Source organism: Candidatus Photobacterium acropomis (genome assembly GCF_030685555.1).
In the GTDB taxonomy this organism is placed as follows: Bacteria; Pseudomonadota; Gammaproteobacteria; order Enterobacterales; family Vibrionaceae; genus Photobacterium; species Photobacterium lucens.
The window spans coordinates 634,387-692,057 of sequence record NZ_CP131609.1; the positions used below are offsets into that span (position 1 = coordinate 634,387).

Consider the following 57,671-nt stretch of genomic DNA (forward strand, 5'->3'; position numbering starts at 1 on the left):
AATGACTTTATCGGCATGCAATTAGGTGGCGCAGTGAAAAATGTTATCGCCATTGGTGCGGGTATGTCTGATGGTATTGGCTTTGGTGCTAATGCGCGTACAGCGTTAATTACTCGTGGTCTTGCTGAAATGTGCCGCCTTGGTGCCGCCTTAGGTGCACAGCCTGAAACTTTTATGGGCATGGCTGGCCTTGGCGATCTTGTGCTGACATGTACAGATAACCAATCACGTAACCGTCGATTTGGTTTAGCATTAGGTGCTGGTAAAAGCGTTGAGCAAGCACAGCAAGATATTGGTCAAGTTGTTGAAGGGTATCGTAATACCAAAGAAGTTTGGCAATTAGCGAAACGTAACGGTGTTGAGATGCCAATCACTGAGCAAATTTACCAAGTTCTTTATCAAGGTAAAGATGCCCGTGAAGCGGCTAAAGAATTGTTAGCACGCGAGAAAAAATACGAATAACAGCAAGATATCAAAGGTAAGTGCCTTATTATCTACTGTTTCAATAACGCGAGCCTCGGCTCGCGTTGTTTTTTTTTGCAATCAGGTTAAAGTAATACCTGACCAATTAAGTATAGTTATAAATAGAATACATTAAGTAGCAGAGGGTGACGTGAAGCAATGTCAACAACACCAGCTTTGGCAAGCGATCAAGCAGGAAGCACGCGAGCAGTCAGAGCATGAACCTATGCTGGCGAGTTTTTATCACGCCACCATTATTAAGCATGATGATTTAGCCTCTGCATTGAGTTATATCTTAGCCAACAAATTAGCCACACCATCAATGCCAGCGATGGCTGTGCGAGAAGTGATTGAAGAAGCCTTTGCCAGTGATTGTAATATTGTTGAAGCGGCTTCTTGTGATATTCGTGCTGTCGTTGAGCGCGATCCGGCGATTGAAATGTATTCTATCCCACTACTGTATTTAAAAGGTTGCCATGCGCTACAGGGCTACCGTGTTGCAAACTGGTTATGGAAACAAGATCGAAAAGCATTAGCTGTGTATCTACAAAACCAAATCTCAGTCGCGTGTCAGGTGGATGTGCATCCGGCAGCGAAAATTGGCCGAGGGATCATGTTTGACCATGCAACGGGAATTGTGATCGGCGAAACTGCCGTGGTTGAAAACGATGTCTCGATTTTGCAAGACGTGACGCTGGGTGGTACTGGTAAAGAAGGCGGTGATCGTCACCCGAAAATTCGTGAAGGTGTGATGATTGGTGCTGGTGCGAAAGTGCTGGGTAATATTGAAGTGGGCGAAGGGGCGAAAATTGGTTCTTGCTCTGTGGTATTAAATCCAGTGCCTGCGCATACCACTGTTGCAGGTATTCCAGCAAAAGTGGTGGGTCGACCAAGTACTGATAAGCCATCAATGGATATGGATCAGCAATTTAATGGCTCATCCCAAACCTTCACGCAAGGTGATGGTATTTGACGATATTGCTTGAAACACAAGATTTGAAAAAGGCGATCATTTGATCGCCTTTTTTGTTTTTATACCGCGCCGTTAAAGCCCATTTGACGCCATGCTTCAAATGAAATGATAGCGACTGCATTTGATAGGTTGAGGCTACGGCTATCTGGTTGCATTGGAATACGTAAGCGCTGTTCAAGCGGAAGGCTGGCAATGAACTCAGCTGGCAAGCCACGGGTTTCAGGGCCAAATAACAGCACATCACCTTGTTCGAACTTTGCGTTAGTATGGAAGTTGGTGGTTTTTGTCGTGCAGGCAAAAATACGACGACCTTGCATTGCTTCCATGAAAGCGGCGAAGTCTTTATGGCGATGGACATGGGCTAAATCATGGTAGTCCAATCCGGCACGACGCACTTTCTTTTCATCAAGATCAAAACCTAATGGCTCAATTAAGTGCAAGTTTGCGCCACAGTTGGCACTTAGACGAATAATATTGCCAGTATTTGGGGCAATTTCTGGTTCATATAACGCAATATCAAACATAGCTCATCGCTTCATTAACGCAAAAGATAGTGCATTGTGACAAGCACAGCTCGAACAAGCAAACTGAGAATAATAAAGGTTATTGTTAATAACGATAAAATTAATTGTTGTGATTTTTGTATCGCTATTAGGCATACTCGGCAGCCTTTTTTTGCTTATGTGTAATTTACCTTTCTTGCTATGAAAAATCTGACTATTGCTGAATACAAGTTTTTCTTTGTCCGCTTTACGTTGATATTTTTATTATTGTTGACGGTGTTTATATCGATTTTTTATTTTGATTCACAATCTGATCTTGAGCGACGTAAAAGCAATATTCAAGTGCAGCAAAAAGCATTATTGGTAGGTAAGAAAAACTATATTCAAGTGGTTATAGGCTCTGTGGTGAGAGAAACCGCGTTGCTTTCCGATATTGCGATTAACCATGAAATATTTCGGGTGATGGCATTGGAAAATAAGGCTGAAAAGGCGTTATTACTTGCCCGTTTTTCAGAAGCATTAAAATCGGTCAGTCAACGAAAAGAGATCTACGATCAAATGCGTTATCTCGATTTAGAGGGTAATGAAGTCGTTCGCGTCAATTTTAACGATGGTCGAGCTTTGATTGTGCCGCCGAATGGATTGCAGCAGAAAAGGCATCGCTATTATTTTAAAGAAGCCGCTAAATTGCAGCATAAGGGTATTTACATCTCGCCACTGGATTTAAATATTGAACATGGTGCTATCGAAGTGCCTTATAAACCGATGATCCGTTTATCTTCTCCGGTATTTGATAAAAAGGGTAATAAACAAGGGATTGTGATCATCAACTATTTAGCCAAGTATTTAATGGAAGGGCTAGGTTTATTCAATCTTAATAGTGGGACTAACTATATGTTAGTCAACAGTGATGGGTATTTTCTGTATAACAATTTATACCCTGAAAAAGAATTCGCCTTTATGTTTGCTGGTAAAAAGGATCAAACGATTTATCAGCAGTTCCCTGAATTGGAAGTACCAATCCAAGCAATGCAGTCGGGGCAAATAGAGACGTCGAAAGGCGTGATGACCATTGAATCTGTGGGGGCGGTTGGGCGGGTTAATCCTTACTGTTTTCAGGAATATCATGTAACGGAAAATAATTCGACGGCGTGGAAGCTAATTTCTTTTGTTGCTTTTGATAAACGCGGTGACTTCATTAAGGCGATCGAACATCATCAAACCTTGGTGTATATCGCGATTATTTTGAGTTTAGTTTTATCTTATTGGTTTGCCCGTTATCAATTAAAAGAGCATATCAATAACCAACGGATCAATGTGCTAGCGCATCATGATGGTTTAACTGAGCTTGTTAATCGCATGGCCTTTGTAAACCAAGCCAATTTGATGCTTGAAAGCTGTATGCATGATGAAAAATCAGCGTGTTTGCTCTATATCGATTTAGATGATTTTAAGCCAATCAATGATCAATATGGTCATGCGACTGGAGATAAGGTGCTGATCCACATGGCATCGATAATGCGTAAAGTGTTTGGCAAACAGGCATTGTTGGCGCGTTTAGGTGGGGATGAATTTGCGGTGTTGCTATCTTCAGCGAAACATTTAGAAAGCCCTGAGCAATATGCGGCTTCGTTGCAACAACTGTTAGGCTGCCCTTTTGAAGTTGCACCTGATACATATATTCATATCCACTCAAGCATTGGTGGGTGTTGCTTCAATGGTGAAGTCACACTTGAAGAGCTGATGCACCAAGCAGATATGGCAATGTATCAGGCGAAACGTAAAGGTAAAAATCAAGCCTGTTTTATCTAGTTTAACGACATAACGGCAGTGTAATCGTGATATTTAACCCGCCAATTGGACTTTGTTTTGCTTCAATGGTACCGCGATGCTGGCGGATAGCGCTTTCTGTAATGGCAAGCCCTAACCCTGTACCGCCACTATCACGATCGCGGGCAGTGGAAACGCGATAAAAGGGGCGGAAAATATCGTCTAATTCGGCTTCAGGCACGCCTTCACCATTATCGTCAATGGTAATGGTGAGCAGGTGTTGCTGCACTGAAAAATGGAGTTCAATGATGTTATTGCCATATTTGATCGCGTTACGAATAACGTTCTCAAGGGCGCTGATCAATAGGTTTGGATTACCTGTGATAGGCCAATCTTGCAGTGTGTTATAACGCAACGTTTTATGGCATTGCTCGGCTTCAAATTTCGCATCCTCTAGCATTTCATACCATAACGTATGGCAATCAAGTTGCTCGTTTTGTTGATGGCTATTTACCTGCATACGCGAGAGCTCTAATAACTCACCAATCATGGTTTCTAGTCGCTCTGCTTCGGTATCGATTCGGCTTAATTCTTTACTGCTCCCTTGCTTGCGTTGGGCAAGCGCTGTTGCCATGCGCAAGCGAGTAAGAGGAGAGCGAAGCTCATGGGAGATATCAGACAGTAAACGCTGTTGCCCACTGATCATGGTATTTAATGCCCCAACCATTTGATTAAAGCTCGCACCGGCTTGTTTGAATTCGCGAGGTCCGGTTTCTAAGTTAGGATCAGCGGTAAATTCCCCTTGTGCGACACGCTCTGCGGCATCTTGTAACCGTCTGGCTGGACGGGTGACAGCCCATGCTAGCCATAATAAAAATGGGGTGCTGACCAGCATGGTAACTAGCAGCAATTTAAAGGGTTTATCTAATATTTGAATGATAAATGGTGGTGCACCTCGCCACACGGTGCCGTTATACATATAGATATCACCGTTGGGGGTGTTGACAGCAAAAGGACCTGCCATCATCCAGCGACCGTAAAGGCGCTGTTTAGGTGACGCAGGATTATCTGACACCGTAATAAAGTTTCGTAGTGCTTTAGTATGTTTTTGTGGTGCGATGATATCGCCATCAATCGTGGTGAAGTAGATTTGATCATCATGGCTGTCTCGACGCTTGGTTAAGCGGCGGATTTTCTGATCAAAAGACAAGCGTTTAAAATTATCATGACGTGGATAGGTGAGCGCTTGAGAAACATTATCGGCGGTGTTTTCCAACCGCTTTAAGTGTGGCTCGGGGATCGCTTGCCCGCTACGAGGGTCGAGTTGAAATAGCAGTACAATCGTTACTACGACCACAAATAACGTGAACCAAAAGATAGCAAAGATACGGCCGTATAGACTGGTGATCCCCGGAAATTTCATTAGGCTTCCTCTACCAATAAGTAACCTTTTCCACGCAGTGTTTTGATCCTCGGTTTGCCATCGACACGCTCGGGAAGTTTTTTACGAATGTTAGACACATGCATATCGATAGCGCGATCAAACTGGGCTAGGCGTTTTCCAAGCACTTCTAAACTTAAGGTTTCTTTAGCGACAATTTGCCCTGGGTGTTGAACAAAATAGCTCAGCAGCGCAAGCTCTGTGCCTGTCATTTCAATCGCTTGATCATGGCAAAACACTTCTTGTCGACCGGGATAAATAACAATGTCTTGATAGGTTAACTTATCCGCTTTATTGGCTGCTTTATCATTATTACCTTGGGTACGACGCAGTACTGCACGCATACGTGCCAATAGTTCACGATCACTGAACGGTTTAGGCAGATAATCATCAGCACCGAGCTCTAACCCTAGTACGCGATCAATTTCATCACCTTTAGCTGTGAGCATCATTACTGGGGTGGTGTGGGATTCTCGCAGGCGGCGGAGCATTTCAGTACCGTTCATCACTGGCATCATGACATCAAGCAAAATGAGATCGATGCTGCTATCAACCTTTTCTAATCCTTGTTGACCATTATTGGCTTCAACCACGTCAAAGCCTTCTAACTCTAAGATATCTTTTAATAATGCGGTGAGTTCAACGTCATCATCGACCAGTAAAATTTTCGCCATGTGTCATCCTATGAGAGATAGAAATGCAGATTAGATAATGAGGCTAGTATCGCTAATGTCAGCCTTAACGCCAAGTTTCCCTGTAATAGCTTTACTTAGCTTTACGTTTACTCGACAGCGCTTTACTTGCTAGCCGTTATGATTACTACCAAGCAAACGGCATAGCTTGCCGCACCCTAATAGCTGGAGAGATAAGCATGAAGATGTTCAAGAAAACAATGATGATGGCGATTGCAGTACCAATGGTGTTAGGTTCAATGTCAGCATTTGCCGCACCGGGCTCTCATGAAATGAAAGGGCATCATGGTGAGCGTAGTCTTTTTAAACAGTTAGAGCTAACTGATGCACAAAAGTCTGAAATGAAGGCACTGCGTGAGCACAATCGTGAAACGATGAAAAAAGATCGCCTAGCCAATCGCAGCGAAATGCAGGCGGATCATAAAGCATTAGAAAAATTGGTACTGGCTGATAATTTTGATGAGCAAGCGGTACGCCAACTAGTTGAGCAAATGTCAGAGAAACAAGCTGAGCATCGTGTTGAGCGATTAAAACAACGCCATCAAATGCTGAATATTTTAACTCCTGCGCAAAAAGTGAAATTTGCTGAATTAAAACAACAGCAAGCTGAAAAACACTTTATGAAGCTTGAGAAAAAAGCGCACTGAGTATTTGATTTCAATATATAAAATAAAAAAGCCATAACATCTGTTATGGCTTTTTTTTGATTTTCAGCGCAAGTGATCATGCTTTCATAAAAAAATCATCATGACGATCGTATTTTCTCGTAGGTTTTGTTATTAATTGTCACCATAAAACGGCTATACTGCGTGATATTGAACACAGCATAGGCATTTGGATCAGCAAGTACACGAATAAAAACGGACTGATAATGTAGTAATGTCAGTTGAAAATGAAAGAGATAACGTTAGTTTGTGTGTAAAAATAAGCTTGTTGGAATCCCAGCCTTGCGTGATATGAATCAACAAAATTTTTTATCAAAATTGTAATACTCCTACATAAGTAGGAAAGTTTCAGTTTTTACACGTACAACCTATCGCGTGTAGTATCGAGTTGGGGAACCTCGGTATATCGTGTCGGATTTGATTTTTCAATTCCCAAAGTCAGAGGGTAACCATGATTAAGAAGATTGGTGTTTTGACCAGTGGTGGTGACGCACCTGGTATGAATGCAGCGGTTCGCGGCGTAGTTCGTGCAGCGTTGACTGAAGGTCTAGAAGTTTACGGTATTTATGATGGCTACCAAGGTCTTTATAACAACTGTATCGAAAAGCTAGATCGTAAAAGTGTATCTGATGTGATCAACAAAGGCGGTACATTCCTAGGCTCTGCGCGTTTTCCTGAATTCCGTGAAGTGGAAGTTCGTGAAAAAGCGATTGAGAACCTAAAACTGCACGGCATTGACGCGTTAGTAGTAATTGGTGGTGACGGTTCATACATGGGTGCGAAGAAGTTAACTGAGATGGGTTACCCATGTATCGGTCTTCCTGGCACTATCGATAATGACGTTGCAGGTACTGATTACACTATCGGTTACATGACTGCAATGAACACAGTTATCGATGCGATCGACCGTTTACGTGATACATCATCTTCACACCAACGTATCTCTATCGTAGAAGTGATGGGTCGCCACTGTGGTGATCTAACGCTAATGTCTGCGATTGCTGGTGGTTGTGAGTACATCATCACACCTGAAACTGGCCTAGATAAAGAAAAACTACTTAAGCATATCCACGAAGGTATTGCGAAAGGTAAGAAACACGCAATTATCGCTATTACTGAGCTGATGACTGACGTGAATGAACTAGCTAAGTACATTGAAAAAGAAACGGGTCGTGAGACTCGTGCAACAGTACTTGGTCACATTCAACGTGGTGGTCAACCAACAGCGTTTGACCGCGTACTAGCATCTCGCATGGGTGCATACGCAGTCGAACTTCTTCAGCAAGGTGAAGGTGGTCGTTGTGTGGGTATTCAGTGTGAAAAACTGGTTCACCACGACATCATTGATGCGATTGAAAATATGCGTCGCCCAGTACGTAACGATCTATACGAATTAGCTGAGAAGCTGTTCTAATAGACGCACCTACTGTGTGATAAAAAAGAAAAGGTCGATAATTATCGGCCTTTTTTATTGCCTGAAATCAGCAATATATAGGATTTATTTGCTGGTAAAAACAAAAAGGCCACCCGTAGGTGACCTCTTAGGCTAATCAACAAGAATGATTAGTTTTTCGCTTCAGCTGCTGCTTTAGCGATAGCTGCAAAGCTTTCAGCATCAAGTGCTGCGCCACCAACTAGAGCACCGTCGATGTCTGGTTGTGCGAAGTATGCTGCTGCGTTTTCAGGCTTAACAGAACCGCCGTATTGGATAACAACGTTCTTCGCTACTTCTTCGCTCTTCTCAGCGATGTGAGCACGGATAGCAGCGTGGATGCGTTGTGCATCATCAGCAGTTGCTGCTTTACCAGTACCGATAGCCCAGATTGGTTCGTAAGCGATGATTGCACCGTTTAGTGCTTCAACACCTTGAGTATTGATAACAGCGTCGATTTGACGAGCACATACAGCAACAGTTTCGCCTGCTTCGTTTTGTGCTTCTGACTCACCGATACATAGTACAGGAGTTAGGCCGTTTTCTTTTAGGAATGCGAATTTCTTAGCTACGAACTCGTCTGATTCGTTGTGGTATTCACGACGCTCAGAGTGACCGATGATGATGTGGCTAGCACCGAATTCTTTAAGCATTGCAGGAGAGATATCACCTGTGAATGCACCGTTGTTGTGTAGATCAACGTTTTGTGAGCCTAGGATGATTTTGCTGTTAGCTTTGCTTAGTAGCTGCTCTGCTAGATCCAAGTACATTACTGGTGGAGCGATGGCTACATCAACACCTTCAACACCGTTAAGTGCTGCATCAAGACCTTTGATAAGGCCAGAGACCATTTCCTTGCTACCGTTTAGCTTCCAGTTACCCATAACCACAGGATGGCGCATAGCTTTTCTCCAAATTTAAATGATGTAATTAACTTAACTTGATTTAGTAAAAATATACCAAGAATGGTTCATTTTTACTGTCCAAAATCATTAATGAGCTCGGTTGTACCTTTTTCAAGGCAAAAAGTGAACTCATAATTTCAAATTATTTCAAAATATAGTTAATTTCTTGCGAGAGCCGCTTTAAAGAGAGCTTTTATCTGCATTATCTAATTGTTTTGGATGGGAAGAGATAGGGGTGATCACTGCGTTTTCTTGGGCGCTAGGTTGTTGGAGGGTTTGGGCGAAACGAGCAAGTTGGCGTTGCAATTCATCACGCAGCAACATGGTGGTATGGAGGGGATTTTTACCACGGCTGATGATTAAGTCGATGTGGCTTTGTTGCGCTTTAAGGCGTGGCTGCATACCGTTATTGGCTTGATTAATGGTTTCTTCAATTAATTGTTGGCGTAGTTGTTCAAACTTTTCTGGATCGTCTTGTGCCAACTTTGCCAGCTCATCAAAATCAGGTAGCGTTTCCATAACTCACTCCGTAAGTGCAACTCCTTTCATTATATCGGAGGATACGCATTGCGGTGTCTTAGGGGTGAGAATGATAGGAGATGCGCATATTTTTATGCGTAAATATCTCCTATCTGATACAGGTTTATAACGATAATTTATTACCAGTAATGCTCCATAGTAATTTGCCCGGGTTTGCGGCGTAAGTTCTTTATAAACCCTCGCGCTTCGAGTGCTTGCTTGGTGTCACGAACCATTTCTGGATTACCACAGATCATGATTTGGCTCTGCTCTGGTTGTAATATCAGGCCGACATGGCGTTCAAGTTGCCCATCAGCTATGGCTTGAGGGATTCGTCCGGTTAAACACAGAGGTGAAGGCTCTCGGCTAACAAAAGGCTGCACAATAAGCTGATCACCGTATTGTTGTTTGAGTTGAGTGATTTCTGCTTGATAGCTGAGATCGGTAGCGAAGCGTACCGCATGAATGAGGACTATTTTGCGAAAACGATGCCAGACATCGCCTTGGCGTAGAATCGATAGATAAGGGCCAATTGCAGTACCTGTTGCCAGTAACCAAAGATGATCCCCTTGTGGCACTTCATCTAAGGTAAAGAAGCCATTGGCACGGGCTGAAATAAATACAGTATCGCCAGCGGTTAATGCATGTAATCGCGGTGAGAGTAGCCCTTCGCTTACCCGAGTGGCATAAATATCTATTACTGGCTGTTGAGGAGGGTTAACAAACGAATAGGCCCGTTGGATCATTTGCCCATCAATTTCTAAACCGAGCTTGGTAAATTGCCCGGCTTTGAAGGGTTCAATGTTTGCCTGTAGTGACAAACTGAATAAGTCTTTATTCCAATGGCGATTTGCAATAACTTGAGCAGGAATCCAATCAGCCATAATGGCCTCCTAATTCGATAATGTTATTCGATAAGTGCAGCGCCGTTGACCTGAGATAATATGCTCTTGACGTTCAATACTGACGTCATCTCCCAATAACCGTTGAAAGACAGTCAGCTCCGATTGGCATAATGTTGGGCAATGCTGTGCTGCTCGACAAATAGGACAGTGGTTCTCAACTAAGGTGTAGCCATTTTCGGTGGTGATAAGCTCTGCCATATACCCGTCTTGAGCACGTAATTGGGCAAGGCGTGCAAGCTTGTCGTCGAGATTTTCACACGACGATAGTGCTTGTTGATAATGTAAATAGGTCTGTTGTTCGCGTTTTGCTATTACTTGATCAAGACCGGCTTTACCAAACAGATCTTCCACTGACTCTAACATATGTACGGCTAAATCATGGTGGCGATCAGCAAAGCGTCGATGCCCTTTCTCTGTTAGCTGCCAGTGTCTGGTTGGACGACCGACTTTGACTTTTACATCGGTAAAATCCACTAACCCATCTTCTTCTAAACCTTGTAAATGCTGGCGGATACCCATGGTGGTGAGCTCAAACTTTTCAGCAAGCACTTTGGCTGTGACAGGTCCTTCACTTTTTAGGTGATAGAGAATTTTTTCGATGGTTTTCATAGCTACCTACATACTTATCTTTCTAGGTATTATGGGATCAGCTTATTAAATAAAGCAATCACTTTACAATTCTAATGATTGGTGAGGATTTCGCTTCTTAGCATTGAGATAAGGGGGAGAAAAAGCGCACCGAAGTACGCTTTTTAACAGAGTAAGAAGTGCGATTAGATAATGTGAGGCTTCACAACATCATCTTTACGATCGAGGTAGTGTGTCGATTTAATGCGACGGATAGTACGGCATTGACCTCGGATCAGCAGGGTTTCTGTGGTTGCGATATTGCCTTGACGGTGAATGCCTTCAAGTAAATCGCCTTTGGTAATCCCTGTTCCAGCGAAAATTACGTTATCGCTTTTTGCCATGTCTTCGATGCGAAGTAGGGTACGAGGCTCGATCCCCATTTCATGGCAGCGACGAATTTCCATTTCTCCTAATTGGCGATTTTCTTCATTATCACCTTTCACTTCATGGCGAGGAAGCAGGCGAGCTTGCATATCACCACCAAGGGCACGGATAGCGGCCGCTGATACGACACCTTCTGGTGCGCCACCAATACAGTACATCACGTCAACTTCGCTATCTGGCATACACGTTAAGATAGATGCCGCAACATCGCCATCAGGCACAGCAAAAACGCGAACGCCCATGTTTTGCATTTGTTTAATAACATCATCGTGGCGAGGCTTAGCTAGGGTGATCACAACGAGATCTTGCAGTGATTTACCTAGAGCTTGGGCAATGGCTGTTAGGTTATCTGCTAATGGTTTATCAAGATCAATCACGCCTTTAGCACAAGGGCCGACAACTAACTTTTCCATGTACATGTCAGGGGCTTTTAGAAAGCTGCCTTTTTCACCAGCAGCCAGCACCGCAAGGGCATTGTTTTGACCCATTGCCGTCATGCGAGTGCCTTCAATCGGATCGACTGCAATATCGACCTCGTCACCGCCAAAACCGACTTTTTCACCAATGTAGAGCATTGGCGCTTCATCAATCTCACCTTCACCAATTACGATTTCGCCACTGATCTCCGTTTGGTTGAGAAGGATGCGCATTACTTCAACGGCTGCGTTGTCTGCAGCGTTTTTATCACCACGGCCCAGCCATTTGTGGCCAGCAAGAGCAGCGCCTTCCGTAACACGTGAAAATGCCATTGCTAAATCGCGTTTCATGAGAACTCCAGATATAAAATCGAGTAGGTAATTAAACTAGGCGGAGTTTACCACAAGCGTTAGTGAAACGATTGCGCAAAATACATCAAGCTTAGTTTCAATGATCTTAGTGGTATTTAAATGAGAAAGCCGACACGGAAGTATCGGCTTGGTGGTAAGGGGTTAATCAATGTTGGCTTCTTCATCGAGTGCCCAGCCTTTGGCACACTCTACCGCGCGTTGCCAGCCACGGTAACGATGCTGACGTTTAGCCTCATCTTGGCAAGGAATAAATTGGCGATCGAGCTGAGCTTTATGCTGCAATTCATCAATGCTTTGCCAAAAGCCAATCGCGAGCCCTGCAAGGTAAGCAGCACCTAATGCTGTCACTTCGGTGACTACTGGACGATGGACTTCGGTAGCAAGAATATCGGCTTGGAATTGCATTAAGAAGTTATTTGCGACTGCGCCACCGTCAACGTATAAGGTATCCAGTGCAATATTTGAGTCTGCTTGCATGGCATCTAAAACATCACGGGTTTGATAAGCAATGCTTTCCAATGTAGCGCGAATGATATGGTTAGCATTGACACCTCGGGTTAAACCGACAATGGTGCCGCGCGCATAAGGATCCCAATAAGGCGCACCTAAACCGGTAAAGGCTGGCACAATGTAAACCCCATTGGCAGAGCCTACTTTAAGCGCTAAGGCTTCTGATTCACTGGCATCATGCAGCAGTTTCATCTCATCACGGAGCCATTGAATGGATGCGCCACCCATAAATACTGCACCTTCTAAGGCGTAAGCGACATCGCCTTTAGGACCACAGGCTAACGTGGTAAGCAAGCCGTGCTCTGAGCTGACTTTTTCTTTGCCAGTATTCATCAATAAAAAGCAGCCTGTACCGTAGGTGTTTTTGGCTTGACCGGGAGAGACACACATTTGTCCAAATAGTGCGGCTTGTTGATCGCCTGCGATACCTGCAATGGGAATACGTGTACCACCTTTACCACCGATATTGGTTTTACCGTAGACTTCTGATGAGGGCTTCACTTTCGGCATCATCGATAGCGGGATGTTTAAGCTATCGAGTAAATGTAGATCCCACTCAAGGCTATTGATGTTAAATAGCATGGTGCGTGACGCATTGGTGTAATCGGTAACATGGACACGACCTTGGGTCATTTTCCAAATTAGCCAAGTATCAACAGTACCGAATAGAAGATTGCCCGCTTCTGCTTGCTCACGAGCGCCTGCAACGTTATCAAGGATCCATTTGATTTTGGTACCTGAGAAGTAAGGGTCGATCACAAGCCCGGTATTGTCTCGCACGTAATCTTCTAGCCCTTGCTCTTTTAGCTCTTTGCAGATCTCTGCCGTTCGGCGGCATTGCCACACAATGGCGTTATAAACGGGCTTACCGGTTTTCTTATTCCAGACAATGGTGGTTTCACGTTGGTTGGTGATACCAATGGCTGCCACCTGATCTGTTTGAATACCCGCGTGGGCTAACGCTTCGGTCATGGTGGAGTATTGTGTCGCATAAACTTCCAGAGGATCGTGCTCAACCCAACCTGCCTTAGGGTAGATTTGGCTAAATTCTCGCTGTGATGAACAAATGATATTTGCATCATGATCCAGGACCACAGTTCGTGAGCTGGTGGTGCCTTGATCCAGTGCAATAATATACTTTCGTTCAGTCGTCATGGTGGGATCCTTGCTGTGTATTCTTGTTATTACTAACTATAAAGATAGCTGTATTGTTAAAGCGTTACGCGTTTATCAACAATTGCAAATTAGTCAAAAGATGAGGATTTTAAATCATTCAGGCAAAGGAGCGTAAGCGGAAAGCGAACCATTGTCGCAGACCTATGATGATAAAAATCGCGTGATAAGTGAGATTGGGTCTAAACAGTGTGCACAAATTACGATATAAATAGAGTGCAGGATATGTGATGACACGATGACGTGCTCATTAGTCATTTTTTGACAGGGAATAATGCAAGAAAAGGAAAGATAACCCATTAAAAAATGAACTTCTCACTTTATTTGGTTGTCTCAGTGGACGAATATGTCGGTCCACTTTGCAAAAATCATATCAGACTTGTGTGATTTTCATCCGTTTGCCTAAAAGCATTAGAATTGTGGATGCCAGATACTCGTTGCCTCGCTAGAATAGGCAAGAATGAATTTAACCCGCTCGTAGGCACTTAATGATTAATGCTGCATACGGGCTTAGATCAGGTAAACAATATGTCTCTTGAAATGTTAGAACAACTAGAAGCCAAAGTTCAGATGGCAATTGATACAATTTCTATCCTACAAATGGAAATTGACGAACTAAAAGAAAAGAATGAAAACCTAGCGATGGAAGCACAAGAGCTACGTAACGGTCGCCAAGGTCTAGCTGAAGAAAATGACAAACTACGTAACGATCACAATGCATGGCAAGAGCGCGTTCGCACACTGCTTGGCAAAATGGAACACGTAGAATAATACTGATTTCAGTTTATCTGTTTCGGTTTTCGGCTTGGTATGTTGTTTTCAGGAACGACAACATACCGGGCCGTAATTTTATCTAGCGGTTGATAATCGATTAGTCGATATCTAATGGCTCTGGTGAAAGAATAACGCCAGTGTTATCAGCATAGATATGATCTTCTGGTAAGAAGGTCACGCCACCAAAGTTCACAGCAACATCCACTTCTCCAATATCACGCTGATCGGCACCAACTGGGATAGAGGCTAAGGCTTGGATGCCCAAATCTAACTCATCAAGCTCATCAACATGGCGAACACAGCCGTAGACAATCAAGCCTTCCCATTCATTTTCTTGTGCCAGATGGGCTAAATCAATATCGATTAATGCACGGCGCAGAGAGCCGCCACCATCGACTAATAACACACGACCAGCCCCCGGTTGCTCTAATACTTCGCGGATAACCCCGTTATCTTCAAAGCATTTGACCGTAGTAATTTGTCCGCCAAAGGAGCTGCGGCCACCGTAAGAGCTGAACATGGGTTCAACGACATCAACTTGTTCGAGATAGATATCACACAGTTCAGAAGTATTGTATTCCATAAGCGGGCTTCTTATTTGACGAAGTAAAATGAATGAAAATTAACAAGGCCCATTGTGATGATTGCATCTATTGAGCCTTGTTGAAATTATAACCACTTGATCTGTCATTGCAATTCGCAAAAATGATTTATGACAGGATGATCCCGATAGCAAACAATAAATTAGTGAGCAGGGCACATTTGACCATGGTTGCCATCATTGGTCGAAGTTCAGCACCGTCTTTTGAGTAGTAAACCGCGCGACCGTGCTTATAAAGCAATGGCACGCTCAGTACAAACAGCCAACCAAACAATGATTTGGTTTCGAAAAGCGCAAAAAGTGTCAAACAAACCACGCTCGCAGATAATAGAAACAGGTGGTATTTACGGCCCCATTCCGGTCCCATACGTACGACTAACGTTTGTTTGCCACAAGCGCGGTCATTATCAATATCACGTAGATTATTAATGTTTAAAACGCCAACAGCCAATAAACCACAAGCAGTAGCCGGTAGCATGATCACAGAATCAATACTGCCTGCTTGTAAGTAATAAGTACCTGCAACACCAAGCCAACCGAAGAAGATCAAGACAGATAAATCGCCTAAGCCACGGTAACCATAAGGTTTGTTACCCACGGTATAAGCGATAGATGCGATGATAGCGAGTACACCTAACAGCATGAAGCCAATAATGTCATGAGGGTTATTACAGGCGATAAAAATCAGCGATAAACCACTGATGGCAGTAAGAATGATATTGACGATCATAGCCTTACGCATGGCTTGTGGGGTAACTAAGCCTGACTGGATAGCACGCTGAGGCCCCAAACGATCATCGTTATCTGTACCTTTCACCGCATCACCGTAGTCGTTGGCAAGGTTAGAAAGGATTTGCAGCAAAAGGGCGGTTAACAAAGCGAGCGCTGCAACTAGAGCAGAAAAACTTCCATGCCATCCTGCCACTGCGCTACCGCACACAATTGATGCGATGGCTAGAGGCAAGGTTTTTGGTCTTGCAGCATCTAACCAAACTGCGAGTGAAGAAGACGATTTCATAATCTATATACTTAAATAATGAGTGGATTGCTATTATGGCTGAAATTTGACAGTGCGCAAATTTATCCTACGAATAGTCATTTTAGAATAAAAAAACGGTGCAGCAGGGCACCGTTTTTGTATCGTGATAGGCGGTTTTATTAAAGAATAAAACGGCTTAGATCTTCATCTTGTACGAACTCACCAAGACGCTCTTTCACGTATGCAGCATCGATTGTGAATTTCTCACCTGATTTCTCGCTCGCATCGTAAGAGATCTCTTCCATTAGACGCTCCATCACAGTGTGAAGACGACGAGCACCAATGTTCTCAGTACGCTCATTCACCTGCCATGCAGCATCGGCTAGGCTATCGATACCATCAGCTGAGAATTCAATTTCTACCGATTCTGTTGCCATTAATGCTTTGTACTGCTCAGTTAGAGAGGCATTTGGCTCGGTTAGAATGCGTTTGAAGTCGTTGCTGGTTAGCGCTTCAAGCTCAACACGAATAGGTAGACGACCTTGCAGCTCTGGGATCAAATCCGATGGTTTAGCGACTTGGAATGCACCGGATGCTACAAACAGAATGTGGTCAGTTTTCACCATACCGTGCTTGGTTGATACCGTGCTGCCTTCGACTAATGGTAGTAGATCACGCTGTACACCTTCACGAGAAACATCTGGGCCTGACGATTCACCACGCTTACAGATCTTATCGATCTCATCGATAAAGACGATGCCGTTGTTTTCAACCGCGTGAATAGCTTGCTCTTTTAGCTCTTCTTGGTTTACTAGTTTTGCTGCTTCTTCTTCAGTTGCTGCTTTTAGCGCGTCTTTGATCTTCATCTTGCGCTTTTTGGTGGTATTGCCTGCTAAGTTTTGGAACATACCCTGTAGCTGGTTGGTCATTTCTTCCATACCAGGAGGTGCCATGATCTCTACACCCATTTGTGGGGCTGCAATATCCATTTCAATTTCTTTATCGTCTAGCTTACCTTCACGTAATTTCTTACGGAAAGATTGACGAGTAGATGATTCGCTTTCGCTGGCTTCGTTTTGACCCCAAGCATCGCGTGCTGGTGGTAATAGCACATCAAGAATACGCTCTTCAGCTAATTCCTCAGCGCGGAAGCGTACTTTTTCCGTCGCTTGCTGATGGGTCATTTTTACCGCCACATCCGTTAAGTCACGGATGATCGTTTCGACTTCTTTACCAACATAACCCACTTCGGTGAATTTTGTTGCTTCTACTTTAATGAAAGGTGCATTTGCAAGTTTTGCTAAACGGCGAGCAATCTCAGTTTTACCCACACCGGTTGGACCAATCATTAGAATGTTCTTTGGTGTTACTTCTACACGCAACTCTTCTGGAAGTTGCATGCGACGCCAGCGGTTACGTAGTGCAATCGCAACAGCACGCTTCGCTTTGTCTTGACCGATAATGTGACGGTCTAACTCATGGACGATTTCGCGAGGAGTCATCTCAGACATTACAACTTCCTTACTTAGTTTCTAGTTCTTCAATGGTGTGATTGTGGTTAGTGAACACACAAATATCACCAGCAATATTTAGGGCTTTTTCTGCAATTTCACGGGCACCTAAATCAGTATTTTCTAGTAGTGCCGTGGCTGCAGCTTGGGCGAAGTTACCGCCAGAGCCAATCGCAATTAAATCGTGCTCAGGCTGAACCACATCACCGTTACCAGTGATAATTAAAGAGCCTGTTTCATCAGCAACAGCAAGTAGTGCTTCTAGCTTACGTAGGGCGCGGTCAGTACGCCAATCTTTCGCAAGCTCAACAGCCGATTTAAGAAGATGACCTTGGTGCATCTCAAGCTTACGCTCAAAACGCTCGAATAATGTGAATGCATCAGCGGTACCGCCAGCAAAACCTGCCAGTACTTTATTGTTATATAGACGGCGAACTTTACGTGCGTTGCCTTTCATTACTGTATTACCAAGTGAAACTTGGCCATCACCAGCAATCACGACTTTTCCGTTTCGACGTACAGATACAATAGTTGTCACGGGGTAAACCTCTCTGGTTCTGCGCCGGCATAGCCGGTATCGTTAATGTTAAAAGATCTGGGGATGACGGAAGGGCTTTTCAAGTGTTAACTATGAATTGGTCACGATTATTACGTGAGAAATACATAAAAAAAGGACGTACCTAAGCACGTCCTTCTTGTGATGAGAGAGAAACTAGCGCGTTATTCCCAATGCCAAATACCACAAGGGGAAACACCGCTACTTTGTAGCTTCGCTTTGTCTTTTTCAGCACTGCTCTTTTGAGAGTAAGGGCCTAATACCACGCGATACCAAGTACCTTTTGCATCACTGCTGACCTTTAGCTGGCTGTTAAGGCCTTGGAATGCAATTTGTGCTTTACGCTCATCTGCTTGGGACTTCTTACGGTAAGCACCACATTGCAACACGTAGCGAACGGTAGAGGCTGGCTCTGCTTTTTTCTCGGCAGGTTTTGTTGTTTCTACCGTTTTTTCTGCGGGTTTGTGTGCAGGCTCAGTTGTTTTTATATGTGCCGGCTCTGTTTTCTTAGCAGGAGCGGGCTTATGCTCAGGCTCTTTTTTAACAGGTTGCACTCGTTGGTTATCTAACTCGTCTGGCACGATAACTTTTTTGTTTTCTAGTTCATGAATGTAGCGCCATTTCTCTTCAGGTTTTGGCGGTAACACTTCTTTCTGTGCTGGCTTTTTCACTGCATCAACAGGTTGTGGTTTCACAATTGTTGGGATGTCATCTTTAGGTGCGGGTTTCTCAGGAACATCAGTGCCAGATAGGAAGAATAAACCAGAGATCAGTCCAAACACTAAAACAACAGCAGTAACGGCCCATTTGGTAGGAAAACCAGAAGGAGCAGGGGCTTTTTTACGACTAGGACTACTTTTCTTATTTGCCGGTTTCGGCGAGCGTCCGCGCTTTACATAATCTTTAGTGGCCACGATGATAGACAAATACGTTGAGAGAAGGACAGGCCTCTATGTTACAAATTTGGAATGAGACTGACTAGTTTTTATCACTAATAAAGCAAGGGTTAAGGTCAGGAGCGTGCAAAAACTGTGAACTTATGGTTATTTCATAAGCTCACAGCCTTTTTTACTACTAGCGTGATGGTGGCGCGGCACTTTCACGGATCACTAACTTGGCATCGAGCAGACGAGAGCCAGCTTGAACTTCTTTACCTTTGAGGACTTCAAGCAGCATTAACATGGCTTGACGACCGATTTCGTAACGAGGCTGAGAAACCGTGGTTAATGGTGGGTCGCAATATTCGGCAAATTGAATGTCATCAAAGCCGACAATAGAGATATCTTGCGGTACACGCAGACCTAAACGTTTTGCTTGCTGCATAGCACCAATGGCCATCACATCAGAATGACAGAATAGAGCCGTTGGTGGTTCTGGTAATGATAATAGTGCCGTCACTGCACGGGCACCTGCTGCAAAAGTAAAGTCACCTTTTACGGTATAAGCAGGGTTTAGCGTAATACCGCCACGACGCAAGGCTTGTTGGTAGCCTTGATGACGGAATTGAGATAATGGTGCTTGATCAGGACCAGTAATTTGCGCGATACGCTTATGGCCCATTTGAGTCAGATAATTAACCGCTTCAAAGGCTGCGGTGAGGTTATCAATATGGATAGTTGGCAATTCAAGCTCTGGCGCATATTCACATGCCATGACTAGTGGAGGCAGGTTCTTTTGCTCTGGCTTACTAACATCGAAAGGTAGATCAGTACCGAGCAGTAGCATGCCATCAGCTTGTTTGGTGAAAACGAGATTCACGAATGAATTTTCACGTTTTTTCTGTTGACCACTATCACCAAGTAATACTAAGTAACCATACTCCATTGCAGCTTCTTCAATACCGCGAATAATTTCAGTGAAGTAAGGGTCACAAATGTCTGGAACGATAGTTACGATAGTTTTTGACTCATTGCGACGTAAATTACGCGCAAGCGAGTTTGGTGAATAGCCAGCTTCCATGACAGCCTGCTCAACTTTTTTACGGGTTGAGGCAGATACTTTTTCCGGATTCATCAACGCACGAGAAACGGTTGCAGTTGAGACTCCGGCTAGCTGGGCAACATCCTTCATTGTCGCCATATTGCTTTCCTCTTTTATCTATATCTCTCTTATTATGCGGCTGGTGGATTCAGTGTCAAAGTAACAACGATAACAACCAACCAAGCAGTAACTGACTGAAATATGTCAATCCTATTCATATTGTAGAATGTATGAATAGGATTAAACATGCTCCAATTAGCATTAATTACATTCGCTATGTGAGCCTTGTCGCATTGTTTGTTTTAAGTTAAATCTTGCGGCTCAACATCAATCGACCAGCGTACCTTTTTTGCTAACGGTAACAATTGGATAGCGGGTTTCGCTATGCTTAAAATCTGTTGTAATGCTTTACGGTTCGGGGTTTGTAAAATCAATTGCCAGCGGTAACGCCCAGCACGACGAGCCAATGGTGCAGGATTTGGCCCCAATACGCAGCAGTCCTGATCGTAGACTGGGCTTGATTCAAAGATCCCACGAATTTGTTGTAATAATTGACACACGGTATCGCTGTCATTGGCTTCTGCTCGTACTAACACTAAATGAGTGTAAGGAGGTAGCATGGCTTGTTTGCGCTCGGTTAATGCCGCTTGCGAGAATACGCCATAGCCTTTATGTAGCAGTGACTGTAAAAGCTGATGATCTGGGTGGTGGGTTTGTAATAATACTTCACCGGGTTTGCTTGCACGTCCTGCACGTCCCGCTACTTGAATAAAAAGCTGTGCTAAACGCTCTGATGCACGAAAATCATTACTAAACAGCGCACTATCGACATCAATTAAGGCGACCAATGTGACATTCGGAAAGTGGTGACCTTTCGCCAGCATTTGGGTACCGATCAGAATTTGGTATTCGTTATTTTTGATCGCTTCAAGGTAGTTTTCTAACGCCCCTTTACGACGGGTACTATCGCGATCAATACGCACGGTCTTAAATTCAGGAAACAGGGTTGCTAATTGATTTTCAAGTTGCTCAGTACCTACACCAACAGGCAGCAATTGGGTTGAGCCACATTGTTCACATTGCGGCATGATAGGGCGCTGTGTTGCACAGTGGTGGCAGCGTAATTCCCCCGACTGTTGATGTAAGGTGTAGTACGCATCACAACGAGGACATTCTGCAATCCAGCCACATTCGTGACACATCATCGCTGGCGAGAAACCTCTGCGATTAAGAAATAACATCACTTGATTGCCTGCATTTAAATGTTTTCGCATCTCGGCAATCAGTGGTGCAGACAATCCCGCATCAAGGTATAGGCCTTTGACATCAATCACCCCATGACGCGCTAATTGAGCATTACCCGCACGTTTGGTCAGGGTTAAATGATGATATTTTGCGGTTTTCGCATTATGTAAGGTTTCCAGTGCTGGCGTTGCAGAGCCTAATACAACTGGAATGTTTTCTTTGTTAGCGCGCATCACGGCTAAATCGCGGGCATGGTAGCGCAGGCTATCTTGTTGTTTGTAAGAGGCGTCATGCTCTTCATCGACAATGATGATGCCTAAGTTGGCAAATGGGGTGAATAATGCTGAGCGAGTACCAATGATGATCCCGGCTTGGTTATCACGACCAGCGAGCCATGCCGCCATACGCTCGCTGTCGTTGAGCCCTGAGTGCACTGTCTCTAGTGGCACATTGAAGCGACGACGAAAGCGGTTAATCGTCTGCGGGGTTAGGCCGATTTCTGGCACTAGAATAAGGGCTTGTTTACCTGCCGCCAGTACAGGCTCTAACAAGTTAAGATAAACTTCGGTTTTGCCTGAGCCTGTGACACCTTGAAGTAGATAACAACCAAAATTCGGATTGCTGTTAACGGTGGCAATTGCTAAGGCTTGCTCTTCATTTAAGCGCGGTTTTTCTTCTGTAACTGCAAAGTTCTGGTGCCAATTTTTATCTTTTTGCTGCTGTTGTTGCTCGATAATCCAGCCCTTATTGCTAACAGCTTTTAAGGTTGCAGAGCTGACATCTTCATTTAATAAGCTGTCATGACTCACAGGACCATTTTGTAATAAACGCAGTAGCTGAGCTTGTTTGGGAGCACGGGTGAGACCGTTAAGCGGTTGTGCTTTACCTGCTTCCGTTAGTGCCCAAAATTTTAACGTCGCTTGTGATGCTTCACGCCCTTTACGTAGCAGCGCAGGCATGGCATTGGCAAGGGTGTCACCAAGTGGATATTGATAGTATTGGCTTGCCCATTTAAGCAAATCGAATAATGGCGGCATCCATAGCGGTGCTTTATCAATGACTTTCTGTACGGCTTTGAGTTGCTCGAGTGGAAAGTCGGAATGATCGGTCAGTGCTGTCACAATCCCTATTAATCGCTGGCGACCAAATGGCACCTGTACACGTCCTCCGATCACAGGCATGTCATCAGATTTAATTAGATAATCAAAGGTTTTATCTAGCGGAACAGGAAGGGCCACACGGGCGATGTTTGGGATCATAATCTACTGCAGTCATTGAGCGTGTAGTGAATAATACCAGACCGAGTGAAACTCGATAAGCCTTGTTAAGAACGAGAAGGGGAAGTTGTCTAAGATCAGAGAAGAAATACAGCGCTGAAAAAGCCTTCTCTCTGTTGATCTCCGTGAGATGATTGATTATTATACGCCGCCTGATTTGTCGCATAATGTGGCAAGATATTTTTTAACGACGTGTGGTGCCCGGCTTTGGATCGGGAGAGCGACACGGCCTTAATTTTGAGGTTATCCCATGAAACAAGGTATTCACCCAGAGTACACAGCAGTAAACGCACGTTGTTCTTGTGGCAACACTTTCGTATTTAACTCTACTATGGGTAAAGACATCAACCTTGATGTATGCGACAAGTGTCACCCATTCTACACTGGTAAGCAACGTCAAGTTAGCTCTGGTGGTCGTATCGACAAATTCAACAAGCGTTTCGGTGCGCTTTCTAGCAAGTAATCATTTGCCAGATGAATTTAGAAAAAAGGGATGCGTAAGCATCCCTTTTTTTATGTCTTTATAAAATACTCTTGGTATAACTGTTACTTAAATGTATTACTCTTGTTCTTCGTGAGCTGGGAAATTGATACTTAATGGCATATTATTTAATAACAAATACGAATTACACATGTAGTTTGCCATTATAAATGTCAGCGCTGAGGCTCAAATATCACTATGACTGAAGACTTCCGTCAACAAGCTCTCGATTACCACTCACTTCCTGTCCCAGGGAAAATTTCTGTTGAACTGACCAAGCCTGCTAATACGGTTAATGATCTTGCGCTCGCATATAGCCCAGGTGTGGCTGAGCCCGTAAGAGAAATCGCCCAAGATGCTGATAACGTCTATAAGTACACAGCGAAAGGCAATATGGTTGCGGTGATCACCAATGGTACTGCGATTTTAGGTTTAGGTAATTTAGGCCCACTGGCTTCTAAACCTGTTATGGAAGGAAAATCGCTACTGTTTAAACGTTTTGCCGGTATTGATTCGATTGATATTGAAGTCAAGCATCGCACGATTGATGAGTTCGTTGATACGGTGGCTAATATTGCTGACACGTTTGGCGGTATTAACTTAGAAGATATTAAAGCGCCAGACTGTTTTGAGATCGAGCAACGCTTAATTGAGCGCTGCAATGTCCCTGTCTTTCATGATGATCAACATGGTACTGCCATTGTTACAGCGGCAGGTATGCTAAATGCATTAGAGCTTCAAGGAAAAACGATCGGTGAAGCTGTGATTGTGTGTTTAGGCGCAGGCGCAGCAGCGATTGCTTGTATGGAGCTACTTATTAAGTGCGGCGCGCAGCGTGAGAAAATCTACATGCTGGATCGCAAAGGGGTCATTCATACCCGTCGTGATGACATTAATGAATACAAACAGCTGTTTGCCAATAATACTGATAAGCGCACCTTAGAAGATGTGATTGCAGGCGCTGATATTTTCGTTGGCGTATCAGGACCGGACTTATTAGCTCCTGAAGCTCTGGCATTAATGGCTGAAAACCCGATTGTGTTTGCGTGTTCAAACCCCGATCCTGAAATTAAGCCTGCATTGGCACATCAAGTTCGGCAAGACTTAATTATGGGAACAGGGCGCTCTGATTATCCTAATCAGGTGAATAATGTTTTATGTTTTCCGTTTATTTTCCGTGGTGCATTAGATGTGCGTGCGAGCCAAATTAATGATGAAATGAAGTTGGCGGCGGTAAACGCAATTCGTGAATTAGCGAAAGAGCCAGTACCGCAATCGGTATTGGATGCATCTGGTGTATCGCACTTAGCATTTGGGCGAGAGTATATTATTCCAAAGCCAATGGATCCGCGTTTATTACCTCGGGTTGCAAAAGCGGTAGCACAAGCGGCGATTGACTCAGGTGTTGCACGTATTGAAATGCCAATGGGTTACATGGAAGTGTAGTTCAGCAACTCGCTATTTTAATAAATAAAAACCAGCCATGCAGCTGGTTTTTTAGTATACATAGTCAGTAATGAAATTATTCATTAATGTCGTCGTAGCTGATCCCCATTTCATCCATTAGCGCTTTCGCTTCTGCGGGTAGATCATCTGGGCGATCTTTACGAATATCGTCATCCGTTGGTAATGGCTGACCTGTGTAAGCATGAAGGAAAGCTTCACAAAGTAGCTCACTATTGGTCGCGTGGCGTAGGTTGTTCACCTGACGACGAGTACGTTCATCAGTAAGAATTTTAAGCACCTTCAATGGAATCGAAACAGTAATTTTCTTTACTTGTTCGTTTTTCTTACCGTGTTCTGCGTAAGGGCTAATATATTCGCCATTCCACTCAGCCATGTTTTACCTTCTCAGCGATATTGGGTTAATGATGTGGTAACAGGAGCGACACCCTCTGTTAGCAACGGGATTGTAGGGCGGCGATATTACGTCAACATCGCGGTTTTGTCCCGTATTGAACAGAAAAATAACACTAAGGTGAGCACTGTTTTTTTGTTATGGCTGAATTTTAGCGGGATTTACCGCCATAAGCAAAGACATATAGACGTCTAGATGTGTTGACGTCTTGTTTTGTTGTGGTTAAAGTTGTTATAAATTTATTATTTGGGATCAAGCCTCCCCGACAAGGAATGTTATTATGAGTGATAAGCGACTGGCGACAATTGCAGTGAGAACAGGCATCGATAGTGATTCACAGTACCATGCTGTCGTCCCACCGATTTATTTAACATCGACCTATAGCTTTCCTGCTTTTGGGGAAGTGCCACAATATGATTATTCTCGCTCAGGTAACCCAACCCGTAATACGCTTGCTGATGCATTAAGTGAATTAGAAGGCGGTGCTGGTGGCGTGGTGACCAGTTGTGGTACGGCGGCAATGAATTTATTGGTAACGGCATTACTTGGCCCAGATGACTTAATTGTGGCTCCTCATGATTGTTATGGTGGCACCTACCGTTTATTTAATACTCGCGCTAATAAAGGTGACTTTAAGGTCGAGTTTGTCGATCAGTCCGATCAAGAAGTACTGGCTGCTGCGTTAGCGAAAAAGCCGAAATTAATCTGGGTTGAAACTCCATCAAACCCTCTAGTGCGTGTGGTTGATATCACCGCACTGTGTCAGCAAGCCAAAGAAGTTGGTTGCTTAGTCGCCGTGGATAACACCTTCCTTTCTCCTTTACTGCAACAGCCTATCGCACTAGGTGCAGATTTTGTTGTGCATTCAACCACTAAATACCTTAACGGACACTCAGATGTGGTCGGTGGTGTGTTGATCTCTAAAGATGCCGATGTTGCAGAAAATATCGCATGGTGGGCAAACTGTATTGGTGCGACTGGAGCCCCATTTGATGCTTACTTAACCTTGCGTGGACTAAGAACGTTAGCACCACGAATGAGAATGCATGAAGAAAATGGTGTGGCAGTGCTGGGGTATTTACAACAGCAAGCTATGGTTGGGACGATTTATCACCCAAGTTTGCCATCGCACCCAGGACACGATATTGCCAAGCGTCAGCAAAAAGGCTTTGGCTCAATGATGAGTTTTGAATTCGCGGGTAGCCAAGCGCAGTTGGAAGTGTTCGTGAAAGAATTAAAACTGTTTTCATTGGCAGAATCATTAGGTGGAACAGAGAGTTTAATTGCCCATCCATCAAGCATGACTCACCGTGCAATGTCTGATGAAGCACAAGCAGAAGCGGGTATTTCGACGTCACTGTTACGTCTTTCTGTTGGCTTAGAAGATCCCCGTGACTTGGTGGCAGATTTAGAGCAAGCCTTTAATCTGGCTGCGGAGGCGCATTAATGACTCAAGCATCACGCCAATTACATAAATTTGGGGGTAGTAGCTTAGCTGATCCTGAGTGCTATCGCCGAGTGGCTGATATTCTTGCTGAATATTCAGATACTAATGATCTCATTGTGGTATCGGCAGCAGGAAAAACGACTAACCAATTAATATTATGGCTAGAGCAATTAGAGATAGATGGACGTCAAGCACATGAAACCTTGTTGTCGCTTCGCAGCTATCAGCAACAACTTATTGAAGCCTTAATTGTTCAACCAACAGCTGAATTATTGATCCAACAGTTGCATGATGATTTAGCTACCATTGCCCGCTATGGTGAAAGTGCTATTAACCGAGCAGAGCGGAGTACGATCCAAGGTTTTGGTGAGGTGTGGTCTGCTCGCTTATTAGCAGCACTTTTGAGCCAACGTGATCTTGCGGCAAAATATTTGGATTCTCGTTTATTTTTACGAGCAGAGCACGCTGCACAACCTGAAGTGGATAGCCGAGCTTCAAAACCATTACTCCAACAGCAAATTGCACAACATAACCATCATCGTTTAGTGATCACCGGGTTTATGGCACAAAATACCCAAGGTGAAACCGTTTTATTAGGTCGCAATGGTTCTGACTATTCAGCGACGATCATCGGTGCGTTAGCTGATGTTGTAAAAGTAACGATCTGGAGTGATGTTGCTGGGGTGTACAGTGCCGATCCTCGCAAAGTGAATGATGCGTGTTTATTGCCTTTGCTAAGACTAGATGAAGCTAATGAGTTAGCCCGTTTGGCTGCTCCCGTATTGCATAGCCGCACTTTACAGCCAGTAGCACAAAGTGCGATTGATTTGATGCTGCGTTGTAGCCATCAACCAGAATCAGGTTCAACCCGAGTTGAACGCGTATTAGCTTCAGGGCGTGGCGCTAAGATTGTTTCTTCATTAGATGATGTGTGTCTCATTGAGGTTGATGTTCCTCGTGGGATGGATGTTGAGCATGTGCAAGAAGATCTTGAACGTTTACTTTCACGTCATCAGTTAGTCCCACTGGCACAGAGCCTTGAGCTGAGTAAAGGCCGTATTATGCTGGCTTATACTCATGAAGTCGTCAATGGGGTACTTAGCTTGCTGCAAGACAGTGGTATGCCTGCCGAATTACGTTTACGTGAAGGTTTCTCAATGGTGGCTGCTGTGGGAGCAGGGGTGACCAATAATCCTATTCATTGCCATGGCTTTTATCAGCAGTTAAAAGGCTTGCCTGTAGAGTTTATGACTGAAGCAGAATCTGGGTTGAGTCTGGTTGCTGTACTACGTCAGGTTGAAACAGAGCCGTTAGTTAAAGGTATTCACCAAGCATTATTTCAAGCACAAAAGCGTGTTGGTTTAGTGCTCTGTGGTAAAGGCAATATTGGCAGCCGCTGGCTAGAATTGTTTGAGCGAGAAAAAGCTGCGCTAGAAAAACGTCACGGCATTAGTTTTACCTTGATTGGCGTGTTAGATAGTCGTCGTCAATGGGTTAACTTTGATGGCATTGAGCCACAATTAGCATTAACTCAATTTGAGCAAGAAGCGATTGAATATCAAGATGATGAGCTCTTCTCTCAGATTGCTAATGCTGATTATGACGATGTGATAGTCCTTGATGTGACTGCAAGTTGTGAGTTATCAAAACGCTACCCTGAAATTGCCGAGCATGGTTTGCATTTGATTTCTGCTAATAAAGTTGCGGGCTCGGCAAGTAGCCAAGACTACCATGCAGTGATTGACGCCTTTGCTAAAAGTAGTCGTCATTGGCTTTATAACGCAACTGTTGGCGCAGGATTGCCGGTGAATCATACCGTCCGTGATTTACGTGAAAGCGGTGATCAGATCATTGCGGTATCCGGTATTTTCTCGGGCACACTGTCATGGCTGTTTCAGCAATATGATGGCAGTGTGCCTTTTTCTGAATTGGTCGAGCAAGCGTGGCAGCAAGGCTTAACTGAGCCGGATCCTCGACATGATTTAGATGGCAGTGATGTGATGCGTAAGCTGGTGATCCTTGCTCGTGAATCAGGTCTTGATATTGAGCCTGAACATGTGAAAGTAGAAAGCTTAGTGCCTGAAGCGTTGGCTTTGCTGCCTGTTGAACAGTTTTTTGAACAAGCGGCTTTGTTAGATGAAATCCTCGCTGAGCGCTTAGAAAGCGCCCGTGAGGAAGAGAAGGTATTACGTTATGTGGCGCGCTTAGATCGTCACGGTAAAGCCCATGTAGGAGTTGAGGCATTAGCTCAAGAGCATGCGTTAGCGAATTTACTGCCTTGCGATAATATCTTTGCGATTGAAAGCCATTGGTATCGCGATAACCCATTAGTGATCCGAGGCCCTGGTGCTGGGCGCGATGTTACCGCTGGAGCATTGTTATCAGATATTAACCGCTTAGCTTCTCTACTTTAACCGTGACATATCATAGTTAGAAGCACTTAACAGAAAGCCTGCACCAGCAGGCTTTTTTGTGCGCTTTATTTATCGTAAATAGCAATGAACGCCTATTAATAAATGACATAAAAAAACCGCCGTAAAAACGGCGGTTTATTATTAGTCATGGATAAGGTGCTTAGTAAATAGCAACAGGGCTATTATCTGCATCCATATCTTTTAGTTCTGCAAGTACTTCTTCAGCCCAGTCAATCCACGCTTGACGGTTATGTAAACCACGACGAAGCGTTAAACGATCTAGACGCTGTTGGCGATCCATTGATTTGTAATCGCTAAAGTGGAGCTTTTCTAGTTCTTTGTAATGACTGATCAGGGTGTGAGATTCATCGATCAATGCAGCTAATTGTTGTTGCATTGGTAGTGAATTGTGAACACCACAAACGAGTAGTTTTGCTGAAAACTCATCACGAGTAGTTGGATTGCGTGCTGGCTCTTCGAACCAATTAAATAGTGCTTGGCGACCCGCATCGGTGATGGCATAGACTTTACGATCCGGTTTACCTTCTTGAGGCTCGAGGCGACATGTTACTTGATCGTTAGCAGCCATCTTATTTAGTTCACGATACACCTGTTGGTGGCTCGCTTTCCAAAAGTAGCCAATACTATGAGAAAACTCTTTTGTTATATCATAACCCGTTGCTTCTCGATTGCTTAGCACGGTTAAAATTACGTGTGGTAGTGACATCTCTTCTATCCGTTAAATACGTCAAATAAAAACAACAACCAAACTTGATTACTAACGCTTCGTAATGGCGTTTTTTATTTATAATCTTAAGGTCTTACAGTTTGGTTGAGACCGCATACAATATCATTAATTTGCTCAATATCGATACTTCAATATGAATTATCTGTTAAACGAGCTTGCAAAATTATTATCTTGTGACATTACTTCGACGGCAATAAAAAGCCGGTACCACTAAATTATGAATAAAAAATATTCATCATTGCTCATATCGAAGTACAACTATCATAGCCTTATTAAGAAACATAATGCTGTATCATAAGTGAGACAAAAAAGATTTTTCTTAACATATCGATAAATAAGTTGAAAAAAAGGGCCTTTAAAAAGGCCCTTTGTGATCAGCATTATATTTTAGCCTGTATTACGCATACCAGTCGCAATACCTGCAATCGTAACCATTAATGCTTCTTCTAATTCAGAAGGCAGTTCTTCCTGCTGACGAGTACGATATAGTAACTCAGCTTGAAGCATGTTAAGTGGTTCTACATAAATGTTACGTAATCGGATTGACTCGGCACCCCAAGGATCTTGCTCCATAAGGTGATCGTTATTTTCAACAGTAAGGACTGTTTTAATATCTTTCCCTAATTGATCACGTAGCTTTTGACCTAAAGGCCATAGCGCTTCATCTGTTAGACGCTCATCATAGTATTTCGCAATTTCAATATTGGTTTTGGTGTAAACCATCTCTAGCATGCCTAGACGAGTTGAGAAGAATGGCCATTCACGACACATTTCTTCAAGCAACTTAGCGTGACCTTTATCAATTGAGTATTGAATCGCTTCACCGGCACCTAACCATGCTGGCAGTAGCAAGCGGTTCTGACTCCATGCGAAAATCCATGGGATAGCACGTAAGCTTTCAACGCCACCTTGTGGGTTACGTTTTGCAGGACGTGAACCGAGCGGTAGTTTACCTAATTCAAGCTCAGGAGTTGCTGCGCGGAAGTATGGGACGAACTCTGGATCAACGCGTACAACGTTACGGTAGGCTTCACAAGAGATCTCTGATAGTGAGTCCATCAGATCGCGCCATTCTTGTTTTGGCTCAGGTGGTGGTAATAGGTTAGCTTCAAGTGTTGCACCTGCGTACAGGCTCAAGCTATTAATAGCCACTTCTGGTAAGCCAAGCTTAAAGCGGATCATTTCGCCTTGCTCGGTCACACGTAGACCACCTTTTAGGCTGCGTGGTGGCTGAGAAAGTAGTGCTGCATGTGCTGGTGCACCGCCACGACCGATACTACCGCCGCGACCGTGGAATAGGGTAATTTCAACGCCTGCTTTATCACACACATCAACCAGTTTTTCCATTGCGCTGTACTGTGCCCAGCCAGCTGACATCACACCCGCATCTTTTGCTGAGTCAGAGTAACCGATCATGACCATTTGGTGGTTTTGAATAAAGCCACGGTACCAGTCGATGTTCAGTAGTTGTTCAATAACATCAGCGCCATTATTTAAGTCATCTAATGTTTCGAATAATGGACACACATCCATACGGAACGGGCAGCCAGCTTCTTGTAGCAGTAAGTGCACTGCTAATACATCAGAAGCGGTACGGGCCATTGAAATAACGTATGCGCCTAAGGCTTCACGAGATTGCTCTGCAATTGCCTTACAGGTTTCAATCACTTCTTTAACTTCTGGAGATGGTTCCCAATCACGTGGAAGCAGTGGACGTTTTGATGATAGCTCACGAACAAGGAAAGCAATTTTATCTTGCTCGCTCCATTGGTCGTAATCGCCTAAACCTAAGTAGCGCGTTAGCTCAGAAATCACATCTGAGTGACGAGTACTTTCTTGGCGAATATCAAGGCGAACAAGGTGAACCCCGAAACACTTAATACGACGTAGCGTATCAAGTAACAGACCATCAGCAATGATTGCCATGCCACATTCATGTAGTGATTGGTAACAAGCGTGAAGCGGTTCCCATAGCTCTTCAACGTCTTGGATCAGAATATCTGAACCTGGCTTTTGACCTTTGATTTTGGCATCAAGGTTATCGCGAGTATGGGTTAATTTAGAGCGTAGTTGTTTTAAGATCGCACGGTAAGGTTCATGCTCTTCGCCTGCTAATTCACGTACTTTCTCATTACACTGAACCATTGAAAGTTCATTGATCAGCTCTTGAATATCAGTCAGGTAAAGATCAGCGGCTTTCCAGCGAGAAAGAAGCAGTACTTCGCGAGTCACATTTGAGGTCACAAATGGGTTACCGTCACGGTCACCGCCCATCCATGATGAGAAAGTCACTGGTGATGCATCAAGAGGCAGTGATTCCCCAAGGTGCTGCTGCAGTTTTTCATCAAATAAACGTAGGAACTCAGGTACGGCTTGCCATAGTGAGTTTTCAATCACCGCATAGCCCCATTTCGCTTCATCTAGCGGTGTCGGGCGTTGCTGACGAATAACATCTGAGTGCCATGCTTGAGCAATTAACTGCTCTAAACGCTGCTCTACACGTGCACGCTCTGCTGTTGATAGTTCGCTTAATTCAAGCTGAGATAGGCATTTGTTGATCTGTACCAGTTTGTGGATCATGGTACGACGTGCAATTTCAGTTGGGTGTGCGGTTAATACTAAATCGATATTTAGCTCACGAACCGCTTCGATAGAATCTAGCTGATTAACATCATTATTTTTGAGTTTATCGAATAACTCGTCGAGTGCGCCAGGGCTACATAATGTGGTTTCACATTGGCGAGAAATGGTGTGGTATTGCTCTGCAATATTCGTGAGGTTTAGGAATTGGCTAAAGGCACGAGCAACGGGAAGTAATTGATCGTCCGGTAAGTTTTGTAGCTCATCAATGAGCTTTGCACGATCTTCTTCATTACCAGAATGCGCAGATTTTGATAATTTACGAATAGTTTCGACTTTATCTAACAGTTCGTCACCGTGTGCCGTTTTTATGGTATTGCCGAGCAGGTGGCCCAACATACTTACGTTACTTTTTAACGTGCTGTATTTCTCATTCATATCGCATCCATCTCGTAATTTTGTTACATCCAATTTATCAATCTAACAGACAATCTAGCCGTGATCTCACTTTGAGGTCAACTATCATGACATTTTCGGGCATTAAAACCATGCCATTTTGATTTTGGTCATAAACTAGATTGAAGTCTGTAATTTTGTTTCATTATTGCTCGTTTGATAACAAATATTGGTTAGTAATAATATTGTCGGAAACGCATGTCAAATAGATGAATGATGCAAAACGTTACAAAAAGATGATGAAATGGTTTTAAAAAAGATAACAAAAGAGGTGTTTTTAAGGCTTTATTGTTGACAGTACGTAAATTAACCAGTAAACATATAAATGCAACGCAAACGAATATTTTTTTGCTTTGTATTAGCCGTAACCTGAGCAAGGAATGCCGGGTCTCTATTGTTAATTAAGGATGTTTTCACATGAACCAAGCGAAGCTTTTTACTCATACCTTCCGACGACGCTAAGTCATATTTCGCTTGGTGCGTAATGCGCCCCTCATATTGCTGTTCTCAGCACACCTTGTTACACGTTACTGCTGCAAAAATATAAACATAAAAGCCAATTTTGCGCCTGACGGTGACAACTATCATCAAGACTTAAATGGAATTTGTAATGTTAAATACTCTAATTATCGGTGCAAGCGGCTATACCGGCGCTGAGCTTGCGAAAATGGTCACCCAACATCCTCACCTTGAGCTGGCTGGTTTATTTGTTTCTGAAAATAGTCTTGATGCAGGTAAGTTGCTCAGTGAGCTGCATGGTCAACTAAAAGGTATTGTTGATTTACCGTTGCAACCGCTAGTTGATCCCAAAGCAATAGCTAAACAAGCAGATATCGTACTTCTGGCAACCGCACATCAAGTGAGTCATGACCTCGCTGCTGACTTTTTAGAACAAGGCTGTCAGGTGTTTGATTTATCAGGTGCATTTCGTGTTAAGGGCGATGATTTCTATACGCAGTACTATGGCTTTGAACATCAATATTCAGACTGGCTTGAGCAAGCAGTTTATGGTTTAGCTGAATGGAATCATGAAGCGATTGCTAGCGCACAGTTAATTGCTGTACCAGGTTGTTATCCAACCGCATCGCAATTGGCACTTAAGCCTCTTATTGAAGCGGGTTTACTTGATACTGAGCAGTGGCCAGTGATCAATGCGGTGAGTGGTGTGTCTGGTGCTGGACGTAAAGCCACCATGACCAACAGTTTCTGCGAAGTAAGTCTGCAAGCTTATGGTTTATTCTCTCACCGTCACCAACCTGAAATCAGTACTCATCTCGGTCGCGACGTTATTTTTACTCCTCATCTTGGCAACTTTAAACGTGGCATTCTTGCAACTATTACAGCGAAGCTAGCACAAGGCGTTACGCTAGAGCAGGTAACGGAAGCATTGAACCTAGCATATGCATCTACAGCAGATAAACATGCAGTACGTCTTTTAGGGACACAAGCGGCACGTCTACAGAATGTGGTGGGGACTTGCTTCTGTGATATTGGCTGGCAGGTGGATGGTCAACACATTATTTTAACGTCTGCGATTGATAACCTGTTAAAAGGTGCCTCTTCGCAAGCGATGCAATGCATAAATATTCGAAATGGTTTCCCTCAATTAACCGCTTTAGTGTAGGAGTTCGATGATGAGTCAGGTTCCATTAGTCATTAAGTTAGGTGGTGCAGTACTTTCATGTACTGAAACGTTAGAAAAATTGTTTTCAGCGATTAATGCTTATCAAGAAAACTCTCATCGCCCACTGATGTTAGTGCATGGCGGCGGCTATTTGGTTGACGATTTAATGGCAAAGCTGCAATTACCAACAGTGAAAAAGCAGGGCTTACGTGTTACCCCAAGTGAACAAATTCCTGTGATTGCTGGCGCACTCGCTGGGACGGCAAACAAGCTGCTGCAAGGTCAGGCGATCAAATCCGGTGTTAAAGCTGTTGGTCTAAGTTTGGCTGATGGTGGTTTGTGTGAAGTTTCACAGTTAGATCCTGAGTTAGGGTCAGTAGGAAATGCTAAGCCGGGTAATGGTGCATTAGTAACTCAAATCATGGCATCAGGTTATATGCCAATCATTAGCTCGATTGGTTTAGATGCGCAGGGCGAGTTAATGAATGTGAATGCCGATCAAGCAGCTGTTGCGGTGGCTGCTGCCGTTGATGGTGAATTAGTTCTATTGTCTGATGTGAGTGGTGTACTAGACGGTAAAGGTCACCTAATCGACGCATTAACTGAAGTTGAAGCAGAATCGCTGATTGAACAAGCGGTGATCACTGATGGCATGATTGTCAAAGTGCGTGCAGCTTTCGATGCCGCCAAAGCCCTAGGTCGTCCAATTGAAGTGGCGAGTTGGCGTTATCCTGAAAAGTTAACCTCTTTGTTTGATGGGCAAAGTATCGGTACCAAATTTACTCTGTAATTGAATTTTAAATTAGCAATATTAAGCACATCGCCTGAACGGAATACCCGCAAGGCTGAGAAGGAGAGCAGCACATGAGCAAGATAAATAAAGTTGTATTGGCTTATTCGGGTGGTTTAGATACATCAGCCATTATTCCATGGTTGAAAGAGAACTATGACTGTGAAGTTGTCGCGTTCGTGGCAGATGTGGGTCAAGGTGAAGAAGAGCTAGAAGGCATTGAAGAGAAAGCGTTAGCTTCTGGTGCGTCAGCGTGTTACATCGCCGATCTTAAAGAAGAGATGGTAAAAGATTATATCTACCCATCACTTAAAACAGGTGCGGTATACGAAGGTAAATACCTGCTTGGTACTTCAATGGCACGTCCAATCATCGCTAAAGCACAAGTTGAATGTGCATTAGAAGTGGGTGCCGATGCACTGTGTCACGGTTGTACTGGTAAAGGTAATGATCAGGTGCGTTTTGAAGGTGCATTTGCCGCACTAGCACCACAATTAAAAGTAATCGCACCTTGGCGTGAGTGGGATCTACGTAGCCGTGAAGCACTGCTAGATTACCTTGCTGAGCGTAATATTCCATGTACTGCATCACTGGAGAAAATTTACTCTCGTGACGCGAATGCTTGGCACGTATCAACAGAAGGTGGGGTGCTGGAAGATACGTGGAACGCACCAAACGATCTCTGTTGGGTTTGGACAAAAGATCCAGAGCAAGCACCGGATCAAGCTGAAACAGTCACACTTAAGATTGAACAAGGTGAAGTGGTTGCCGTTGATGGTGAAGCAATGACGCCATACAACGTGCTGACTTACCTTAATGAAAAAGGTATCGAGCACGGTGTTGGTCGTATCGATATTGTTGAAAACCGTCTGGTTGGTATGAAGTCTCGTGGTTGTTATGAAACACCTGGGGGCACCATCATGATGGAAGCGCTACGTGCGGTTGAGCAGCTAGTACTGGATAAAGAATCTTTCGATTTCCGCCAAACATTGGGTCTTAAAGCATCGCACCTTATCTATGATGGTCGTTGGTTCACACCATTGTGTCAGTCTCTGCTTGCTGCAGCTGATGAGCTAGCAAAAGATGTTAGCGGTGAAGTTGTGGTGAAGCTATACAAAGGTCAAGCGACGGTGATCCAGAAGCGTTCAACCAACAGCTTGTACTCGGAAGAGTTTGCAACCTTCGGTGAAGATGAGGTTTACGATCACAGCCATGCTGGTGGTTTCATCCGTCTTTACTCGCTAGCAAGCCGTATTCGTGCGCTAAATAGCCAAAAGAAATAATCAGTAATACATTCAACGGGGCTCCCTACCTACGCCCCGTTGAATTCACGCCATAACAAGATAAGCAAGTCGATACGCAGAGCAAAGGAGAGGTACCATGGCATTATGGGGCGGACGTTTTAGTCAGGCAGCTGACACACGGTTTAAACAATTCAATGATTCACTGCGCTTTGACTACCGTCTTGCTGAGCAAGATATTGTTGGCTCAATCGCATGGTCTAAAGCCCTTCGTCAGGTCGATGTATTAACTGAGCAAGAGCAGCAAAAGCTTGAGTTGGCATTGAATGAACTAAAACTTGCTGTGATGGAAGATCCTGAGCAAATTTTACAGTCAGATGCGGAAGATATTCATAGTTGGGTCGAGCAACAGCTGATTGCCAAAGTCGGTGATTTAGGTAAGAAGCTTCATACCGGACGTTCACGTAATGATCAGGTAGCGACCGATTTAAAACTATGGTGTCGTCAGCAAGGTCAGCAATTATTGTTGATGCTCGATCGCCTACAACAGCAATTGGTGATGGTGGCCCGTGATCATCAAGCAACCGTATTGCCTGGTTATACTCACTTGCAACGTGCTCAGCCTGTGACGTTTGCCCATTGGTGTTTGGCTTATGTTGAGATGTTTGAGCGTGACTATTCTCGTTTAACTGATGCGCTCGGTCGTTTAGATACCTGTCCGTTAGGCTCTGGCGCATTGGCGGGTACCGCTTATCCGATTGATCGTGAAGTGTTGGCTCACAGTTTAGGTTTCCACCGTGCAACCCGTAACAGCTTAGATTCAGTCTCTGATCGCGATCATGTGATGGAGCTGCTGTCCACTGCTTCTATTTCTATGCTGCACTTATCTCGTATGGCTGAAGATTTGATCTTCTACAACTCAGGTGAATCGAATTTTATTGAGTTAGCCGATACCGTGACATCAGGATCATCTTTGATGCCACAGAAGAAAAATCCAGATGCATTAGAGCTTATCCGTGGTAAGTGTGGGCGTGTGTATGGTGCGATGACTGGCATGATGATGACGGTCAAAGCCTTGCCGCTTGCATACAACAAAGACATGCAAGAAGACAAAGAAGGCTTGTTTGATGCGCTAGACAGCTGGCATGACTGTATGGAAATGGCAGCGCTGTGTTTCGATGGTATCAAGGTCAACAAAGATCGTACTTTAGAAGCGGCTATGCAAGGTTATTCTAATGCGACAGAGCTTGCAGATTACTTGGTTGCAAAAGGGATTCCATTCCGTGAAGCGCACCATATTGTTGGTGTGGCAGTGGTGGCAGCAATTGCTAAAGGTTGCGCACTAGAAGAGTTATCACTTGAAGAGATGAAGCAATTCTCTGACGTGATTGATGACGACGTGTATCCAATTCTGACCATTGAATCGTGTTTAGATAAACGTTGTGCGCTCGGTGGTGTTGCACCAAATCAAGTGGATTATGCGATTGGTCAGGCTGAAAAACGCTTAGAGAAACGTTATTCGCCAAGTGTGAAAGTACGTGGTGCTCGCTTAACTGATCTTGATGCGATTGAAGGTATGGTGGTGTACTGGGCAGGGCTTGGCGAAAACTTACCGCGTAATCGCAATGAGTTAGTGCGTGATATTGGCTCGTTTGCGGTTGCTGAGCATCATGGTGTCGTGACAGGTTGTGCATCGTTATATGTTTATGATTCAGGGCTTGCGGAAATTCGCTCTTTAGGTGTTGAAGCTGGTTGGCAACAGCAAGGCCAAGGTAAAGCCATTGTTGAGCATTTACTAGAAAAAGCCGAGCAAATGGCGATTAAGAAAGTCTTTGTTCTGACCCGTGTACCTGAGTTCTTTATGAAGCGAGGCTTTACTCCAACATCGAAATCCTTATTGCCAGAGAAGGTAATGAAAGATTGCGATCGCTGTCCTCGTCAGCATGCCTGTGATGAAGTCGCGCTTGAAGTGCGATTGGATCAAGAGCAGCGTATTCCGACAGTCAACGTTGCTTAATTGCATTCATTTGCGAGATAGAAAAAAGCCCTCATGACGAGGGCTTTTTCATTTGGAGAGTAGTTGTGGTTTTGTTTCTGCCAATCAAAGACTGCAGGTTCTGTTGATTAGCAACCTGGACCACAATCCAGACAATGCTTGATCATATCTGGACCTAAACGTAATTTCGCATTCAAATCACGTAGGGCAGTACGAACACCTTCTTCGATAACTGGGTGGTAGAAAGGCATATCAAGCATTTCTGCTACCGTCATCTTATTTTGATGCGCCCAAGCTAATAGGTGCGCTAGGTGCTCTGCATCAGGACCAATCATTTCAGCGCCAAGGAAGCGACCTGTGCCTTGTTCACCGTATACATGCAACATACCTTTGTTACGTAGCATGACACGTGAACGACCTTGGTTCTCAAATGAAACCGTACCTGTTTCAAAACAACCGCACGTGCCGAGACGAGCGGTAATTTCTTTATACGTTTCACCTACCATCGCAATTTGCGGATCAGTGAAAACAGCTGAAATCTTAGTGCGACGTAAACCAGCACGAATTTCAGGGAAGCGACCTGCGTTATCACCTGCGATACGCGCTTGGTCTGCAGCTTCATGGAGCAATGGAATTTGATTGCTTGCATCACCTGCGATGAAAATGGAATCTACCGAGGTTTGCATGGTGTAGTAATCAGCTGTTGGTACACCGCGCTCATCCAATGCTAAGCTTGTGCTCTCAATGTTAAGGTTATCAACGTTAGGACGACGACCTGTCGCAGCCAGTACGTAATCAACCAAAATCGTAGCAAGCTCACCTGATTTAGTGACATATTGAATTTCAACCTGATCACCAACACGCTTCATGCTTTCTACTTGCACGTTTGGATCTAAGTAAAACTCTTCGTTAAAGGCTTTGTTAGCGTAAGCCATTACTTCAGGATCCGTCAGAGGACCAACTTGACCACCAAGGCCAAACATAGTCACGTTTACGCCTAAACGGTTTAGTGATTGACCTAGCTCTAAGCCAATAACCCCAGGACCAAATACAGCAACAGAGTTTGGTAAATCGTCCCAGTTAAATACATCGTCGTTAACCACTAAACGATCGCCTAGCTCGTTCCATACGCCAGGGTAGGCAGGGCGAGAGCCAGTCGCGATAACAATGCGTTTGGCATTAATGATAGTGTGATCATCGACTTGTAGGGTGTGATCATCTAAAAATTTAGCGTAACCAGAAATTTTATCTTCAGCAGGGATCTCATCTACACCTTCAAGGACGAAACCAACGAAACGGTCACGTTCACGTTTTACTCGGTCCATCACTTCACGACCATTGATCACGATGTCACCTTGAGGATGCACACCAAATGCGGGTGCTTTCTCAATGTTATGAACGCTTTCAGCTGCTGCAATTAGTAATTTTGATGGCATACAACCAACACGTGCACAGGTTGTGCCGTAAGGGCCGCCTTCAATCATGACTACGCTATCGGTGTGGGCTTTTGCTGCGCGGTATGAACCTAAACCGGCAGTACCACCGCCAATAACAGCAACATCAACATTCAAGGTTTTCATCGTAACTTCTCCGAGTGGTGCAGGGTGGGGCCTGACGTCTTTGCGTCAGTGCCCGCTTTGTTTCTTATTATTGGTGTGGCGATTAGCCTAGGTATGCTTCTAGCTCTTCGCTACCACCGATGTGCTTACCACCGATGAATACTTGAGGAACTGTGCTACGGCCAGATACTGCACGTAGAGAAACCGTTGTTGCATCTTTACCAAGAATGATTTCTTCGTATTGTAGACCTTTGTCGATTAGGTTCTGTTTTGCTTTTGCACAGAAAGGACAACCAGGTTTAGAGAATACTGTGATTGATTCTTGTAGTTTTTGCTCAGGCGCGATGTACTTCAGCATAGTGTCTGCGTCAGATACGTTGAACGGGTCGCCTGGTTCTTCGTTTTCGATGAACATTTTTTCAACTACGCCGTTTTTCACTAGCATGCTGTAACGCCATGAACGAGCACCGAAACCTAGGTCGTCTTTCTCAACTAGCATGCCCATGCCTTTAGAAAACTCACCGTTACCATCTGGGATGAATGTGATGTTTTCAGCTTCTTGGTCTGCTTTCCATGCATTCATTACGAATGTATCGTTTACTGATACACATAGAATGTCGTCAACACCGTTTTCAGCAAATACTGATGCAAGCTCGTTGTAACGAGGTAGGTGGCTAGAAGAACATGTTGGAGTGAATGCGCCAGGTAGGCTAAATACTACAACGGTTTTATTAGCAAAAAGCTCTTCTGTTGTTACGTCAACCCACTGATCACCTTGGCGAGTGTGGAAAGTAACTTGAGGAATAGCCTGACCTTCTTTAGATGCGAACATAATGTAAATCCTTAAAAACTATTAATTCAATTTGATGCAATCGGAGTGTTTAACTGCTTGCTCCGTTTTGATGTAGCCATTATGTGATTTTACGCTTGATAGCTCCAATCGTTTGCTGCTATGGTTTTAATAGTTAATTCCTATTGTAAGAAGAACTATGAATATTCGTGATTTGGAATACCTTGTGGCTCTTTCCGAGCACAAACATTTTCGTAAAGCAGCAGAAGCGTGTTACGTCAGTCAACCTACTTTGAGTGGTCAAATTAGAAAGTTGGAAGATGAGCTAGGTGTTTCATTATTAGAAAGAACTAGCCGTCGCGTCCTATTTACTGACGCCGGATTGAGTTTAGTCGCTCAAGCGCAGAAAGTGTTGCTTGAAGTCAAAATTTTAACTGAACTAGCTAGTGTTCAAGGCGAAAGCATGTCAGGACCACTGCATATTGGTTTTATTCCTACGGTGGGACCTTACTTGCTGCCGCAGATCATCCCAACCTTAAAAGAAGCTTTTCCAGATTTAGAGTTGTTCTTACATGAAGCGCAAACTCATCAACTTGTTCAGCAGTTGGAAGAAGGGAAACTCGATTGCATCATCTTGGCTGCAGTGAAAGAGAGCGAACCATTCATTGAATTGCCTCTTTATGATGAGCCGATGATGATTGCGGTGCCTGAAACCCATAAATGGGCACAGGAAAAAGAGATTGATATGTCGCTGCTACATGGTGAAAGCTTATTGATGCTAGAAGATGGTCACTGTTTACGTAATCAAGCACTGGGCTTTTGTTTTGCCGCAGGCGCGCGTGATGACGGTCGTTTTAAAGCAACTAGCCTTGAGACACTGCGTAACATGGTAGCGGCAGGTAGTGGGATCACCTTGTTGCCACAGCTTGCAAGCCCGAAAGAGCATTGCCGTGATGGCGTGTGTTATATCGCAGCAGAGCACCCACAGCCAACACGTTTGATCACTTTAGCCTATCGTCCGGGTTCACCGCTGAAAGCACGTTACGAGAAGCTTGCGGAAGTCATTAAAGAAAGAATGCCTGAGGTCTTTGCTAAACACACCCAAGCATAACGCCATATGTGAAGAGATAAAAAAAGAGCGCTCAATGAGCGCTCTTTTTTTTTCATTTTTATTGATACTTAGAATAGCTCTTCAGCCGTTTCAGTATCAAATTGGCGTTCAGATGTTGCTTGCTGTACAGAGCGTGTTGGTTCAGTACCTTTAATGAAATACTCATACATTGAGCTTGCATCATCACGGTTTGATAGCTGACCTGTTGCACGGTCGATGCGCACTTTTACGATATCATCAGGAATTTGCTTCTCTTGCTCAGGGGTATTTTTCAGCGCCTGACGCATGAAGCTAATCCAAGCTGGTTGTGCCGCATTACCACCGAACTCACCACCTGTTGTTTGGTTTTGACCCAAATTGCTGTTCCAGCTAGTGCGGCCTAACTCACGACGGTGATCATCAAAACCAACCCAAGTTGTCGCCACAATATTTGGACCAAAACCTGTGTACCATGCATCTTTCGCATTGTTGGTTGTACCTGTTTTACCACCAATATCATGACGTTTTAGCACTTTTGCGCGCCAGCCTGTACCGTAACTCTTACCAGGCTCACCCCAGATGTTACTGTTTAGCATTTCACGGACAAGGAATGCATTTTGTTCACTGATTACCTCTGGTGCGTAGCGAACTGGCGGGATCGTGATCACTTTTTCAAGATCAGCTAGCGTAGGCTTTTCTGTTTCAGCTGGCTTAGTGCTGTCAGCGGGTTGATCTAATTTATGATCTTCAACAGCTGTAGCCATAGCCACTTGCATCTTCGCTTGTGGGTTTTTCGCTTGGCACGCGTCGTTACATACAATTGCTGGATCTGCGTAGTAAATTAACTGGTCATCATTGTTATCAACCTTGTTAATTAAGAACGGTTCAACGGCATAACCACCGTTAGCAAATACCGAGTAACCTTGTACTAGCTCAAGTGGCGTTAAACTACCTGCACCTAGCGCAATAGGCTCTGCACGAGGCAGATCTGAGCGTTTAAAGCCAAAGCGAGTGAGGTAATCAATGGTGAAATCTAGTCCTGCAATACGTAGCGCACGAATCGCCATCACGTTAATTGAACGGGCTAGACCAATACGAGCACGAGTAGGACCACCGTATTTACCATCCGCATTCTTAGGACGCCATGCTTTACCTTGCCACTTGTCCCACTTGGTAATTGGCGCATCATTAATCAGTGTTGCAAGTGTTAAGCCTTTCTCAATCGCTGCTGAGTAAATAAATGGTTTAATACCTGAACCTACCTGACGGATAGATTGGGTGGCACGGTTAAACTTACTTTGTGCGTAGTTAAAACCACCAACCATTGCCAGTACGGCACCGTTATTTGGCGACATTGCAACAAAAGCTGTGTTGACCGCTGGTGTTTGGCTTAGTAGCCATTCACTGGTTGATACCGATGCGTTATCAACTTTATCACTCACTACACTTTGCTTATGCTGAACCCAGATTTGTTGACCTGCAGTTAGAATATCGCTGGCTTTTTTAGGCGCTACGCCTTGGCGAGAGTCAGAGATGAACTTGCGTGCCCAGCTCATGCCATTCCAGTTGATAACCGCAATATCACCATTTTTCGTCACAATATTTGCTGTTTTCTCACCAACTTTTGTCACGATAGCTGGAATTAGCTGACCATAAACTGGCTGGTTTTTCAGTTTATCAACAATTTGATTAGCATTAAGTGGCGTTTGACCCGGCTTCCAAATAACCGCAACAGGACCACGGTAACCATGGCGTTGGTCGTAGGCTAATAGATTGTTCACTGCTGCTTGTTGTGCGTCGAGTTGAAGCTTACTGTTGATCGTGGTGTAAACCTTCATGCCTCTTTCGTAAGCAGCTTCACCGTAGCGGTTTACCATCCATGCACGAGCACGTTCAGCGACATACGGTGCGTATAACTGAATTTCTGCACCGTGGTAGTGGGAAACAATTGGCTCAGCGCGTGCTGCATCCATTTGTGCTTTGGTGATGTAGCCTTCTTCAAACATACGCATCAGTACTACATTGCGACGTGTGGTTGCACGGTCAATGGAGTAAATTGGGTTCATAGTTGAAGGTGCTTTGGGTAGGCCTGCAATCACTGCAATTTCAGACAGTGTTAGCTGATCAACGTTTTTACCAAAGTAAACTTGTGCAGCGGCCCCAACACCGTAAGCGCGATAACCGAGATAAATTTTATTCAAGTACAGGTCAAGAATTTCATCCTTGGTCAGCAGCTTTTCAATGTGGATTGCAATAAAGGCTTCTTTTACTTTACGCATTAACTTCTTTTCATTGGATAAGAAGAAGTTACGTGCTAACTGCTGGGTGATGGTACTCGCACCTTGGCGTGCAGAGCCGGACGTTAGAACAACAAATGCAGCACGGGCAATACCGATAGGATCCACCCCTGGATGTTCATAAAAACGACTGTCTTCAGTTGCAATAAATGCTTCTCGCATTAGAAGAGGAATTTCATCTAATGTCAGAGGGATACGTCGTTTTTCACCAAACTGTGAGATCAGTTTACCGTCTGCGCTATACACCTGCATCGGTGTTTGCAGTTCAACATTTTTTAATTTTGCTACATCTGGAAGGTCTGGCTTTACATAGAGATAAAAGCCAAAAATAGTACCAACTCCAAGAATTATGCAAATTAATGCAAGTATTAGTAATCGCTTTATGAACTTCACTTGAGATTTCCCGTTACGCCATCGTGCTAATTGTCATTATCCATTATCTTTCAATTACTAGTATAAAGATAACAAAAAGAAAATTAATGCCGTTGATGGTGTTTATTCGAAATAGTTTGTTTTTTCGCCACATGGGAGCATAACACGGATGTTTCGGAACCCATTAAGTGTTGGGGTAGATATTGGCAGTCATAGCATAAAAGCTGTGGCGCTACAGCAGAAAAAAGATCAGTTTGAGTTGACTGCATATGCTGAGGTTGAATTAACCAAATCGGTAATTAACGAACAGCATAGTGTAAATGCGACAGCCTTGTTGTCAGCTATACGTCAATTAAAGAAACAACTGCCATGGCAAGCCAAGATCGTTACTTTAGCCTTACCAGATAGTGCTGTGATCAGCAAAGTCGTTCAGCTTGATACCAGTCTCAATGAAGATGAGGCTGAGTTCGCTATTGTCCAAGCGTTAGGAGCGGCTTCCCCATTCCCAGTTGAAGAGCTGTGGTTTGATTATTACCCAATGGTGAGTGAGCGTTTCTCTGAAGCGGCAACCACTGCACCATATCAGGTTTTTGCCTCACGCAAAGAAACCATTGATAGCCGTGTTACCGCGCTGAAGAAAGTTGGCTTTAAACCGTCAGTGGTTGAGTTGCAGACGAATGCGTTGTTATGGCTAACAGAATATTTAGCGGAAGTAGGTAGTCAATATACCCAGTGGGGTGTGGTTGATATCGGTAAACGCCATACTGAATTTTGTATGAAGCCAGAAGGTAGCAATGCTTATCATCGTGAAATTCGCTTTGGTACTGGTCAGTTTGAAGACAATCCATTCCAAGAAGAAGTAAATGAAGAAAATAAGGTGGAACGTTTTACGGAGCAATTTGCAGAGCAATTAAAACGTCAGATCCAACTTTATAATTCAACTCATCCTCGCTGCAGCATTAAAGGCTTGTGGCTGGCCGGTGGTTGTCAGTCTTTGATTTCAGAAACGTTATTAAAACAGTTGGTTGGTCTAGAAGTGGTATGGGTAAAACCGTTTGAACACTTTATGCAACCAAAGAAACTGACCTTACCTGCAGATATGTCTAGTCAATATGCAGTGGCAACCGGTTTAGCATTGCGGGGGATGGCATGATAGATAAATTAAACCTCCTTCCTTGGCGAGAAGAACGTCGTAAAAAACATAAACAACGTTTTATGGGGCTGATTGCATCGGCTGTTTTTTTAGCCTTCCTTGGTAATTATGGTGTAGCTAAATATCTCGATTTACAGCAGCAACAACAGCAAGCGCGTAATGCACAATTTCAAAAAGAAATTGATCTGTTAGAAAAACGTTTGGCCTTTTTACCGAAGCTAGAAGAACAACGTAAAGCGATCCAACTGCGTTTGAATGTGATCGCTGATATTCAGCAATCGCGAAACCGTGTTACACAACTATTAAATCAGTTACCGAATGTTGTTCCTGGTGGCGTTTATCTTGAAACCCTGAACCTCAATGTCGAACGTGTAGGGATTAAAGGGGTGGGTGATTCTAATGGTCACTTAGCGGCATTGCTGGGTGCAGCTGAGCAGTCGAAATGGTTTATCAATGTTGATATGCATTCATTAGTGACAACTAAAGGTAGTCAGTCTGAGCAGTTGTCTCAATTTAATGCATCGTTTGATTTAACAGATCCTTCTCTTGCGCAACCGAAAGACAAGAAAGTCGCTAGAGCTAATGGAAGCAAGGGGAAGTAAATGGCTGATTGGCAAGAATTAGAATTAGATGAAATCACTGAATGGCCCTTACTACCGCAGTGTTTGGTTGCACTGATTTTAGCTGCAGCATTAAGTGCCTTTGGCTATTGGTATTGGGTTAGCCCAATGAATGATCAGCTTGAGCAAATGAAGCAAAAAGAGCAGACATTGAAAACTCAATTGGTTAGCCGAGCATCACAGGTAGCGGCACTTCCACGTGTTAAAGAACAAGTGGCAGAGCTCAATCGCCGTTACCATGAAATGATCGAACAGCTGCCAGAAGAGCAAGAGCTCGCTAGCTTACTATCAGGTATTAACGATATTGGTGTGAATAACGGCTTGGTGTTCCAGTCGATTAAATGGGCGCCACGTGTTGAGCATGAATTGTATTACGAGCTGCCGATTAATATGCAGTTAACCGGAAGCTATGAACAAATCGGTAAGTTTGCAGAAGCGATTGCAAGATTGCCTCGTATCGTTAATTTGAACAACGCTGAGTTAGGGCGAGTTAAGCCGTTAGGTGAGCCCGATGAGACGCTCTCGCTAAAGGTTTCAGCAACGACTTATCGCTTTAAAACGCCAACTCACAATGTCGGTGATGATGCTAACGGTAATGAGGGCTAACCAATGAAAAAACTATTGTGGTTATTACCTATTGTTATTGGTCTGGTGGGCTGTAAAGCCAATAATGATTCAGTTGAGCAATTCATTGCTACCACACACAGTGAAGCGAAGGCTCGGGTAAAACCGTTACCTGATTCATTTGTGTTTAAAGCCGAAACGTTCGTGATGACGAGTAAACGAGTGCCGTTTGTTAAGCCTATTCCTGAGCAGTTACTTGCCAAAGAAGAAACAGGTGCTTGTTGGCAGCCGCAGCTTGATCGTCCATTAGGTAAGCTAGAAGAATTCGCCTTAGAAAAATTATCGATGAAAGGTGCTATCGGCAATAACAAGCAACTTTGGGGGCTGGTTTTTACGCCTGAAGGAGAATTAATGAAGATTAAGCCTGGACAATATATTGGTCTTAATCGTGGCAAGGTTGTTACCGTTAGTGATAAAGAAATTGAAATCGAAGAAACGCTACCAGATGGCAAAGGTTGTTGGCTTAAACGCCCGACGAAACTGGCGCTAGTTCAGCAGTAATCAAGGATAAGTTATGAAAGGGAATGTGTGGATGTTAAGCCGCCAGTATCTAGCAACACTTTGGTTGTTGTGCGTTGGATTATTGGCGTTTCCTAGTGTGGCTGCTGTGCCTGCGGCAGGGATGATAGATAACCAAATTCAAGCAATTGATTTTCGTCGTGATGGTAAAGGACGTGGTGTCCTAACTGTGCGTCTGGAAAAGCCACAATCGTTAGTGGATTTGCGTCGTAATGGCAATAAGTTACAGTTAGATATCTTTGATACTGTGCTGAAAGATGACATGGTTTATACCCTTGATGTTGTCGATTTCGCTACCGTTGTTGAAAGTATTGAAACCATGCGTGTATCAAAAGGCGCACGCCTTATGTTCAATATGAAGGGGAGCTACGATTATGATTACAACTTACGCGGTAAGCGTTTAGAAGTGATCATTGAAAAGCGTGCTGTGAAGAAAGCAGTATCAGGGACGGGATCGAATGCCAAAATCAATTACAAAGGCAAGCCGATTTCCATTAACTTCCAAGATATCCCAGTACGTAATGTGCTACAGCTAATTGCTGACTACAACGACTTTAACTTGGTTGTCTCTGATTCTGTTAGCGGTAACGTGACGTTGCGTTTAGATGATGTGCCATGGCCACAAGTGCTAGATATTATTCTACAGTCAAAAGATTTAGATAAACGTGTACGAGGCTCAGTGTTACTGGTTGCACCTAAATCTGAGCTAACAGCCAGTGAGCATCAGGTAATGGAAGCAAAGCGTAAGCAGCAAGAGCTTTCAAATCTGCGCTCAGAGCTTATTCAAGTGAACTACGCAAAAGCGACTGATATTGCAGAGTTATTAGGCGGTAAAGCCAGTGGCGTAGGTATGTTGTCTGAGCGTGGTTCTCTGCATGTTGATGAGCGTACTAACTCACTTATTATTAAAGATATTTCAGATAACATATCGAGTATCAAAAACATTGTAGAGTCATTAGATATCCCGGTTAAACAGGTGCAAATTGAAGCGCGTATTGTGACAATCAATGAAGGTGATATTGATGAGTTAGGTGTGCGTTGGGGGGTATCGAAAGTCAATGGTGATACTACTATCGGTGGCTCAATTGAAGGTAACTTGGCAAGCTCTGGTCTGCTAGGTGAAGATGCAACTGTTGATGATTTCCTTAACGTTAATTTAGGAGCAAGTGCAGGCGCGGCATCGATCGCTTTCCAGGTGGCGAAGTTGGGTAATATCTTATTGGATTTAGAATTATCAGCACTGCAAACCGAAAATAAAGCCGAGATCATCTCAAGCCCACGCTTGATGACAACGAATAAGAAAACCGCTTATATCGAGCAGGGTACAGAAATCCCTTACTTAGAAGCCTCATCAAGCGGTGCAACGTCAGTCTCATTTAAAAAGGCGGTGTTAAGTTTGATGGTGACACCTCAAATCACGCCTGATGATAAGTTAGTGTTAGATCTTGAAGTAACGCAAGACAACAAGGGTGAAGATGTCCCAACCGGTGAAGGTACGGCGGTGTCGATTGATACTCAACGTATTGGTACTCAGGTGCTAGTCAATAATGGTGAAACTGTTGTGCTGGGTGGTATTTATCAACACAGTATGACCAATGTAACGCGTAAAGTACCAGTATTGGGTGATATCCCTGTGCTTGGCGCGCTGTTCCGCCATAAGATGGAGCAAATGGGTAAACGTGAACTACTGATCTTTGTGACACCAAAAATTGTTCTTCAGTAGTCTTTAGTACTGAGAAACAAACAATAAAAATTTGGCTACACTGTTAAAGCGACGGATGGAAAATTATGAAAATAGTTCCATCCGTTGTTTTTATGGGGCGATATATTGGTTGTTTTGTCATAGTCTTGCTCAGTGATAAGAAGATCAACAAAGTGATTACGATTGACCTTAGACCATTGCTGAGCCATTATGGCGGCCTCTTTGGGTAGGACAGGCATAATAAAATACCTATTGGGGGTGACTATCACTTGCAATGTGGCAGTTAGACCTGAGATAATTTTCTGTCTTATCACGAATTATATGTGAGGAACTTGGCGCCTCGGGCTTATCAATACATAGAGCCTGCGGGTGGTGTCGTTTTATTAACCGCGCGTAAAATTGCTAAAAATGGCTGAAAAACGAAATATTTTCTTAGTCGGCCCAATGGGTGCCGGCAAAAGCACTATTGGTAGACACCTTGCACAGCAGCTGCATATGGAATTCTTTGACTCAGATACCGTGATCGAAGAGCGTACAGGTGCTGATATTAGTTGGGTTTTTGATGTTGAAGGTGAAGACGGTTTCCGTGTTCGCGAAGAAGCAGTAATTGATGATCTAACTCAAGAGCAAGGTATTGTTCTGGCAACGGGTGGTGGTTCTGTTAAGAGTAAAGAGAACCGTAATCGCCTTTCTGCTCGTGGTATCGTCGTTTACCTAGAGACGACTATCGAGAAGCAACTTGCTCGAACTCAACGCGATAAAAAGCGTCCTCTACTTCAAACAGATACGCCTCGCGAAGTGCTGGAAGCACTTGCAGAAGAGCGCAATCCATTGTATGAAGAAGTAGCAGACTACGTTGTTCGCACTGATGATCAAAGTGCGAAAGTAGTAGCTAACCAAATCATCAAAATGCTGGAAGAGCGTTAATCAACTAAAGAGAGAAGCTGACCATGGAACGGATCAATGTCAATTTAGGTGACAGAAGCTACCCTATTTCAATCGGCGCCGAGTTGTTTTGCAACTCGGCGTTGTTTGCATCTGCAATTCCTGCTGGAAAGCGGGTCGTAGTGGTCAGTAACGAAACCGTTGCTCCGCTGTATGCACAGCAGGTAATGGATACCATCAGTTCATTAGAGTGCCAAGTGGCGCTACTTTCTCTCCCTGATGGTGAACAATACAAAACGTTAGATACCTTTAATCAAATCATGACATTTTTACTTGATGGTAATTATGGCCGTGATGTGGTGATCGTCGCATTAGGCGGTGGTGTTATTGGTGATGTTGTCGGCTTTGCTGCGGCAAGTTACCAACGTGGCGTAGATTTTATTCAAGTACCTACTACGTTACTTTCTCAAGTGGACTCATCTGTCGGTGGTAAAACTGCAGTGAATCACCCATTGGGTAAGAACATGATAGGCGCTTTCTATCAGCCAAAAGCGGTGGTTATTGATAACCATTGTTTACGTACGTTGCCTGAACGTGAGTTTGCAGCGGGCATGGCTGAAGTGATCAAGTACGGCATTATTGCAGATCACGACTTTTTCGTTTGGCTTGAAGAAAACATTGAACGCCTACAAGCGTTAGATAACGATGCCTTGTGTTATGCCATTGCGCGTTGTTGCCAAATTAAGGCCGATGTTGTTGCAGCTGACGAAAAAGAATCAGGTGTACGCGCTTTACTTAATCTAGGTCATACATTTGGTCATGCGATTGAAGCTGAGATGGGCTACGGAAACTGGCTGCACGGTGAAGCGGTGTCGGCAGGTACAGTTCTCGCAGCAAGAACGGCAGCAAAACAAGGCTTGATCAGTGATGACGATGTAGCACGTATTATTCGTCTGCATGAGCGAGCAAAGCTTCCTGTCGTTGCACCTGAAGCAATGGGCTTTGATGAATTTATTAAGCATATGATGCGTGATAAAAAAGTATTATCAGGCCAGCTACGATTAGTTCTACCGACATCTATTGGCAGTGCTGAAGTCGTGTCTAATGTGACGCATGAGGTATTGCAGGATGTGATTAATCGCTAAGTTGTGATTAATCATGCGTAGTTCGTTAGCAGCAAAAAACATGGATCTGGATAGCCAGATCCAGTTGCTTTCACGGGTACAGTTTATTACCCGATTTAGTTCACACCTTATTTTACTCTCCGGTATACAAGGCTCAGGCAAAACCTGGCTAGCACATCGTTATTTAGAGCAATACGCTCAAGATGCAGAGCAAGCATTACTAAGCTGTAGTGAAGGGCAAACACTGATCCAACAGCGTTCAAATTTGCTTAAGCAATTTAATGCTAATCCGATGTTTAACGAGCAAGACTCGTTATTGCAAAGTGCCAAGCACTTACTTCCTGAACAAACAAACCTTGTTATCATCGTTGATGATGCACAATTTCTTGCACCTGAATTATTGATAGAACTTTGGGCATTAGTCAGAAGTACGGAAGAGCGATTTGGATGGCAAATTAATATGTTATTGTTTGCAGAGCCAGATACGATCACCAAACCTCTGCATGATATTGCCCAAGTTTCAGGGATGGCTTTACTTGAACTTGAGATCAGTGAGCTAAGTGCGGAGGAAGTCAGTCAATTTAGTGAGATGTTACTAGGTGATGAGCAATTAGGCGCTTTCGATCGCCGTGAGCTAAAAGAGCGCTTGTCGTCATCGCAGCCGCGACCTGGTGCTTTACAACAACTGCCATCGTCGGATAAAAGTACGGTTTCACCGCATTCATCACCACGCTTATCACCAATGAAGTTACTGGTTGGGCTGGTGGTACTCTTGTTAGTAACTGTAGTCGGTTGGTTTGGCATTGATTACTATCAATCACAAGCTACAACGATCTCATTGCTGACGCCTACACCAACACCATTGACACCACAGGTAACGGAAAGCACTTCTCAAAGTGACGATACTGATCCGGTGATTGATAATAAACCTTTGCCGATGCCTATTCATGGTGAAGGGCTAACGGTGGGTCGCCAAGAGTCTGAAGCGCAGCGAATGGTAGTACCATCAAAGTTAGTTGATGCCATGATAGATGAGCAAAGTGTGGGTGGCACAGGTGAAAGTGCGGCAAAAGAGTTTTCTGCTGAGCCTGAGTTAGAAGTAAAAACAGAGCTAAGAACCTGAACCTGTTGAATCTAATAATGTTACGTCATCTGAAAAAACTGATGATTCTGTTACGACAGAGGCTGGAAAAAATAAGCCAGCAGAAGCAAGCCCACAGCCTGATAAAGCCGCTGTAAAAAAAGTGGTGAAAACAGAGTCTACTGCTGCAGATACTACAGTACCTGCAACGACCAAGGTGACTAAGCCTAATGTAGAGCCTGTGAAATCGACCCAAATCGAGCTGGCAAATACCACATCATTGCTTGCGAAGAATTCACGTCATTATGCGATCCAATTGTCTGCATCGATGAGTTGGAATGAAACTAAAGCCTTTGTGAAAAAGAATAAGGTGCAATCTTCCGCGGCTATCTACAAAACACGTCGTGATGGCAAAATATGGTTTATTGTGATTTCTGGCGATTATAAAACGGTAAAGCAGGCACGTGCCGCAATCCGAGCATTACCGAATGATTTAAAAGCTCTACGTCCATGGCCAAAACCGTATAAAAAAATCCAGCAAGAAATAGAACGTTTAAAATAAGTCCATGAGGGCAGTTATTTACGTGAATTGGTATCAGTCGAGGGTAGAAATGAGGTACAATCCGCGACCTTTCGTGACAATATTGCTAGTGGTGGTGGGTTAGCTTAATGAAAAAGCATCGTGCATTCCTAAAATGGGCTGGAGGTAAATACTCTCTCGTTGAGGATATTAAACGACATCTACCGCCTGCGCGTAAATTGGTTGAGCCTTTTGTTGGGGCGGGTTCAGTATTTCTAAATACTGACTATGACCATTACTTACTGGCTGATATCAACCCTGATCTGATCAATCTTTACAACATCCTCAAAAATGAGCCAGAGCGCTATATTGAAGATGCGCGTAAACTGTTCACGCCAGAATACAATAACAAAGAAGCGTATTTAAAAATTCGTGAAGAATTTAATGCCAGTGATGATCCGTATCAGCGCTCGTTGTACTTCTTATACATGAACCGTCATGGTTTTAATGGCTTATGCCGTTATAACAAAAAAGGCGGCTTTAATGTGCCGTTTGGCTCGTATAAAAAACCGTATTTCCCAGAAGAAGAAATGCGTTATTTTTCTGAAAAAGCTAAACGTGCCACGTTTGTTTGTGAAAGCTATACCGCAACGTTCTCTCGTGCTCGTAAAGGTTGTGTTGTGTATTGTGATCCACCTTACGCACCGTTATCGACAACGGCGAATTTTACGTCATATGCGGGTAATGGTTTTAGCTTAGATGATCAAGCAACCTTGGCGGATGTCGCAGAAAAAGCAGCACAAGAGCGTGATATTGCAGTGCTCATTTCTAACCACGATACGGCGCTAACTCGTCGTTTATACACAGGCGCAGATCTGTCTGTAGTGAAAGTGAAACGTACGATTAGTCGCAATGGCAGTGGCCGCAACAAAGTCGATGAGTTACTGGCTCTGTTTACGCCTTCAGTTGTGACAGCGAAATTTTCTTCAGAAGAAGAATGATCAGATATTCGCCGTTGCCCACTGAGCGACGGCGATGATTGCGCCTACCATCAGCACAATAATTATTATTCCGGTAATAATAAATGGCCATGCGGTTGGCTGTTTGAAGTCTTGATAACAGTTCTTGTCAGATTGAACACCAAACAAAGCGGCAAGCACACTGTATATCACAGAGAATAGCGTCTGCTTTTCTTGCTCCTGTTTTTTCATCCATATTTCTCTTCAATAGCCATAGCTTAAGTATAGTGAGCTGTCTCATCATTTTGACCAACTGAAGTAATAAATAAATCCATTGGGACAAGGTTTCATGGTTCGGGTAGAATTGTTGCAATTTATTGGGCTTGGTTAACCAAGTATCCGGTTTTTTGTATCGAATAGAGGCAAGAACATGAAGGATTTTTTGATTGCTCCATCTATCTTATCGGCTGACTTTGCACGTTTAGGTGAAGACGTTGAAAAGGTACTCGCAGCAGGCGCTGATGTGATCCACTTTGATGTGATGGATAATCACTATGTACCTAACCTTACCTTTGGTGCGCCGATCTGTAAGGCATTGCGTGATTACGGCATTACTGCACCGATTGATGTGCACTTAATGGTGAAGCCTGTCGATAGCATTATTCCGGATTTTGCGAAAGCGGGCGCTTCAATGATCACCTTCCATGTTGAAGCTTCTGAGCACATTGATCGTACCTTACAGTTAATCAAAGAACACGGCTGTAAAGCGGGGGTGGTATTTAACCCTGCAACACCACTGCATTACCTTGATTACATCATGGATAAAGTCGATATGATTTTATTAATGTCAGTAAACCCAGGCTTTGGTGGTCAATCTTTCATTCCATCTACATTAGATAAGCTACGTGAAGTGCGTAAGCGTATTGATGCATCAGGTCGTGATATTCGTCTTGAAATTGATGGCGGTGTGAAAGTCGATAATATTCGTGAAATTGCAGAAGCGGGTGCCGATATGTTTGTTGCAGGCTCTGCGATTTTCAATGAACCAGATTACAAAGTCGCGATTGATAAAATGCGCGCAGAATTAGCTGAGGCTAAGTGTTAATGGCTTTTGATAACATCAAGTTTATCGCATTTGATTTAGATGGCACCTTGCTAGATAGTGTGCCAGATTTAGCAGATGCGGCAGATAAAACTATGCGTCACCTTGGTCGTGAAGGGGTGACGGTTGAGCAAGTTACCACTTGGATTGGCAATGGCGCTGATATCTTAATTGGTCGCTCGCTAAGCCGCAGTGTGGACATTGATCCTGCTTTGGATCCTGAATTACATAAACAAGCTCGCCAGTTATTTGATCACTATTACGAGCTAGGTGGTCATGTGAAAAGCGCGTTGTATGCGGATGTGAAAACCACATTGGCAGCGTTTCATCAAGCGGGAATGCCAATGGCGATTGTGACCAATAAGCCTTCGCAATTTGTTCCTCATCTACTTGAAGAGCATGGCATCAGCGAGTATTTTGTCGATGTGATTGGTGGTGATACCTTCCCACTGAAAAAGCCTGATCCGTATGCGCTGCATTGGTTAATGGAAAAACATAACATTGCTGCAAATGAAATGCTGATGGTCGGTGATTCACGAAATGATATCTTGGCTGCAAAAGCGGCAACATGTCATTCCCTTGGGCTGACTTATGGTTATAACTATGGTCAACCTATCGCAGATAGCGAGCCGGATGTGGTCTGTGATCACTTCAAGCAATTAGCGGATGTGGTTAAACTAGGCGACTAGTACATTCCAGTGTACACTGGCAACAAGATAAAAAGCGGGAGCCTGACTCTCGCTTTTCTATGAATAAAGAAATTAACAGGATTGTCTGATCATGAGTAAACCCATTGTATTAAGTGGCGTACAGCCTTCTGGTGAATTAAGTATTGGTAACTACCTAGGTGCGCTGCGTCAGTGGGAACAGATGCAGGACGATTACGATTGCCAATACTGTGTGGTTGATCTGCACGCGGTGACGGTTCGCCAAGATCCTAAAGCGCTGCATGAAGCAACATTAGATGCCTTAGCGATCTGTTTAGCTGTCGGTGTAGATCCACAAAAGAGCACCTTGTTCGTACAATCTCATGTACCAGAGCATGCCCAATTAGGCTGGCTACTTAACTGTTACACTCAAATGGGTGAGCTAAGCCGTATGACGCAGTTTAAAGACAAATCTGCACGTCATGCTAACGATGTTAACGTTGGTCTATTTGACTACCCAGTACTGATGGCTGCTGACATTCTATTGTACGGCGCACACCAAGTACCTGTAGGTAGCGATCAGAAGCAACACTTAGAGCTTGCGCGTGATATCGCAACACGCTTTAACAACATTTATGGTACTGAAGAGAGCCCAATCTTCCAAGTACCAGAACCTTACATCCCAACTGTGGGTGCACGTGTCATGAGCCTTCAAGATGCGACGAAGAAAATGTCGAAATCTGATGATAACCGTAAGAACGTGATCACTCTGCTGGAAGAGCCTAAATCGATCATTAAGAAGATCAACAAGGCACAAACAGATGCAGAAACACCGCCTCGCATCGCATTTGATATCGAAAACAAAGCGGGTATTTCAAACCTAATGGGTCTGTACTCAGCAGCAACAGGCAAAACCTTCGCTGAAATCGAAGCGCAATACGCTGGCGTTGAAATGTACGGTCCATTTAAGAAAGACGTGGGTGAAGCACTGGTTGCCATGCTTGAGCCGGTACAAGCTGAATACCAACGTATCCGTAGCGATCGTGCATACCTTGATAGCGTAATGAAGCAAGGTGCTGAAAAAGCGTCTGCACGTGCGGCAGAAGTATTGAAGAAAGCGTACCAAGCGGTAGGTTTTGTTGCTCGCCCTTACTAACGAGTAACGATAGATAAATTAAGCAGGGCATTGGCTCTGCTTTTTTTATGGTTTGCGTTTCTAGTGATGTATTGCACAATAGAGCGCAGAATATCAAAGGTCTCTGTTATAGCATGCTGTTAATTATCGATAACTATGATTCATTTACCTATAACCTCTACCAATACTTTTGTGAGTTAGGTGCCGAGGTTAAAGTGGTACGTAACGATGAGATTGATCTCGCGGGCATAGAGGCATTAGCACCGACCCATTTAGTGATTTCACCGGGACCATGTACCCCAAATGAAGCGGGTATTTCACTTCAAGCGATAGAATACTTTGCCGGAAAACTACCGATTTTGGGAGTATGTTTAGGGCATCAATCACTTGCTCAAGCATTTGGCGGTGATGTGGTACGGGCAAGACAGGTGATGCATGGTAAAACATCACCGATAAAACATAATGATACCAGTGTGTTTGCAGGGCTTAATAATCCATTAACGGTAACCCGCTATCACTCATTAGTGGTGAAGAAAGAAACCTTACCTGATTGCTTTGATATTACGGCATGGACCGAGCGTGAGGGTGAGTTTGATGAAATCATGGGGATTGCTCATAAAACATTGCCGTTAGAAGGGGTGCAATTTCATCCTGAAAGCATTCTGACTGAGCAAGGTCATGCCTTATTAGCGAACTTTCTTAAACGCTAATCACAGTAGATAATCGCGATTTTAGTTAAAATATCTGTCTTAAAATCGCGATATCATCCACATCTCTACAATTTTTAGACACGTTTCCCTCTCTAATTGAAATTGCAAAGCTATTCACTAGCATATTTCTCTATCCTTTTTGTTTCCTGATAGGAAATACACCTTTTTGTCTCTGTGAGTTAATAAATTTGCCGAGATAGCGCATAACTATGTCAGTTTTATTAAAAATATCAGTGTTGCCAGATAGCAAAAAAAATATTCTGCTATTGGCAAAGGTTAATAAAATGTAAATACTATGATTATAGCGTTATACACAGAAGGATAATGTGATGACTACAGAGCAGAGAGTAGAACGTAATTTATTTGATGAGGTGATGGTGCCTTGTTATTCACCAATGGCGGAGATCCCTGTACGTGGCAGTGGAGCACGAGTATGGGATCAACATGATCGCGAGTATGTCGATTTTGCTGG

General features: G+C 43.9%; 53 protein-coding genes (2 of these 53 only partly in view). 30 read left to right on the forward strand and 23 right to left on the reverse strand.

Annotated elements, in window-relative coordinates; all coding sequences use genetic code 11:
- On the forward strand, positions 1-462 hold the final stretch of the coding sequence (gene gpsA / locus Q7657_RS09610) for an NAD(P)H-dependent glycerol-3-phosphate dehydrogenase (protein ID WP_008988162.1). Its footprint begins 555 nt before the window's first position; only the last 462 of its 1,017 coding nucleotides appear in the window; its start codon lies beyond the left edge, outside the window; it ends in the stop codon at positions 460-462.
- A 151-nt stretch (positions 463-613) separates the two neighbouring features.
- Complete coding sequence (gene cysE / locus Q7657_RS09615; protein WP_008988161.1) at positions 614-1,435, forward strand: serine O-acetyltransferase; 822 nt, start codon at positions 614-616, stop codon at positions 1,433-1,435.
- 59 nt (positions 1,436-1,494) lie between these two features.
- Here cysE and Q7657_RS09620 read toward each other — a convergent pair whose 3' ends face one another.
- Positions 1,495-1,959, reverse strand: a complete 465-nt coding sequence (locus Q7657_RS09620; protein WP_008988160.1) for a tRNA (cytidine(34)-2'-O)-methyltransferase — start codon at positions 1,957-1,959, stop codon at positions 1,495-1,497.
- A 180-nt stretch (positions 1,960-2,139) separates the two neighbouring features.
- On the opposite strand from Q7657_RS09620, the gene Q7657_RS09625 reads away from it, so the two are divergent.
- Positions 2,140-3,750 carry a sensor domain-containing diguanylate cyclase gene (locus Q7657_RS09625; RefSeq protein WP_107166699.1) on the forward strand — a complete coding sequence of 537 codons (1,611 nt, stop codon included), beginning with the start codon at positions 2,140-2,142 and terminating at the stop codon, positions 3,748-3,750.
- A gap of 1 nt (position 3,751) precedes the next feature.
- On the opposite strand, the gene cpxA is transcribed toward Q7657_RS09625, so the two are convergent.
- Entirely contained in the window at positions 3,752-5,131 is a 1,380-nt protein-coding gene (cpxA, locus tag Q7657_RS09630; RefSeq protein WP_107166698.1) for an envelope stress sensor histidine kinase CpxA, read from the reverse strand.
- Complete coding sequence (locus tag Q7657_RS09635; protein ID WP_107166697.1) at positions 5,131-5,823, reverse strand: response regulator; 693 nt, start codon at positions 5,821-5,823, stop codon at positions 5,131-5,133. The genes cpxA and Q7657_RS09635 overlap by 1 nt, the downstream gene beginning before the upstream one ends.
- A gap of 197 nt (positions 5,824-6,020) precedes the next feature.
- Here Q7657_RS09635 and Q7657_RS09640 point away from each other — a divergent pair, with 197 nt between their 5' ends.
- Both Q7657_RS09640 and pfkA read left to right on the forward strand, forming a co-directional pair.
- The gene (locus tag Q7657_RS09640; RefSeq protein ID WP_107166696.1) at positions 6,021-6,488 is read left to right on the forward strand and encodes a CpxP family protein; all 468 of its coding nucleotides are present in this window, start codon (positions 6,021-6,023) and stop codon (positions 6,486-6,488) included.
- A 469-nt stretch (positions 6,489-6,957) separates the two neighbouring features.
- Complete coding sequence (gene pfkA, locus Q7657_RS09645; RefSeq protein ID WP_053987473.1) at positions 6,958-7,920, forward strand: 6-phosphofructokinase; 963 nt, start codon at positions 6,958-6,960, stop codon at positions 7,918-7,920.
- Positions 7,921-8,069: 149 nt separating this feature from the next.
- Here the strand turns inward: pfkA and tpiA are convergent, their stop codons facing one another.
- From tpiA to glpK, 6 genes are all read right to left on the reverse strand, one after another.
- Positions 8,070-8,840: a triose-phosphate isomerase gene (tpiA, locus tag Q7657_RS09650; protein ID WP_008988154.1), complete on the reverse strand. Its 771-nt coding sequence runs from the start codon at positions 8,838-8,840 to the stop codon at positions 8,070-8,072.
- Positions 8,841-9,023: 183 nt separating this feature from the next.
- The gene (locus Q7657_RS09655; RefSeq protein WP_107166695.1) at positions 9,024-9,362 is read right to left on the reverse strand and encodes a DUF3135 domain-containing protein; all 339 of its coding nucleotides are present in this window, start codon (positions 9,360-9,362) and stop codon (positions 9,024-9,026) included.
- Between the two features lie 140 nt (positions 9,363-9,502).
- A complete protein-coding gene (locus tag Q7657_RS09660) occupies positions 9,503-10,246 on the reverse strand; it encodes a ferredoxin--NADP reductase (protein WP_107166694.1) in 744 nt (247 codons plus the stop codon).
- Between the two features lie 9 nt (positions 10,247-10,255).
- Entirely contained in the window at positions 10,256-10,876 is a 621-nt protein-coding gene (locus Q7657_RS09665; RefSeq protein ID WP_023933811.1) for a helix-turn-helix transcriptional regulator, read from the reverse strand.
- 164 nt (positions 10,877-11,040) lie between these two features.
- Positions 11,041-12,048, reverse strand: coding sequence for a class II fructose-bisphosphatase (gene glpX / locus Q7657_RS09670; protein WP_107166693.1), 1,008 nt, complete (start codon positions 12,046-12,048; stop codon positions 11,041-11,043).
- A gap of 162 nt (positions 12,049-12,210) precedes the next feature.
- Positions 12,211-13,734 carry a glycerol kinase GlpK gene (glpK, locus tag Q7657_RS09675; protein ID WP_107166692.1) on the reverse strand — a complete coding sequence of 508 codons (1,524 nt, stop codon included), beginning with the start codon at positions 13,732-13,734 and terminating at the stop codon, positions 12,211-12,213.
- A 546-nt stretch (positions 13,735-14,280) separates the two neighbouring features.
- On the opposite strand from glpK, the gene zapB reads away from it, so the two are divergent.
- On the forward strand, positions 14,281-14,523 hold the full coding sequence (gene zapB, locus Q7657_RS09680) for a cell division protein ZapB (protein WP_008988148.1): 243 nt from the start codon (positions 14,281-14,283) through the stop codon (positions 14,521-14,523).
- A gap of 100 nt (positions 14,524-14,623) precedes the next feature.
- Here the strand turns inward: zapB and rraA are convergent, their stop codons facing one another.
- From rraA to priA, 7 genes are all read right to left on the reverse strand, one after another.
- Positions 14,624-15,109 carry a ribonuclease E activity regulator RraA gene (gene rraA, locus Q7657_RS09685; RefSeq protein ID WP_008988147.1) on the reverse strand — a complete coding sequence of 162 codons (486 nt, stop codon included), beginning with the start codon at positions 15,107-15,109 and terminating at the stop codon, positions 14,624-14,626.
- Between the two features lie 127 nt (positions 15,110-15,236).
- Positions 15,237-16,145, reverse strand: coding sequence for a 1,4-dihydroxy-2-naphthoate polyprenyltransferase (locus Q7657_RS09690; RefSeq protein ID WP_107166691.1), 909 nt, complete (start codon positions 16,143-16,145; stop codon positions 15,237-15,239).
- Between the two features lie 140 nt (positions 16,146-16,285).
- A complete protein-coding gene (gene hslU / locus Q7657_RS09695) occupies positions 16,286-17,617 on the reverse strand; it encodes an ATP-dependent protease ATPase subunit HslU (protein ID WP_107166690.1) in 1,332 nt (443 codons plus the stop codon).
- A 10-nt stretch (positions 17,618-17,627) separates the two neighbouring features.
- The gene (gene hslV / locus Q7657_RS09700; RefSeq protein ID WP_005371875.1) at positions 17,628-18,155 is read right to left on the reverse strand and encodes an ATP-dependent protease subunit HslV; all 528 of its coding nucleotides are present in this window, start codon (positions 18,153-18,155) and stop codon (positions 17,628-17,630) included.
- 182 nt (positions 18,156-18,337) lie between these two features.
- Positions 18,338-19,087 carry an SPOR domain-containing protein gene (locus Q7657_RS09705; RefSeq protein WP_107166689.1) on the reverse strand — a complete coding sequence of 250 codons (750 nt, stop codon included), beginning with the start codon at positions 19,085-19,087 and terminating at the stop codon, positions 18,338-18,340.
- A 160-nt stretch (positions 19,088-19,247) separates the two neighbouring features.
- Positions 19,248-20,270, reverse strand: a complete 1,023-nt coding sequence (gene cytR / locus Q7657_RS09710; protein WP_316247351.1) for a DNA-binding transcriptional regulator CytR — start codon at positions 20,268-20,270, stop codon at positions 19,248-19,250.
- A gap of 185 nt (positions 20,271-20,455) precedes the next feature.
- Entirely contained in the window at positions 20,456-22,657 is a 2,202-nt protein-coding gene (gene priA / locus Q7657_RS09715) for a primosomal protein N' (protein ID WP_107166688.1), read from the reverse strand.
- A 268-nt stretch (positions 22,658-22,925) separates the two neighbouring features.
- Here priA and rpmE point away from each other — a divergent pair, with 268 nt between their 5' ends.
- Both rpmE and Q7657_RS09725 read left to right on the forward strand, forming a co-directional pair.
- Positions 22,926-23,138: a 50S ribosomal protein L31 gene (gene rpmE, locus Q7657_RS09720; protein WP_008988141.1), complete on the forward strand. Its 213-nt coding sequence runs from the start codon at positions 22,926-22,928 to the stop codon at positions 23,136-23,138.
- A gap of 216 nt (positions 23,139-23,354) precedes the next feature.
- On the forward strand, positions 23,355-24,602 hold the full coding sequence (locus Q7657_RS09725) for a malic enzyme-like NAD(P)-binding protein (protein WP_053987484.1): 1,248 nt from the start codon (positions 23,355-23,357) through the stop codon (positions 24,600-24,602).
- A gap of 76 nt (positions 24,603-24,678) precedes the next feature.
- Here the strand turns inward: Q7657_RS09725 and metJ are convergent, their stop codons facing one another.
- Positions 24,679-24,996 carry a met regulon transcriptional regulator MetJ gene (gene metJ / locus Q7657_RS09730; RefSeq protein WP_008988139.1) on the reverse strand — a complete coding sequence of 106 codons (318 nt, stop codon included), beginning with the start codon at positions 24,994-24,996 and terminating at the stop codon, positions 24,679-24,681.
- 298 nt (positions 24,997-25,294) lie between these two features.
- Here metJ and Q7657_RS09735 point away from each other — a divergent pair, with 298 nt between their 5' ends.
- Together Q7657_RS09735 and Q7657_RS09740 are read left to right on the forward strand one after the other, a co-directional pair.
- Positions 25,295-26,461, forward strand: coding sequence for an O-succinylhomoserine (thiol)-lyase (locus Q7657_RS09735; RefSeq protein WP_107166687.1), 1,167 nt, complete (start codon positions 25,295-25,297; stop codon positions 26,459-26,461).
- Positions 26,461-28,875, forward strand: a complete 2,415-nt coding sequence (locus Q7657_RS09740; RefSeq protein WP_107166686.1) for a bifunctional aspartate kinase/homoserine dehydrogenase II — start codon at positions 26,461-26,463, stop codon at positions 28,873-28,875. The genes Q7657_RS09735 and Q7657_RS09740 overlap by 1 nt, the downstream gene beginning before the upstream one ends.
- A gap of 160 nt (positions 28,876-29,035) precedes the next feature.
- Here the strand turns inward: Q7657_RS09740 and Q7657_RS09745 are convergent, their stop codons facing one another.
- Positions 29,036-29,602, reverse strand: a complete 567-nt coding sequence (locus Q7657_RS09745; RefSeq protein ID WP_053987487.1) for a PadR family transcriptional regulator — start codon at positions 29,600-29,602, stop codon at positions 29,036-29,038.
- Positions 29,603-30,010: 408 nt separating this feature from the next.
- Positions 30,011-32,641 (reverse strand): phosphoenolpyruvate carboxylase, encoded by a 2,631-nt coding sequence (gene ppc, locus Q7657_RS09750; RefSeq protein ID WP_107166685.1) that lies wholly within the window; start codon positions 32,639-32,641, stop codon positions 30,011-30,013.
- Between the two features lie 628 nt (positions 32,642-33,269).
- Here ppc and argC point away from each other — a divergent pair.
- The 4 genes from argC to argH all read left to right on the forward strand — a co-directional run bounded on the left by argC (position 33,270) and on the right by argH (position 38,331).
- On the forward strand, positions 33,270-34,283 hold the full coding sequence (argC, locus tag Q7657_RS09755; RefSeq protein WP_107166684.1) for an N-acetyl-gamma-glutamyl-phosphate reductase: 1,014 nt from the start codon (positions 33,270-33,272) through the stop codon (positions 34,281-34,283).
- Positions 34,284-34,293: 10 nt separating this feature from the next.
- Entirely contained in the window at positions 34,294-35,073 is a 780-nt protein-coding gene (gene argB, locus Q7657_RS09760; protein WP_107166683.1) for an acetylglutamate kinase, read from the forward strand.
- A 74-nt stretch (positions 35,074-35,147) separates the two neighbouring features.
- A complete protein-coding gene (locus tag Q7657_RS09765; RefSeq protein ID WP_107166682.1) occupies positions 35,148-36,356 on the forward strand; it encodes an argininosuccinate synthase in 1,209 nt (402 codons plus the stop codon).
- Positions 36,357-36,453: 97 nt separating this feature from the next.
- Positions 36,454-38,331: an argininosuccinate lyase gene (argH, locus tag Q7657_RS09770; RefSeq protein ID WP_107166681.1), complete on the forward strand. Its 1,878-nt coding sequence runs from the start codon at positions 36,454-36,456 to the stop codon at positions 38,329-38,331.
- 107 nt (positions 38,332-38,438) lie between these two features.
- Here the strand turns inward: argH and Q7657_RS09775 are convergent, their stop codons facing one another.
- Entirely contained in the window at positions 38,439-39,890 is a 1,452-nt protein-coding gene (locus Q7657_RS09775) for a dihydrolipoyl dehydrogenase (RefSeq protein WP_107166680.1), read from the reverse strand.
- An 82-nt stretch (positions 39,891-39,972) separates the two neighbouring features.
- A complete protein-coding gene (locus tag Q7657_RS09780; protein WP_107166679.1) occupies positions 39,973-40,701 on the reverse strand; it encodes a glutathione peroxidase in 729 nt (242 codons plus the stop codon).
- A 157-nt stretch (positions 40,702-40,858) separates the two neighbouring features.
- Here Q7657_RS09780 and oxyR point away from each other — a divergent pair, with 157 nt between their 5' ends.
- Positions 40,859-41,770, forward strand: coding sequence for a DNA-binding transcriptional regulator OxyR (gene oxyR, locus Q7657_RS09785; RefSeq protein WP_053987492.1), 912 nt, complete (start codon positions 40,859-40,861; stop codon positions 41,768-41,770).
- Positions 41,771-41,838: 68 nt separating this feature from the next.
- Here oxyR and Q7657_RS09790 read toward each other — a convergent pair whose 3' ends face one another.
- A complete protein-coding gene (locus Q7657_RS09790; protein ID WP_107166678.1) occupies positions 41,839-44,439 on the reverse strand; it encodes a penicillin-binding protein 1A in 2,601 nt (866 codons plus the stop codon).
- A gap of 148 nt (positions 44,440-44,587) precedes the next feature.
- Between Q7657_RS09790 and pilM the strand changes: the two genes are divergently transcribed.
- The 10 genes from pilM to dam all read left to right on the forward strand — a co-directional run bounded on the left by pilM (position 44,588) and on the right by dam (position 53,647).
- Entirely contained in the window at positions 44,588-45,571 is a 984-nt protein-coding gene (gene pilM, locus Q7657_RS09795; protein WP_053987494.1) for a type IV pilus biogenesis protein PilM, read from the forward strand.
- On the forward strand, positions 45,568-46,173 hold the full coding sequence (locus Q7657_RS09800; protein WP_053987495.1) for a PilN domain-containing protein: 606 nt from the start codon (positions 45,568-45,570) through the stop codon (positions 46,171-46,173). Before pilM ends, Q7657_RS09800 begins: the two co-directional genes overlap by 4 nt.
- Positions 46,174-46,797 carry a type IV pilus inner membrane component PilO gene (locus tag Q7657_RS09805; RefSeq protein WP_053987496.1) on the forward strand — a complete coding sequence of 208 codons (624 nt, stop codon included), beginning with the start codon at positions 46,174-46,176 and terminating at the stop codon, positions 46,795-46,797.
- Between the two features lie 3 nt (positions 46,798-46,800).
- Positions 46,801-47,316, forward strand: a complete 516-nt coding sequence (locus Q7657_RS09810; RefSeq protein WP_053987497.1) for a pilus assembly protein PilP — start codon at positions 46,801-46,803, stop codon at positions 47,314-47,316.
- Between the two features lie 31 nt (positions 47,317-47,347).
- Positions 47,348-49,057, forward strand: a complete 1,710-nt coding sequence (locus Q7657_RS09815; protein WP_107166779.1) for a type IV pilus secretin PilQ — start codon at positions 47,348-47,350, stop codon at positions 49,055-49,057.
- 387 nt (positions 49,058-49,444) lie between these two features.
- Complete coding sequence (aroK, locus tag Q7657_RS09820; RefSeq protein ID WP_008988121.1) at positions 49,445-49,963, forward strand: shikimate kinase AroK; 519 nt, start codon at positions 49,445-49,447, stop codon at positions 49,961-49,963.
- A 23-nt stretch (positions 49,964-49,986) separates the two neighbouring features.
- Entirely contained in the window at positions 49,987-51,066 is a 1,080-nt protein-coding gene (aroB, locus tag Q7657_RS09825) for a 3-dehydroquinate synthase (RefSeq protein WP_107166677.1), read from the forward strand.
- A gap of 13 nt (positions 51,067-51,079) precedes the next feature.
- Positions 51,080-52,168, forward strand: coding sequence for an ATP-binding protein (locus tag Q7657_RS09830; RefSeq protein WP_498827386.1), 1,089 nt, complete (start codon positions 51,080-51,082; stop codon positions 52,166-52,168).
- Between the two features lie 124 nt (positions 52,169-52,292).
- Positions 52,293-52,688 (forward strand): SPOR domain-containing protein, encoded by a 396-nt coding sequence (locus tag Q7657_RS09835; RefSeq protein WP_498827387.1) that lies wholly within the window; start codon positions 52,293-52,295, stop codon positions 52,686-52,688.
- A gap of 107 nt (positions 52,689-52,795) precedes the next feature.
- Positions 52,796-53,647 (forward strand): adenine-specific DNA-methyltransferase, encoded by an 852-nt coding sequence (gene dam / locus Q7657_RS09840; protein ID WP_107166675.1) that lies wholly within the window; start codon positions 52,796-52,798, stop codon positions 53,645-53,647.
- On the opposite strand, the gene Q7657_RS09845 is transcribed toward dam, so the two are convergent.
- Positions 53,648-53,857, reverse strand: a complete 210-nt coding sequence (locus Q7657_RS09845) for a DUF2970 domain-containing protein (RefSeq protein WP_107166674.1) — start codon at positions 53,855-53,857, stop codon at positions 53,648-53,650.
- A 178-nt stretch (positions 53,858-54,035) separates the two neighbouring features.
- Between Q7657_RS09845 and rpe the strand changes: the two genes are divergently transcribed.
- The 5 genes from rpe to Q7657_RS09870 all read left to right on the forward strand — a co-directional run.
- Positions 54,036-54,710 (forward strand): ribulose-phosphate 3-epimerase, encoded by a 675-nt coding sequence (gene rpe, locus Q7657_RS09850; protein ID WP_008988116.1) that lies wholly within the window; start codon positions 54,036-54,038, stop codon positions 54,708-54,710.
- Entirely contained in the window at positions 54,710-55,396 is a 687-nt protein-coding gene (locus tag Q7657_RS09855) for a phosphoglycolate phosphatase (RefSeq protein ID WP_107166673.1), read from the forward strand. The genes rpe and Q7657_RS09855 overlap by 1 nt, the downstream gene beginning before the upstream one ends.
- Positions 55,397-55,487: 91 nt before the next feature.
- Entirely contained in the window at positions 55,488-56,510 is a 1,023-nt protein-coding gene (trpS, locus tag Q7657_RS09860) for a tryptophan--tRNA ligase (RefSeq protein ID WP_107166672.1), read from the forward strand.
- Positions 56,511-56,623: 113 nt separating this feature from the next.
- Positions 56,624-57,199: an aminodeoxychorismate/anthranilate synthase component II gene (locus Q7657_RS09865; RefSeq protein ID WP_053987505.1), complete on the forward strand. Its 576-nt coding sequence runs from the start codon at positions 56,624-56,626 to the stop codon at positions 57,197-57,199.
- Between the two features lie 329 nt (positions 57,200-57,528).
- A protein-coding gene (locus tag Q7657_RS09870; RefSeq protein WP_053987506.1) for an aspartate aminotransferase family protein crosses the window boundary here: on the forward strand, positions 57,529-57,671 show its start. Its footprint extends 1,078 nt past the window's final position; the window shows 143 of its 1,221 coding nt (coding positions 1-143); it begins with the start codon at positions 57,529-57,531; its stop codon lies beyond the right edge, outside the window.

What these genes read in the sequence shown, in the direction of transcription:
- Q7657_RS09625 (WP_107166699.1), top strand. Translation starts at nt 2,140, where the DNA reads ATGAAAAATCTGACTATTGCTGAATACAAGTTTTTCTTTGTCCGCTTT.
- priA (WP_107166688.1), bottom strand. Translation starts at nt 22,657, where the DNA reads ATGATCCCAAACATCGCCCGTGTGGCCCTTCCTGTTCCGCTAGATAAA.
- Q7657_RS09830 (WP_498827386.1), top strand. Translation starts at nt 51,080, where the DNA reads ATGCGTAGTTCGTTAGCAGCAAAAAACATGGATCTGGATAGCCAGATC.
- Q7657_RS09655 (WP_107166695.1), bottom strand. Translation starts at nt 9,362, where the DNA reads ATGGAAACGCTACCTGATTTTGATGAGCTGGCAAAGTTGGCACAAGAC.
- Q7657_RS09690 (WP_107166691.1), bottom strand. Translation starts at nt 16,145, where the DNA reads ATGAAATCGTCTTCTTCACTCGCAGTTTGGTTAGATGCTGCAAGACCA.
- metJ (WP_008988139.1), bottom strand. Translation starts at nt 24,996, where the DNA reads ATGGCTGAGTGGAATGGCGAATATATTAGCCCTTACGCAGAACACGGT.
- Q7657_RS09660 (WP_107166694.1), bottom strand. Translation starts at nt 10,246, where the DNA reads ATGGCTGATTGGATTCCTGCTCAAGTTATTGCAAATCGCCATTGGAAT.
- rpmE (WP_008988141.1), top strand. Translation starts at nt 22,926, where the DNA reads ATGAAACAAGGTATTCACCCAGAGTACACAGCAGTAAACGCACGTTGT.
- Q7657_RS09640 (WP_107166696.1), top strand. Translation starts at nt 6,021, where the DNA reads ATGAAGATGTTCAAGAAAACAATGATGATGGCGATTGCAGTACCAATG.
- Q7657_RS09800 (WP_053987495.1), top strand. Translation starts at nt 45,568, where the DNA reads ATGATAGATAAATTAAACCTCCTTCCTTGGCGAGAAGAACGTCGTAAA.
- Q7657_RS09845 (WP_107166674.1), bottom strand. Translation starts at nt 53,857, where the DNA reads ATGAAAAAACAGGAGCAAGAAAAGCAGACGCTATTCTCTGTGATATAC.
- argH (WP_107166681.1), top strand. Translation starts at nt 36,454, where the DNA reads ATGGCATTATGGGGCGGACGTTTTAGTCAGGCAGCTGACACACGGTTT.
- Q7657_RS09805 (WP_053987496.1), top strand. Translation starts at nt 46,174, where the DNA reads ATGGCTGATTGGCAAGAATTAGAATTAGATGAAATCACTGAATGGCCC.
- Q7657_RS09765 (WP_107166682.1), top strand. Translation starts at nt 35,148, where the DNA reads ATGAGCAAGATAAATAAAGTTGTATTGGCTTATTCGGGTGGTTTAGAT.
- glpK (WP_107166692.1), bottom strand. Translation starts at nt 13,734, where the DNA reads ATGACGACTGAACGAAAGTATATTATTGCACTGGATCAAGGCACCACC.
- aroB (WP_107166677.1), top strand. Translation starts at nt 49,987, where the DNA reads ATGGAACGGATCAATGTCAATTTAGGTGACAGAAGCTACCCTATTTCA.
- tpiA (WP_008988154.1), bottom strand. Translation starts at nt 8,840, where the DNA reads ATGCGCCATCCTGTGGTTATGGGTAACTGGAAGCTAAACGGTAGCAAG.
- Q7657_RS09775 (WP_107166680.1), bottom strand. Translation starts at nt 39,890, where the DNA reads ATGAAAACCTTGAATGTTGATGTTGCTGTTATTGGCGGTGGTACTGCC.
- hslU (WP_107166690.1), bottom strand. Translation starts at nt 17,617, where the DNA reads ATGTCTGAGATGACTCCTCGCGAAATCGTCCATGAGTTAGACCGTCAC.
- cpxA (WP_107166698.1), bottom strand. Translation starts at nt 5,131, where the DNA reads ATGAAATTTCCGGGGATCACCAGTCTATACGGCCGTATCTTTGCTATC.
- Q7657_RS09735 (WP_107166687.1), top strand. Translation starts at nt 25,295, where the DNA reads ATGAGTGATAAGCGACTGGCGACAATTGCAGTGAGAACAGGCATCGAT.
- zapB (WP_008988148.1), top strand. Translation starts at nt 14,281, where the DNA reads ATGTCTCTTGAAATGTTAGAACAACTAGAAGCCAAAGTTCAGATGGCA.
- Q7657_RS09620 (WP_008988160.1), bottom strand. Translation starts at nt 1,959, where the DNA reads ATGTTTGATATTGCGTTATATGAACCAGAAATTGCCCCAAATACTGGC.
- dam (WP_107166675.1), top strand. Translation starts at nt 52,796, where the DNA reads ATGAAAAAGCATCGTGCATTCCTAAAATGGGCTGGAGGTAAATACTCT.
- pilM (WP_053987494.1), top strand. Translation starts at nt 44,588, where the DNA reads ATGTTTCGGAACCCATTAAGTGTTGGGGTAGATATTGGCAGTCATAGC.
- rpe (WP_008988116.1), top strand. Translation starts at nt 54,036, where the DNA reads ATGAAGGATTTTTTGATTGCTCCATCTATCTTATCGGCTGACTTTGCA.
- Q7657_RS09815 (WP_107166779.1), top strand. Translation starts at nt 47,348, where the DNA reads ATGTTAAGCCGCCAGTATCTAGCAACACTTTGGTTGTTGTGCGTTGGA.
- Q7657_RS09865 (WP_053987505.1), top strand. Translation starts at nt 56,624, where the DNA reads ATGCTGTTAATTATCGATAACTATGATTCATTTACCTATAACCTCTAC.
- aroK (WP_008988121.1), top strand. Translation starts at nt 49,445, where the DNA reads ATGGCTGAAAAACGAAATATTTTCTTAGTCGGCCCAATGGGTGCCGGC.
- Q7657_RS09745 (WP_053987487.1), bottom strand. Translation starts at nt 29,602, where the DNA reads ATGTCACTACCACACGTAATTTTAACCGTGCTAAGCAATCGAGAAGCA.
- Q7657_RS09780 (WP_107166679.1), bottom strand. Translation starts at nt 40,701, where the DNA reads ATGTTCGCATCTAAAGAAGGTCAGGCTATTCCTCAAGTTACTTTCCAC.
- Q7657_RS09665 (WP_023933811.1), bottom strand. Translation starts at nt 10,876, where the DNA reads ATGAAAACCATCGAAAAAATTCTCTATCACCTAAAAAGTGAAGGACCT.
- Q7657_RS09635 (WP_107166697.1), bottom strand. Translation starts at nt 5,823, where the DNA reads ATGGCGAAAATTTTACTGGTCGATGATGACGTTGAACTCACCGCATTA.
- argB (WP_107166683.1), top strand. Translation starts at nt 34,294, where the DNA reads ATGAGTCAGGTTCCATTAGTCATTAAGTTAGGTGGTGCAGTACTTTCA.
- Q7657_RS09725 (WP_053987484.1), top strand. Translation starts at nt 23,355, where the DNA reads ATGACTGAAGACTTCCGTCAACAAGCTCTCGATTACCACTCACTTCCT.
- glpX (WP_107166693.1), bottom strand. Translation starts at nt 12,048, where the DNA reads ATGAAACGCGATTTAGCAATGGCATTTTCACGTGTTACGGAAGGCGCT.
- pfkA (WP_053987473.1), top strand. Translation starts at nt 6,958, where the DNA reads ATGATTAAGAAGATTGGTGTTTTGACCAGTGGTGGTGACGCACCTGGT.
- argC (WP_107166684.1), top strand. Translation starts at nt 33,270, where the DNA reads ATGTTAAATACTCTAATTATCGGTGCAAGCGGCTATACCGGCGCTGAG.
- Q7657_RS09810 (WP_053987497.1), top strand. Translation starts at nt 46,801, where the DNA reads ATGAAAAAACTATTGTGGTTATTACCTATTGTTATTGGTCTGGTGGGC.
- rraA (WP_008988147.1), bottom strand. Translation starts at nt 15,109, where the DNA reads ATGGAATACAATACTTCTGAACTGTGTGATATCTATCTCGAACAAGTT.
- trpS (WP_107166672.1), top strand. Translation starts at nt 55,488, where the DNA reads ATGAGTAAACCCATTGTATTAAGTGGCGTACAGCCTTCTGGTGAATTA.
- Q7657_RS09740 (WP_107166686.1), top strand. Translation starts at nt 26,461, where the DNA reads ATGACTCAAGCATCACGCCAATTACATAAATTTGGGGGTAGTAGCTTA.
- ppc (WP_107166685.1), bottom strand. Translation starts at nt 32,641, where the DNA reads ATGAATGAGAAATACAGCACGTTAAAAAGTAACGTAAGTATGTTGGGC.
- Q7657_RS09855 (WP_107166673.1), top strand. Translation starts at nt 54,710, where the DNA reads ATGGCTTTTGATAACATCAAGTTTATCGCATTTGATTTAGATGGCACC.
- oxyR (WP_053987492.1), top strand. Translation starts at nt 40,859, where the DNA reads ATGAATATTCGTGATTTGGAATACCTTGTGGCTCTTTCCGAGCACAAA.